The organism is Gloeocapsopsis crepidinum LEGE 06123 (assembly GCF_015207655.1).
Classification (GTDB): domain Bacteria; phylum Cyanobacteriota; class Cyanobacteriia; order Cyanobacteriales; family Chroococcidiopsidaceae; genus Gloeocapsopsis; species Gloeocapsopsis crepidinum.
In genome coordinates, this window is record NZ_JADEWN010000047.1 from 1 (window position 1) to 48880 (window position 48880).

45 protein-coding genes and 2 tRNA genes are annotated in these 48880 nt (G+C 42.6%); 22 read left to right on the plus strand and 25 right to left on the minus strand.

Annotated features, from left to right (window positions below; genetic code table 11):
* Positions 1 to 182: 182 nt before the first annotated feature.
* The 7 genes from IQ230_RS17440 to IQ230_RS17470 form a co-directional block, all read right to left on the minus strand.
* Positions 183 to 800, minus strand: a complete 618-nt coding sequence (locus IQ230_RS17440) for a GNAT family N-acetyltransferase (RefSeq protein WP_228055091.1) — start codon at positions 798 to 800, stop codon at positions 183 to 185.
* A 179-nt stretch (positions 801 to 979) separates the two neighbouring features.
* On the minus strand, positions 980 to 1156 hold the full coding sequence (locus tag IQ230_RS17445; RefSeq protein WP_193933556.1) for a hypothetical protein: 177 nt from the start codon (positions 1154 to 1156) through the stop codon (positions 980 to 982).
* Positions 1157 to 1221: 65 nt separating this feature from the next.
* Positions 1222 to 2268 carry an ABC transporter permease gene (locus IQ230_RS17450; RefSeq protein ID WP_099701278.1) on the minus strand — a complete coding sequence of 349 codons (1047 nt, stop codon included), beginning with the start codon at positions 2266 to 2268 and terminating at the stop codon, positions 1222 to 1224.
* A gap of 177 nt (positions 2269 to 2445) precedes the next feature.
* On the minus strand, positions 2446 to 4107 hold the full coding sequence (locus IQ230_RS17455) for an ABC transporter substrate-binding protein (protein WP_193933557.1): 1662 nt from the start codon (positions 4105 to 4107) through the stop codon (positions 2446 to 2448).
* 86 nt (positions 4108 to 4193) lie between these two features.
* The gene (locus IQ230_RS17460) at positions 4194 to 5210 is read right to left on the minus strand and encodes a sulfate/molybdate ABC transporter ATP-binding protein (RefSeq protein ID WP_193933558.1); all 1017 of its coding nucleotides are present in this window, start codon (positions 5208 to 5210) and stop codon (positions 4194 to 4196) included.
* 411 nt (positions 5211 to 5621) lie between these two features.
* A complete protein-coding gene (locus IQ230_RS17465) occupies positions 5622 to 6587 on the minus strand; it encodes an ABC transporter substrate-binding protein (RefSeq protein ID WP_193933559.1) in 966 nt (321 codons plus the stop codon).
* A 116-nt stretch (positions 6588 to 6703) separates the two neighbouring features.
* Entirely contained in the window at positions 6704 to 9307 is a 2604-nt protein-coding gene (locus tag IQ230_RS17470; protein WP_193933560.1) for a TonB-dependent receptor domain-containing protein, read from the minus strand.
* A gap of 244 nt (positions 9308 to 9551) precedes the next feature.
* On the opposite strand from IQ230_RS17470, the gene IQ230_RS17475 reads away from it, so the two are divergent.
* Positions 9552 to 9992 carry a DUF29 domain-containing protein gene (locus IQ230_RS17475; protein ID WP_193933561.1) on the plus strand — a complete coding sequence of 147 codons (441 nt, stop codon included), beginning with the start codon at positions 9552 to 9554 and terminating at the stop codon, positions 9990 to 9992.
* Between the two features lie 84 nt (positions 9993 to 10076).
* Here the strand turns inward: IQ230_RS17475 and IQ230_RS17480 are convergent, their stop codons facing one another.
* On the minus strand, positions 10077 to 11060 hold the full coding sequence (locus IQ230_RS17480; protein ID WP_099701284.1) for a helix-turn-helix transcriptional regulator: 984 nt from the start codon (positions 11058 to 11060) through the stop codon (positions 10077 to 10079).
* Positions 11061 to 11452: 392 nt separating this feature from the next.
* Here IQ230_RS17480 and chlP point away from each other — a divergent pair, with 392 nt between their 5' ends.
* Positions 11453 to 12673, plus strand: coding sequence for a geranylgeranyl reductase (chlP, locus tag IQ230_RS17485; RefSeq protein WP_099701285.1), 1221 nt, complete (start codon positions 11453 to 11455; stop codon positions 12671 to 12673).
* Positions 12674 to 12834: 161 nt separating this feature from the next.
* Here chlP and IQ230_RS17490 read toward each other — a convergent pair whose 3' ends face one another.
* Complete coding sequence (locus tag IQ230_RS17490) at positions 12835 to 13605, minus strand: response regulator transcription factor (protein WP_193933562.1); 771 nt, start codon at positions 13603 to 13605, stop codon at positions 12835 to 12837.
* A 394-nt stretch (positions 13606 to 13999) separates the two neighbouring features.
* Between IQ230_RS17490 and IQ230_RS17495 the strand changes: the two genes are divergently transcribed.
* Positions 14000 to 15007, plus strand: coding sequence for a YheT family hydrolase (locus IQ230_RS17495; protein ID WP_193933591.1), 1008 nt, complete (start codon positions 14000 to 14002; stop codon positions 15005 to 15007).
* A 108-nt stretch (positions 15008 to 15115) separates the two neighbouring features.
* Here IQ230_RS17495 and IQ230_RS17500 read toward each other — a convergent pair whose 3' ends face one another.
* On the minus strand, positions 15116 to 15667 hold the full coding sequence (locus tag IQ230_RS17500; protein ID WP_193933563.1) for a YIP1 family protein: 552 nt from the start codon (positions 15665 to 15667) through the stop codon (positions 15116 to 15118).
* Positions 15668 to 16073: 406 nt separating this feature from the next.
* Between IQ230_RS17500 and IQ230_RS17505 the strand changes: the two genes are divergently transcribed.
* Positions 16074 to 17081, plus strand: a complete 1008-nt coding sequence (locus IQ230_RS17505) for a hypothetical protein (protein WP_193933564.1) — start codon at positions 16074 to 16076, stop codon at positions 17079 to 17081.
* Between the two features lie 13 nt (positions 17082 to 17094).
* On the opposite strand, the gene IQ230_RS17510 is transcribed toward IQ230_RS17505, so the two are convergent.
* Both IQ230_RS17510 and IQ230_RS17515 read right to left on the minus strand, forming a co-directional pair.
* Positions 17095 to 18417 (minus strand): DUF2254 domain-containing protein, encoded by a 1323-nt coding sequence (locus IQ230_RS17510; RefSeq protein WP_193933565.1) that lies wholly within the window; start codon positions 18415 to 18417, stop codon positions 17095 to 17097.
* Entirely contained in the window at positions 18414 to 19442 is a 1029-nt protein-coding gene (locus tag IQ230_RS17515; RefSeq protein ID WP_193933566.1) for a mechanosensitive ion channel family protein, read from the minus strand. The genes IQ230_RS17510 and IQ230_RS17515 overlap by 4 nt, the downstream gene beginning before the upstream one ends.
* Before the next feature lie 308 nt (positions 19443 to 19750).
* Between IQ230_RS17515 and IQ230_RS17520 the strand changes: the two genes are divergently transcribed.
* Positions 19751 to 20695, plus strand: coding sequence for a DUF389 domain-containing protein (locus IQ230_RS17520; protein ID WP_228055095.1), 945 nt, complete (start codon positions 19751 to 19753; stop codon positions 20693 to 20695).
* A 21-nt stretch (positions 20696 to 20716) separates the two neighbouring features.
* A complete protein-coding gene (locus IQ230_RS17525) occupies positions 20717 to 22279 on the plus strand; it encodes a Na+/H+ antiporter (RefSeq protein ID WP_193933568.1) in 1563 nt (520 codons plus the stop codon).
* A gap of 44 nt (positions 22280 to 22323) precedes the next feature.
* On the opposite strand, the gene IQ230_RS17530 is transcribed toward IQ230_RS17525, so the two are convergent.
* A complete protein-coding gene (locus IQ230_RS17530; protein WP_193933569.1) occupies positions 22324 to 23232 on the minus strand; it encodes a metallophosphoesterase in 909 nt (302 codons plus the stop codon).
* Positions 23233 to 24122: 890 nt separating this feature from the next.
* On the opposite strand from IQ230_RS17530, the gene IQ230_RS17535 reads away from it, so the two are divergent.
* Complete coding sequence (locus tag IQ230_RS17535; RefSeq protein ID WP_193933570.1) at positions 24123 to 24926, plus strand: hypothetical protein; 804 nt, start codon at positions 24123 to 24125, stop codon at positions 24924 to 24926.
* A gap of 46 nt (positions 24927 to 24972) precedes the next feature.
* Here IQ230_RS17535 and IQ230_RS17540 read toward each other — a convergent pair whose 3' ends face one another.
* Entirely contained in the window at positions 24973 to 26259 is a 1287-nt protein-coding gene (locus tag IQ230_RS17540; protein ID WP_193933571.1) for a DUF389 domain-containing protein, read from the minus strand.
* A gap of 138 nt (positions 26260 to 26397) precedes the next feature.
* Here IQ230_RS17540 and rimP point away from each other — a divergent pair, with 138 nt between their 5' ends.
* The 5 genes from rimP to IQ230_RS17565 all read left to right on the plus strand — a co-directional run bounded on the left by rimP (position 26398) and on the right by IQ230_RS17565 (position 32628).
* Positions 26398 to 26859 (plus strand): ribosome maturation factor RimP, encoded by a 462-nt coding sequence (gene rimP, locus IQ230_RS17545; protein ID WP_193933572.1) that lies wholly within the window; start codon positions 26398 to 26400, stop codon positions 26857 to 26859.
* A 134-nt stretch (positions 26860 to 26993) separates the two neighbouring features.
* On the plus strand, positions 26994 to 28274 hold the full coding sequence (gene nusA, locus IQ230_RS17550) for a transcription termination factor NusA (RefSeq protein ID WP_193933573.1): 1281 nt from the start codon (positions 26994 to 26996) through the stop codon (positions 28272 to 28274).
* A gap of 68 nt (positions 28275 to 28342) precedes the next feature.
* Positions 28343 to 28648: a YlxR family protein gene (locus IQ230_RS17555; protein WP_193933574.1), complete on the plus strand. Its 306-nt coding sequence runs from the start codon at positions 28343 to 28345 to the stop codon at positions 28646 to 28648.
* Between the two features lie 480 nt (positions 28649 to 29128).
* A complete protein-coding gene (infB, locus tag IQ230_RS17560; protein ID WP_193933575.1) occupies positions 29129 to 32152 on the plus strand; it encodes a translation initiation factor IF-2 in 3024 nt (1007 codons plus the stop codon).
* A gap of 272 nt (positions 32153 to 32424) precedes the next feature.
* Complete coding sequence (locus IQ230_RS17565) at positions 32425 to 32628, plus strand: hypothetical protein (RefSeq protein WP_099701301.1); 204 nt, start codon at positions 32425 to 32427, stop codon at positions 32626 to 32628.
* A 64-nt stretch (positions 32629 to 32692) separates the two neighbouring features.
* Here IQ230_RS17565 and IQ230_RS17570 read toward each other — a convergent pair whose 3' ends face one another.
* Positions 32693 to 33274, minus strand: coding sequence for an alpha/beta hydrolase (locus IQ230_RS17570; protein WP_193933576.1), 582 nt, complete (start codon positions 33272 to 33274; stop codon positions 32693 to 32695).
* A 782-nt stretch (positions 33275 to 34056) separates the two neighbouring features.
* Here IQ230_RS17570 and IQ230_RS17575 point away from each other — a divergent pair.
* Positions 34057 to 35985 (plus strand): DUF1565 domain-containing protein, encoded by a 1929-nt coding sequence (locus tag IQ230_RS17575; protein WP_193933577.1) that lies wholly within the window; start codon positions 34057 to 34059, stop codon positions 35983 to 35985.
* A gap of 301 nt (positions 35986 to 36286) precedes the next feature.
* Here the strand turns inward: IQ230_RS17575 and IQ230_RS17580 are convergent, their stop codons facing one another.
* On the minus strand, positions 36287 to 36565 hold the full coding sequence (locus IQ230_RS17580; protein ID WP_193933578.1) for a DUF3493 domain-containing protein: 279 nt from the start codon (positions 36563 to 36565) through the stop codon (positions 36287 to 36289).
* 36 nt (positions 36566 to 36601) lie between these two features.
* On the opposite strand from IQ230_RS17580, the gene IQ230_RS17585 reads away from it, so the two are divergent.
* Positions 36602 to 36673: transfer RNA gene (locus IQ230_RS17585), tRNA-Thr, on the plus strand.
* Between the two features lie 15 nt (positions 36674 to 36688).
* Here IQ230_RS17585 and IQ230_RS17590 read toward each other — a convergent pair.
* Positions 36689 to 37672, minus strand: coding sequence for a YegS/Rv2252/BmrU family lipid kinase (locus tag IQ230_RS17590; RefSeq protein ID WP_193933579.1), 984 nt, complete (start codon positions 37670 to 37672; stop codon positions 36689 to 36691).
* 209 nt (positions 37673 to 37881) lie between these two features.
* Here IQ230_RS17590 and IQ230_RS17595 point away from each other — a divergent pair, with 209 nt between their 5' ends.
* Positions 37882 to 38139, plus strand: a complete 258-nt coding sequence (locus tag IQ230_RS17595) for a chlororespiratory reduction protein 7 (RefSeq protein WP_099701306.1) — start codon at positions 37882 to 37884, stop codon at positions 38137 to 38139.
* A gap of 7 nt (positions 38140 to 38146) precedes the next feature.
* Here IQ230_RS17595 and IQ230_RS17600 read toward each other — a convergent pair whose 3' ends face one another.
* Positions 38147 to 38740 (minus strand): DUF2854 domain-containing protein, encoded by a 594-nt coding sequence (locus tag IQ230_RS17600; RefSeq protein WP_193933580.1) that lies wholly within the window; start codon positions 38738 to 38740, stop codon positions 38147 to 38149.
* 138 nt (positions 38741 to 38878) lie between these two features.
* Here IQ230_RS17600 and IQ230_RS17605 point away from each other — a divergent pair, with 138 nt between their 5' ends.
* Positions 38879 to 40123: an RNA-guided endonuclease InsQ/TnpB family protein gene (locus IQ230_RS17605; protein ID WP_193933581.1), complete on the plus strand. Its 1245-nt coding sequence runs from the start codon at positions 38879 to 38881 to the stop codon at positions 40121 to 40123.
* 30 nt (positions 40124 to 40153) lie between these two features.
* On the opposite strand, the gene IQ230_RS17610 is transcribed toward IQ230_RS17605, so the two are convergent.
* Both IQ230_RS17610 and IQ230_RS17615 read right to left on the minus strand, forming a co-directional pair.
* Positions 40154 to 40879: a class I SAM-dependent methyltransferase gene (locus IQ230_RS17610; protein WP_228055092.1), complete on the minus strand. Its 726-nt coding sequence runs from the start codon at positions 40877 to 40879 to the stop codon at positions 40154 to 40156.
* Entirely contained in the window at positions 40876 to 41349 is a 474-nt protein-coding gene (locus IQ230_RS17615; RefSeq protein ID WP_193933582.1) for a GNAT family N-acetyltransferase, read from the minus strand. Before IQ230_RS17615 ends, IQ230_RS17610 begins: the two co-directional genes overlap by 4 nt.
* A 139-nt stretch (positions 41350 to 41488) precedes the next feature.
* On the opposite strand from IQ230_RS17615, the gene IQ230_RS17620 reads away from it, so the two are divergent.
* The 3 genes from IQ230_RS17620 to IQ230_RS17625 all read left to right on the plus strand — a co-directional run bounded on the left by IQ230_RS17620 (position 41489) and on the right by IQ230_RS17625 (position 42790).
* A complete protein-coding gene (locus IQ230_RS17620; protein ID WP_193933583.1) occupies positions 41489 to 42130 on the plus strand; it encodes a phosphotransferase enzyme family protein in 642 nt (213 codons plus the stop codon).
* A 171-nt stretch (positions 42131 to 42301) separates the two neighbouring features.
* The gene (locus IQ230_RS27440; RefSeq protein ID WP_265576226.1) at positions 42302 to 42430 is read left to right on the plus strand and encodes a hypothetical protein; all 129 of its coding nucleotides are present in this window, start codon (positions 42302 to 42304) and stop codon (positions 42428 to 42430) included.
* Between the two features lie 174 nt (positions 42431 to 42604).
* A complete protein-coding gene (locus tag IQ230_RS17625; protein ID WP_193933584.1) occupies positions 42605 to 42790 on the plus strand; it encodes a hypothetical protein in 186 nt (61 codons plus the stop codon).
* A gap of 87 nt (positions 42791 to 42877) precedes the next feature.
* On the opposite strand, the gene IQ230_RS17630 is transcribed toward IQ230_RS17625, so the two are convergent.
* The 3 genes from IQ230_RS17630 to IQ230_RS26815 form a co-directional block, all read right to left on the minus strand.
* Positions 42878 to 43279, minus strand: coding sequence for a response regulator (locus tag IQ230_RS17630; RefSeq protein ID WP_193933585.1), 402 nt, complete (start codon positions 43277 to 43279; stop codon positions 42878 to 42880).
* A 290-nt stretch (positions 43280 to 43569) separates the two neighbouring features.
* Positions 43570 to 43641: transfer RNA gene (locus IQ230_RS17635), tRNA-Cys, on the minus strand.
* Positions 43642 to 43913: 272 nt separating this feature from the next.
* Complete coding sequence (locus IQ230_RS26815) at positions 43914 to 44090, minus strand: hypothetical protein (RefSeq protein ID WP_228055093.1); 177 nt, start codon at positions 44088 to 44090, stop codon at positions 43914 to 43916.
* Between the two features lie 2 nt (positions 44091 to 44092).
* On the opposite strand from IQ230_RS26815, the gene cpdA reads away from it, so the two are divergent.
* Positions 44093 to 44890 (plus strand): 3',5'-cyclic-AMP phosphodiesterase, encoded by a 798-nt coding sequence (cpdA, locus tag IQ230_RS17640; protein WP_193933586.1) that lies wholly within the window; start codon positions 44093 to 44095, stop codon positions 44888 to 44890.
* 174 nt (positions 44891 to 45064) lie between these two features.
* Here cpdA and IQ230_RS17645 read toward each other — a convergent pair whose 3' ends face one another.
* Positions 45065 to 45655, minus strand: a complete 591-nt coding sequence (locus tag IQ230_RS17645; RefSeq protein ID WP_193933587.1) for a chromophore lyase CpcT/CpeT — start codon at positions 45653 to 45655, stop codon at positions 45065 to 45067.
* Between the two features lie 200 nt (positions 45656 to 45855).
* Between IQ230_RS17645 and IQ230_RS17650 the strand changes: the two genes are divergently transcribed.
* Positions 45856 to 47061 (plus strand): tetratricopeptide repeat protein, encoded by a 1206-nt coding sequence (locus tag IQ230_RS17650; protein ID WP_193933593.1) that lies wholly within the window; start codon positions 45856 to 45858, stop codon positions 47059 to 47061.
* A gap of 34 nt (positions 47062 to 47095) precedes the next feature.
* On the opposite strand, the gene IQ230_RS17655 is transcribed toward IQ230_RS17650, so the two are convergent.
* Positions 47096 to 47518, minus strand: a complete 423-nt coding sequence (locus IQ230_RS17655) for a pentapeptide repeat-containing protein (RefSeq protein WP_193933588.1) — start codon at positions 47516 to 47518, stop codon at positions 47096 to 47098.
* Positions 47519 to 48324: 806 nt separating this feature from the next.
* Between IQ230_RS17655 and IQ230_RS17660 the strand changes: the two genes are divergently transcribed.
* Positions 48325 to 48880: peptidoglycan-binding domain-containing protein (locus IQ230_RS17660; protein WP_193933589.1), on the plus strand; the 556-nt coding region annotated here is incomplete at its 3' end.

The following is a 48880-nucleotide window of genomic DNA, read 5'->3' on the forward strand; positions in this document are numbered from 1 at the left end:
CTGATTGAGGTGTCACCTTGTGTGTATGCCTTAACTATTTTTTCTCGCAAGTCGAGCGAGTACGGTTTCATTAGACTTCATTTGTGTACTCCTCTTACTGTACCTCATAAACTTGCAATAGGCTGTATGTAGGCGGGCACGCGAATTGCTACCAACCTTTAAATTATGTTTGCTTTCCCCACTTACTTAACTTCTAGATTTTTGTGTAGCAAGATCTGACGCGGTCGTCCTAGTAGCCAAGTGCCCCAGCTAAAGTCAACTTGATGTCGTTGGTACCCTAGCTTACGATACAACTGATGCGCTTGATAGTTATTTTCCAATACGTGAAGATAAAGATCTTGAAAGCCCCATAATAGAGCAATTTGCTCGCATTTTAAGAGTAAATGTTGTGCGACTCCACGGCGACGATAGCTACGGCAAACCGCTAAATTTGAGACATAAAGAAAGCGATCGCTGGTAAAAGGATTTTTAGAACGTAGTGATAACTCGACAATTGCAGCTAAGCGATCGCTGTTTTGAGAACCCTTCATTGCTAATTTAGCAGTACAATCAGCAGCAATTAAGCAAATATGATGTCGTGTCGTTGTTCGCAAGCGATTGCGCAAATCCTCATAAATTCCCAGTTTTAAAAAAGGATAAGCCCAACCCAGTAAGCCTTCTTGCGAGTGAAAACTATCGGCAAGAATTTCAGTCAAACCTGGGACATCTTCAATTTGCGCCGCACGAATTTCAAATTGGTAGTTCTGATCGGAAGTAAAACTGGCTGGTAGCTGCAAGTTAGTTGAGAACAAAGTTGTCAAAAATCACAATCAGGCATTATTGTTCACAATCGTAAACGATTAATCAGTTTAAGTCAGGATGAACTAGGGCTGCTAGAACTAAGTTGAGTGGTTTGAAGCAGAAATACACTAAGTCATGGATAATGTTTTACCATCAACTTTGATAAGCTGCTAGTCATTCACCACTTTATCAGTCATCTTTATGAATAGCTACTGAATACACTAGAGATCGTAGCAACAGGTAGTACAAGTTGACTTTGAGGTGCAGGTAGCATTTCGCCGCGAAAATCTATGATTTGGACAATGACAAGATAGGCGATCGCCAGAATGAGGGAAATCGCACCGGTAATAATTGCAATCAACTTTGAACGATTCATGATGCTGTAATTTAAGTGGGAGTAGACATCTATATCCACTGTGCCACGATTTTAAATCAGGACAATTAATATCGAATTCGCGGATCAATGTAAGCATTTAAAATGTCGATCGCAATACTCGCTATTACCACCAACACGGCAAAAAAGACAAGTATGCCTTGCACTGTGGGATAATCTCGCAACGAAATAGCATCGTATAGTCGATTAGCAAGTCCTGGCCAAGAAAATGTAACTTCAGTCAAAATTGCCCCACCAAGTAAAGACGCAAATGTCAGTCCTAAAATTGTGATGACTGGAATCATGGCATTTTTCAGCGCATGAGATACCAAGATTCGTCGTTCAGGAATTCCTCTAGCGCGTGCGGCTTCTACATAATCAGAACGCAGCGTTTGCTTTAGATTAACGCGCACAATCCGCTCAAAAATTCCGCTTAAAAGTAAACCGAGTGTCAAACTTGGCAAGAAAAGATAGTAGATCGCCGTGAAGAAACCATTTAAATCTCCCGCAAGCAGACTATCTATTGTATACAAACCTGTAGGACCTGGAGGAGGAAATAAAGATGCGGGAAAGCGATCGCCAATTGGAAACCAGCCTAGCTGTACTGCAAACAGCAATTGCATCAGCATTCCCATCCAAAACATGGGTAAAGCGTAGGTAATAATTCCAAACAAACGTCCACCAACATCAAGCCAAGAATTAGGACGCGACGCCGCCAACATTCCCACCGTAATTCCAATCAACAGGGCGATTGCCATGCTACACACTGCAAGTTCTGCTGTCGCCGGAAAATGTCGTCCAATCGTATCCCAAACGGCTTCGCCTTGACTCGTGAGTGAGGAACCCAAGTCAAAGCGAAGTAAACTGCCAAGATAACGCAAATACTGCACCCATAATGGATCGGCTAATCCTAATCGTTGGCGATATTCTTCTTTTACACTTTCTGGGGCGCGACTTCCTAACACAGCATCTACTGGATCGCCAATAGTAGATTGAAGTAGCCAGGGAAGTACTCGCAGTAGAAAAAACACCACTGTCACAATTGTCCAGATCATGAGTGGTGCAAGGAGTAACCGCGCCAGAATGTAATACTGAAGTGCTTTGATGCGAGACATAATGAGGGGCGAGGAGCGAGGAGTTAGGGGCTAGGGTAATACAAGTATCGGTAGTTAACTGTAGGGTATAAGCTTTTTGAGGGAGGTGAAAGATTCTGACAAGAAAGCTGATATCATCTGCGGTCAAATGACCAAAAGACTATCATTGAGTTGTTCGTTTGCGATAACCACTAATTACTATCCCTTGGTTCCTTTTGCGATATTCCATAAGGGGAGTTTGAGGATTGGGTCTACTTGTAAGCCTTGAACGGTTTGTTGACCGAAAGCATAATCTTTGTTTTGAACTAGGGGAATTGCGGGGACATCTTGGGCGATTAATTCTTGAATTTGGACAAAAAGTTGTTCGCGAGTTTGGGGATTTTGTTCTTGGCGTTGTTGGTCGATCAGTTGGTTCATGCGATCGCTGTAGTAAAACAACCCTTGGCTTTGACTTGCGCCTTGTTCGCAACCTGCTGTCGCACTTCCCTCAGTGCAACTTAAAAATGGGTGAATATAGTTATCAGCATCGCCGAAATCAGGATACCAGTCGAGTAAAACAGCTTGATAAATTCCTTTAGAGATATTCGCGAAAAATGTTGCTCCTTCTTCTGCTTTCGTTTGAATCTGCACAACACCATCAAGTCTTTGCGAACCATACTCTTGTAACGTACTTGCGACTTGTTCGCGTGTCAGTGAGTATGCCGGATAAGCAATCTCTAAAGATAAGGGGTTTTCCCTTGTAAATCCTGCTTGGGCTAATAGTGCTTTGGCTTGGTCAACATTACCGTCACCATAAGTTGATTGAAAAACTGGCTGGTAGCTATCGAATGTATTGGGAATCATGCTATATAGCGGTTCAGCTTGCTCTTGATAAACGCGCTTTGTAATCAGTGGGCGATCGATCATTGCGGCGATCGCTTGTCTGACGACTGGGTTATCTAATGGCTGCTGTTTAGCATTAAGTCCTAGATGGGTGACGACGTTGCTTTGTTCTTCTAAGGCTTGCCAACCTTGAGACTCAGCTTGCTGTTTCAAACTCTGCACTTGTTCTGGATCGAAGGTTTGATACGCAATATCAACTTGACCTGTACGGAAAGAATTAAATAAGTTGGCAGAACTCGACAAAATCTGGAAGTCAATACCTTGATTTGCTGGTTTTTCACCCCAGTATTCATTAAATACATCCATCCGAATCAAGTTCGGCGTGAACTGCACTAAGCGATAGGGACCTGTCCCCACAAATTCTCGTGGTTTAAATTTTCCTGTGCCAATTTCATAAGCTTGCGGCGATACGGCACACAATCCCGAAAAAGCTAGTAAGGAAGGAAACGCGGCAAAGGCATTTTTGAGTCGAATTGTCAGTTCGTATTCTCCTGACGCTTGTACCGAATCGACGACATCAGATAACAAAGATGCTGGTTTCCCACCGTTTTGAATAAAACGATTGAGAGAAAATGCCATTGCTTCGGCATTAAAGGCAGTCCCGTCATGGAATAAAACTCCTTGACGTACAGGAATTGTATATGTTAGCCCATCCGCACTAACTTGCGGTAAAGCTGTTGCGAGTTGAGGTTCTAATTCGCCTGTACCAATCGCATAAGTATATAGGCGATCGCTCAAACTCGTCATAATATTAGAACCCGCCAGTTCGTAATTATCTGCGGGATCGAGAGTGCGCGGTCTGAGGGTTGTACCGACAACTAAGCGGGCGCTATTGCCAGCGCTTGTTGTACTGACTGTTGAAGAACCTGTTCCTGACTGAGGATTGTTACAACTGACAACCAAGATGCAGCATAACAGTGACAACCCGATAAATTTTCCCAACGACCACAAGCGTCTGCGAGATACCAACCAATTCATAACGTTCGACTATCCTAGAGCAACCATTAGCTATGAGTCGCAAGCTGTCACTTGGTTCCCCGTGCGGATAAGCTAACGGCTAGTAACTAAATTGAATAGTATAGCGGAAACGACCTAGCATCTTTGGGTTTAACGTAAACTTTTTCTTGCGGTTGGAGTTGTAGTTCGTCAAAGCGATCGCGGCTGAGGTGTGCTGTCACTACCTGTCCGTCATCTAACGTTAATTCAGCTTGAATCTCCCAACCGAGGTGAATAATTCGACTTACTCTTGCTGATACTGTCGTTCCATTTTTCTCGCGTTGTACAATCACATCCTGCGGACGTAAAAACATCTCTGGATGCGTAGACTCAAACCCATTACCTTGGAAAATATTTGAGGTACTTGGTAACACATTCACAGGACCAATGAAACTCATCACAAACGCAGTTGCAGGATGATCGTATATTTGTGCTGGCGTACCAATTTGTTCTACGCGACCTTTATTCATGACCACGATTTCGTCTGATACTTCCATCGCTTCTTCTTGGTCGTGCGTTACAAATACAGTTGTGACGTGAACCTCATCATGGAGTTTGCGCAACCAAGCCCGCAAATCTTTCCGAACTTTCGCATCAAGTGCGCCAAATGGCTCATCAAGGAGTAGTACTTGTGGTTGTACTGCTAACGCCCGTGCTAATGCAACTCTTTGTCTTTGACCGCCCGAAAGTTGTGACGGATAGCGGTTTCCTAATGCACTAAGTTGCACTAATTCAAGTAATTCGTCTACTCGTGCTTTAATTTTGGCTTTAGGTGTTTTCCGAATTTCTAAGGCAAAAGCAATGTTTTGGCGCACACTCATGTGCTTGAAGAGTGCATAGTGCTGAAACACAAATCCAATATTGCGTTCTTGCACACTCTGATAGGTGGCGTCTTTGCCTGTCAGCCAAATTTTACCACTATCGGGTAACTCTAAACCTGCAATCAACCGTAATAACGTGGACTTACCTGAACCTGATGGTCCTAGCAATGCTACCAACGAACCTGATTTGATTTCTAAGCTGACATCATCGACAGCTCTAAAACTGCCAAACTGTTTTGATACGTTTTCAACTACGATACCCACGATGAGCAACCTCTAGAGGAAATATATAGTATTGATGCAATAATCTGGGAAGTTTCTACTTAATGTCTATCAGGCTAAATTCAGCGTTTAAACTGAGATCTAAATCTCCGGTTTTTTGATGGGGTTACTGTAGTTTTATATCATATAAAGCTTTACTTATTGCGTTTTGTATCTTTACAAGATCTTAGTCTCACTGTAAAGATTTCATGTCGATTACTTTTTTGTTACTTAGACTACAGATTTTTGAAAAAATGAGCGCGTGGAGTTATGAACTATCAATCAATAGACTAGATCTTCTGCAGGAATAGCAATATGCCGTTTCAGCTGCGGACAATAGGGGATTAGTCATCTCACAGCTTAAGCTTGAGGTCAACTGCCCTACCCAGTCAATCAAAAAGGTACGCAGGCTAGTTAGTCACTTCGGTGGCTTAGTACTAAATATTTAAACAAGTCCTCAATGACTGCATTTGCTGCCAATGGACCACTACCAATCCAATAGTCTGGAACCTGATAAACCTTACTTTGTTGGACAACGTTCAACTTGGACCAGAGTGGGTTTGCCTTTAGTTGCTGGAGTGCTTGGCGAGAATCGGCATCATCTGACCAACCCCATAAAAACATGACATCGCCATCTGCCTGATGTAGAAGTTCACTGCTGATTGATACACTTACACTCCTATCTTTTCTTGCCAGTATAGAGGTATCTAAATCCTGTGCTGGAGGACGTTGCAGTCCCGCATCCTGCAAGATGGTTCCACAGAAAGAATCTTCTAAATAGAGAGTGATATTCTCTGGACTAATACGGACAACGGAAACCTCAATTTGCTCCGGTTTCTTGCCCATTTGTGCTTGTAATTCGTTTAATCGAGCATAGTAATTTTCCATGAATTTTTCGGCTTGCTCAGTTTGATTCAGCGCTGTGGCAAATAGCTTCAGATCCTGTTTCCACTCACCACTATTGGCAATGCCTACCACTGTGGGAGCAATGCCCGACAACATTTGGTAGATAGGTTTAGCGCTGCGCTCGTTACTCAAAATTAAGTCAGGCTTCAAGGTCAGAATTTTCTCTAGAGAAACACCATCTGGCGTACCAATGTTTTCAATTCCCTTGAGTTTGTCTCGCAAGTGCAATGGCACGTCCTCAACTGAGGGACCTCCCACAGGCTTAACTCCTAAGCCTAAAGCATGATCTAATTCGGGGTAATTAAGAACAACAACTCTTTGGGGATTGAGTGGCACTTTCGTTTCCCCAAAAGCGTGCTTCACGACTTTGACAGCAGTAGGATGAGCGTTAGAGGTAGTATTATCACCGTTGCTTACTGTTTGTTTTAAGGAATTTCGACTACAAGCTGCAATCAAAAAAATTGTGCAGACCATGAGTAGGAAAAGTTTGAAAACAGAGAGCTTCCTCATGTAATTAAACGGTGATACCATTATGAATATTAGACTTTGATTGTAAAAGCCCTGCTAGCCGGTCGTACGCTTTTTCTCCTCTACCAAGTAAAGGAATACCTAATACTCAGCCTTCTACCTGGTGCAGCAATGTTGGAAGTATCATTAAAACCACTGAGAAGCTGCTGAAAAACCGGTTGATATTGGTTATTCAACAAGTTCTCGATACCAATGTTTAGTGTCCCTGCACCCAAGTTGATGCTACTAATGTAATCCAAAGTTACATAACTCGCTATCGGTACTGCATCAACATCCTCTTCAAATGCCCGATCGCGACTACCAACAACCAAAAGTTGTAGCCGATTCCGCCAACCAGGAGTGGTTTGATTGTCAACGTAGGCTCCTAGTTTCAGCGGTTGCACTAAGAAGCTAGAGCGAGGTAAAAACTCATCTTCCTCGTCGTCCTGGAACTCACCTTCTGTCCAACTGAAGATACCGCCGAGTTGCCAGTTATCAACAGGTTGCCAATCAAGTGTGGCTTCAACACCATAGTTGCGGATTGGAGCACGAGTAATCACTCCCCCACGGGGAGCAGCAGTGAGAAATCCAGCTAAGTCTGAGTAGTTATAGAAAGCGGCTAGAGAAAATTGTAATTGCTCCCAGTTACCGCGCACTCCAATCTCGTAGCTATCAAACTTCTGCGCTCTGATATCCTCAACACCTGCTTCAAAACTACCTACAAGTGGTCCTGTGGTTTCTAAAGCATCGAAAATATCAGGAGCAGCGAAGCCTTGGGCAAAGTTGGCAAACAAACTTACCGCATCGCTGACGTTGTAGATGGCTCCAATATTAAATACAGGGTCATCAAATTCAACTTCTCCGCCTTCAACTGGTTCTCCATCAGCACTAGTGTAGTCATCTACTAGGAATTTACTGATTTCATACCTTGCCCCTCCATTGAGGCTCCAGCGTTGGCTAAGATCCCATTGCAACTGAGCAAATAAACCAAGACTATTGTAGTCGTAAGGGGGCACATCATTAGTCTCGTCAATGGCACGTAGTGTCCTAAATCCGCTATTAACGTAATCATCGATATCGAAGCTAACTCTGGCGAAGGTGTTATCATTTTCGTTGACGTAGTCAGCTCCCCAGAGTAGGCTGGCATTTTCCGATATCGGCGTGTCGAACTGTAGCCGTCCCCCCCACTTTTGCGATCGCTGAAAATTTTGCTCAATCGCATCAGGGCGAAAATCAAAAGCGATACTGTAGCCAGCGATTTCTTGATAATAAGCTTGAAGTTGAAATTGACTGCCAAGCAGATTGCGATGACTGTAATTTAGGTTAACAACAGTATTTCGTTGTCCTGGGTTGTTAGAGCCAATAAATTCTTGTTCTCCAATAAATAAAGCGCGGGCTTTTTCAGTTTCTGGTGTCTCATCGACTGCCGGATCAGAAATGTATTCTAGCTCTCGATTCTCATTCAGGTGATTTACTGTCAGTTGCAGACGTTGATCTTCTGTAAAATCCACGCCTAACTTACCCAAAACATTGAAGCTATTGCGATCGTCTAGTGTTGTATTACTAGGAGCAATGCGATCGCCCTCGGCATCGTAAAATTGATTATTTACATTGCCAGAGAAAGTCGCGAGCAAATCAAACTTGCCTTCATTAATTGACAAGGTATATCCCAAGTCGTAAGCGAAACTGTCGCCCTGCAATCCCAAATCAGCCGACGTACCAAGTGAAAGCGTAGAACTTAACGGTTCATCATCTGGTCGGCGGGTGATGATGTTAATAATGCCTCCTGCTGCTCCTTGACCGTAAGTAGCTGAAGGACCGCGAACAATTTCTACACGTTCAATCGCATCCGGATCGATGCTTCTGAGTTGAATATTAAAACTCACTCGGTCTTGTAAAGGCACACCATCAATCAAAATTGCTGGTTCACGACCGCGTAGGCTTTGGGCATTAAATCGGTCAGCTTGATTGGGTGGTCCAAAGCCAGGGACTAAGTTGCCAAGAATATCACCTAAATTGTTAGTTATAGTTGACTGCCGTTGTAGTTGTTGGCGGTTAATAACTGTGACCGATCGCGGCACATTCTGTACCTCTTCTTCCGTGCGAGTTGCAGTCACTACTATCTGAATGGCATCCTCATCAGTTTCTACCACCTCCGTTCCAGGCGTGACCGCCAACACTAGCCCTGATGCTTCCACGCTCAAATCAGCAGTCGGCGGTGCATCAACTCCTGTAATCGCTACCCGCACTCGATTATCAGGTAAACTCGTCACGCTCACCAGCGCAATGCCCTCGATCGGATTCGCTTGCTGAAACTCATTCCCTTCTGGCAACACCAGCACTGCATTGGGAATATCAGCAATCAGTGCATTTCCGACAACAGAGGTTGCAGGAGACTCTAATTGCTCCTCAACGGTTTCCAAGATCACTTCTAATCCAGTCTCCGTTGAATTGACGCTCACTCCCATAACTTCAACTGAAGTCGCAAGCTGGGCTAGCCACTCCTCGATCGTTGTTGCAGGTTGGTCGAGTTCTGCGAGGCGAGGAACGGGAAGTGAAGAACTGTCCTCAGAATTTAGCTCTGCTCCATCTTCTGCTATTACAGGGTGTGCTACACCAATAACAATCCCTATAGAAAACGGCACTAAAGTTCCGACGAGCAAAAGCGATCGCAGCTGTTTCCACATCTTTCCTCACACACCTCTTCAGAAATTTTCTCAAGTAGGACTGAATATAGGGTGTTCTAGCGCAAAAAATGGTTCCCAGCCGGATTTTCTATGGTTCCAACACGGATCTTTTACGATAAAGGTGATGAAAGACCTTTCGCTAACGCTCTTTTGTCAGTCTAACGTGTACACACAACTTGCCCTTACTTTGTTAGAGACAATAAACTGAAATGACAGAATAAGATAAACCAGTGCGGTGATTCTCATGCAAACCACTACTCTCTACGACCAAGACTTTTATGCTTGGACTCAACGCCAAATAGAGTTGCTGCAAGCTCGACAGTGGGAGCAAGTGGATATCGCAAACCTGATCGAGGAGATTGAATCGTTGGGTAGGCAGGAACGGCAGGAGCTTTGCAACCGATTGGGGGTGCTGCTGGGGCATCTTCTCAAATGGCACTATCAGCCAGAAGCCCAAACAAAAAGCTGGGCTGCAACCATTCGGGAGCAGCGAGAGCGCATACAAGAACACTTAGCAGAAAACCCTAGCTTAAAACCCTATTTACCTGAAGCTATTAACAAAAGCTACCGATATGGACTAAACCTTGTAGATAAAGAAACGCCTCTAAACCCAAACCAACTTCCTCAGTCTTGCCCCTTCTCAGAGGCAGAAATCTTTGAAGAGCCAGTAAACTGGCAGCCATGAGAAAATGTTTCCCAGCCGGATTTTCTATAGTTACAACATGGACTTTTGCAATATAGCAGACAGCTTTCGCCAGGCTCATTATCGCTAGTGTTCTATTAAGTAAGCACTAGGGTTGATACCAAACTGCTTCCTAAACGCTGCCGCAAAATGTCCGCGAGTGACATACCCAACCGCAGCTGCAACGCCAGTAACGCTCATGTCACCTCTCGCCAACAGTTGGCGTGCTTGCTCCATGCGATAGGCGTGTAAATAGCCAAACACCGTTGTACCAAAAACCTGACGGAAGCCCCGCTTCAATTTATAGTCGTTGAGTCCTACCTGTCGTGCTAGGGCAATCAATGAGGGCGGAGAACTGAAATTGCGAATCAAAATTTCTCTAGCATGGTGAATTCGTTCAATATCCTCTGGACTCAATTTAGCCTGACTTGCCAGTGCTTCCGCAGTTTCAATGATTTGTGCCAGTTTTAAGGCAATCAGTTCATGGACTTTACTTTCGAGATACATTTGCTTGATAGCCCCTTGATAAGGACAATGCAAGATTTGATGCAAAGCAAGCTGCATGGATGCTGCTGTGACTCCTGAGTGAAAGTAGGGCAAGTTTTCATTCTTCTCAAGAATTCGTTTTAACTCCAGCGGCATTGACTTGAATGATTCGGGAATCAGCGTTATGAATGTCTGAAGTGGAATGGCAAATGTAATATGAAAAAGTTGCTGACTTGCTGGCAGTTCCACGATCGCTTTTGGCTCTAAGTTACCAAACAAGAAACTGTGTCCAGCACCTAAACAACCATAAGATGTCGTTTGTCTCGCTCCTGAAAGCTGAAAGCCGATTTCCAAAGGAACTTTACAGGTATCTTTCGTTAAAACTAAGTGCTTATAACAGGTATAATCTTGAATCAAGATTTCTATTCCAGTACTCAACTGAATCACGCGATTGTGTCCTTGGCCAAGTTTTTGGGGATATTGCCAAATCGTTTCACAATCCTTTGACTGACAAGTAATTTCGTCGCTCTGCTCAGCTTCCTCAAACAGCTCCTGATAATCTGTCAGTGATAGCGTAATCGTCATTTTGCTACAACCAGAACCAGCGATCGCGATTAGAATGCTCTCAGTTTATTACAATTAATTCTCAATTACTAGTGGATATTGCTGATGGCTCTATAGTATCCAGCCGCTGTATCTCAAAAAACAGCTTCCGTTTGACGAGAAAAGCAATTGCTATTTTCATCTGTCAGATAAACTCAGCACGATCAGGTAAGTTCACAATCCTTACAAAGTACAAGCGATCGCTTTTTACAACTTTCCCTCAACCCTACTTAACTCAAAACTCAAAACTTTTCCTATGTGTCAAAATATTAAGGTCTATTGCATTTCAGTCACATCTTGTTGCTAAGTCGCAGAGGAAGCTAAAAGTCCGTGATACGATGCTTCTCTAGCTCTTGAAGATTGGGAGAAGACCTTTGACACTACGGGTTGCTGTTGTAGGCTCAGGTCCAGCTGGTTCTTCAGCCGCCGAAACCTTGGCAAAAGCTGGAATTGAAACATATTTGTTTGAACGCAAGCTAGACAACGCCAAACCATGTGGCGGAGCAATTCCGCTGTGTATGGTGAGTGAGTTCGATCTACCGCCGCAGATTATTGACCGTCAGGTGCGGAAGATGAAGATGATATCCCCCTCAAATCGCGAGGTGGATATCAATCTAGACAATGAAGATGAATATATTGGTATGTGCCGTCGTGAAGTTCTCGATGGTTTTTTACGCGATCGCGCGGCAAAATTAGGCGCAACTTTAATTAATGCGACGGTTCATAAACTTGATATTCCGCAAAATAATACAGACCCTTATACGATTCACTACGTAGATCACTCAGAAGGTGGTGCGCAAGGAATTGCCAAATCCTTAAAAGTGGATGCAATTATTGGTGCTGATGGGGCAAACTCCCGTATCGCTAAGGAGATTGATGCTGGAGATTACAACTATGCGATCGCTTTTCAAGAGCGCATTCGCCTCCCAGAAGCCCAAATGGCATACTACAACAACCTCGCAGAGATGTATGTCGGTAACGACGTTTCTACCGATTTTTACGCTTGGGTATTCCCGAAATACGACCACGTTGCAGTCGGTACAGGCACAATGCAGGTTAACAAAGCCAGTATCAAACAATTGCAAGCTGGTATTCGGGCGCGGGCAGCAAGAAAACTTGTTGGCGGTCAAATCATTAAAGTAGAAGCTCATCCCATTCCCGAACATCCTCGCCCTCGGCGTGTTGTTGGTCGTGTCGCGCTGATAGGTGATGCCGCAGGCTATGTTACAAAGTCTTCAGGTGAAGGCATTTACTTTGCTGCGAAGTCAGGTCGGATGTGTGCGGAAACTCTTGTTGAGGTTTCCCAAGGTGGCACTCGGATTCCTACAGAAAACGAACTGAAGGTTTACCTCAGGCGTTGGGATAGAAAATATGGCATGACCTACAAAGTGTTAGATCTGCTTCAAACTGTCTTTTACCGCAGTGATGCCACCCGCGAAGCTTTTGTAGAGATGTGTGCAGATCGCGATGTACAGCGATTGACTTTTGATAGCTATCTTTACAAAACCGTTGTCCCAGCAAACCCGCTAACACAGATGAAGATCACGGCTAAAACTCTTGGTAGCTTGATTCGCGGTAACGCACTTGCTCCTTAACAATTGATTATTCAACACAAGGCGATCGCATAAGCTGAATAGCGATCGCTTTATTTATGATTTTGATACATAAAAGCAGGATTCTGAACGAACCTCACTAGCAACAAAGGAGAAAAAATAATGACGAATTGTAGACACACCGACTTTATCAAACCAATTATTTAATTAGAAGCTTTTTCTGGAATTACCGCACTCGTCGGTATAGCACTATTGTTGTCACTGCCTTGCTCTTCACCTGGAAGTTCTAAGCAATAACCTGCACCGTACACTGTTTTAATATAACGAGGGTGACGAGGATCTGGTTCTAATTTTGTGCGTAAGTGACGAATGTGCACGCGGATCGTTTCAATATCGTCGTCAGGATCGTAGCCCCATACTTCTTTGAGAATATCGCTGGGAGAAACTGTTTGTCCGTGACGTTGCAATAGACAATGAAGTAACTCAAATTCTAAATGAGTTAGTTTAACCGTTTCACCGAACCAAATTGCCTCAAATCTTTCTGGTACTAATGTTAAAGCACCATAGTTAAGAATCTCGCTGTGCTTGGCTGCTTGAGGAATGCGATCTGTACGTCGTAATAACGCTCGCACGCGGGCTAGCATTTCTTCAATTTCAAAGGGCTTTGTTAAGTAATCATCTGCACCAGCATTAAATCCTTCCACTTTATCTTGAGTTTGGCTCAATGCTGTGAGCATTAGTACGGGAATCTCTGCTGTACGCTCATCGCGACGCAATCGCTGACAAACAGTAAAGCCATCAACTCTGGGTAGCATGAGATCGAGCATAATCAGATCTGGCTGTAGCTGGATAGCTAGCGCCTGTCCCTTGATGCCATCTTCAGCTTGGCTAACGTCATATCCAGCCATTTCGAGATTAACCGCAACTAACTCAGAGATTGCAGGGTCATCATCTATAACAAGTATCCGAGGCATTCTAAAAAATGTTACTAGTTATTAAAGTTAAATTAAGAACCTTTGGTAGATACAAAGATTGCTGTACTGATTATAAGGAGGATTATAAAAATTTGCTAAAGATTAAAGTGTCAGCTTGCTAACATAAAAGTGCAAAGTGACTGAATACAGGTCAGGGATTGGAGATTGGGGAGCAGGGCAGTAGAGCAATTGCGTTGTACAAGTAGTTTTTAGTACCTTTGTGCAGTTCTAAGCGAAGAAAAACGTCCCACTGCTTGGCACACACAAGCCATCGATTGCTTTACCCTAGTAATTTGCCCCAATCTCTGATCTCTCTTAAATTGTTGCAAGGAAAAGCTACGAGAAATTGATAAGCACATATACTCCGCCGTGGTGGTTAGGCAACGGTCTTGCGATGACGCTTTATACAGCGTTATGGGCTAATCGTTATTGGGAAGAGACGATCTACCCAGAACCACTCTACCAAGAGAAAATTTTTACAGGAGCGCAAGGAGTACCAATTTTTGGTTGGGTAGCAATTCCTAAAAATGCGCGAGGCACAATTGTTGGCACATATGGTATTACAGGATCTCTAGAGAATCAATGGTTTCTTAGACTTTTGGGGCGCAAGGCATTTGCTCAAGGTTATGCGGTTGTTCTATTTGATTGGCGCGCGCACGGTAAAACGGCTTTATTATCGCCAACATTGACATCTGATGGTTTGTACGAAGGAGAAGATTTTGTCCAGATTGCGGCTCAAGCTAAAGGGATGGGATGTCCTGCTAAATTTTGGTTTACAGGATTTTCTCTAGGTGGACAATTAGCGTTATGGGCAGTAAAAGCAGCGCAAGACGTATTAACGACTAGCCATTCACTCACTTCTCAAGACATTGGAGGGGCGGCAGTGATTTGTCCGAGTTTAGACTCGAATCGATCGCTCTCATATTTAGTGAAAGATCCATTAGGAAAGTATTTAGAACAAGCGATCGCCAAAGAACTGAAAAGACTTGCTTGGCGCCTTTTTGAAGCACATCCAGAAGCAATCGATCCAGAAGCAATCGAACGCGCAAATAGTATTTGGGGTTTCGACAATGAACTTGTGATTGAACGCTTGGGATTTCCCTCTGTCGAGACGTACTACGAAGCAAGTAGCGGCTTAAAAATATTATCAAGCTTAACCAAGCCAACCTTGATTATCTACGCTGCGGACGATCCAATGTTCGATCCAGCGATTGTGCCAGATTTACAAACAGCGTGCGATCGCAACTCTCATGTAGACTTAATTCTCACACCTCATGGCGGTCATGTCGGCTACATCAGTAGTAAACAAGGTCAAGCCCAAGTAAAAGATCCCGATCAGTGGTGGGCATGGAATCGCGTTTTAGAATGGTGTCGGATGAAGGAGCAGAAGGGCAGAGGGTAGGCGGGTAGATTAAGAGAGTCGTGAAGTGATGAGTTTTCTTAACTCATCACTCAAAATTCTTTACGAGAAACTATTCACTAGCCACTAGACACTAGTCACGCACACTTCCTAATTAATAAACAAAAGTTGGACTGACCCTACAGCTAATTGAATCAAAGGCCAACCGATTAGGCAAATAACAGCAGCCCAGACATTGCTAATATCTAAACCTTGGCGCACTGCAACGATAACCGCAAGCAAACTCCAAACAGCAAGTACAAGCTGAATAGGGATACCAAGCAGTGGAATTAATGTTAAAAAGTTAAACACTTGTGGTGCATAAGCAAAACCAATGGGAACAAGTAGCTCTTGATACGTAACATGACGCGGTTTGAAGCGATCGCCAATTTTCCAAATTGTGAAAGTCCAGAAATAGTAACCTAGTATCACACTGACAACATTCAGTATTAATGCGAACACAAAATTAGTAGTATTAACACGGTTAATTAATAATATAAATGCATTACCTAATGCATAAGAGATTGCTGCGACAATTACAATTGTTTTAGCAACTCGCCGTGTTTTGCGTGTATTGGGCGCATCTTCATAAAAGTGAGCATCTAAGGTTAAAGCTTCCCTCAGACTTGTTCTAAACTTCCATTGGTCTTTCCTGGCACTCACATTCAATCTCTACTTTTGCTAGATCATTCTGACTTGAGAATCGAGTATTTTTATCATATACCTACGTATAAAAAGCTATAAAACTAGGTATTGATTTTACATAGTTACAAAGCTACATGACAGGAGCGGTTGGATGAAACGGGTTTTGGGTGGCAGCAGGGTACTACGTTTAAGCTGATAACAATCATATGGTGGCTATCGCAAGATAAGGAAAGTATAAAAATTTCAAAGTTTGTGTAATGAGGTATCTCTTGAGCGGGCACAATATAAGTACTAATAGACGCATTCCCCGCAGGGGTTGCCGTTAGCCGCAGGCGCTAGGCTAGACCACAAAGTAAGAGTTGGATAGGGATGCTTAAGAAGTGTTTGCGGTTGATCAAGCAAGTGCTGCCTAAACAATTGTGTAATGTTGAAGTTGATTAGTAAAATTTTTGAATGGCTGCGTGGTAGTACATTAAGGTTACTCGTTTTGGCGGGAGTTATCCTTGCGATTTGGGGCATACTTTCGCCATTAGGTACTATAGTATGGTGGCTGACACAATCAGAACCCTTGGGTTCCAAGCGACAATCTCCGCAGCTTCCTGCTAGCAATGACTTAGGGGCTGGCAAGCTGCCAAAAAATTCAAATTGTTATATCGTTTTTTTGACTGGAGTAGGAGATTTTTCTACGAATGAACTAACTGAAGGTGAAGAAGTTTTTCTCCAAGGTTTAGCTCAAACTCATCAAGGTTGTGCAATTGTTAAAGATGTTTTTCCCTACTCCGCAGCCAATGAGAATTTAGGAGGAGAACGGTTACTTGCTCCTGTATGGCGTTTTGCTAATCAAGCCGAAGGCTGGCTGAGTATTGCTGATGTTCTCATTAAAATTCGCAATCTGTGGCGCTTTGCGATTTCTGCCGATGAGCGTTATGGTCCAGTATATAACCAAGGCATCGCGAGTGCGATCGCTGACCAGATGAATGCAGTACATCCTGTATCGCAAACATCAAAACCGCTGAAAATTATTTTAATTGGTACAAGTGGTGGTGCACAAGTTGCACTAGAGGCGACTCCATATCTCAACCAATGGCTGAATTCTCAAATTATTGTCGTTTCTATTGGTGGTGTTTTTGGTGGTATCAATGGTTTCGATCAAGCTGATCAGATTTTTCACTTACGCGGTACGAACGACTGGATAGAAGATGTCGGCGGAATTATTTTTCCCTCACGTTGGGTTTTTACATTTGCTTCTCCTTTTAGCCGCGCCCGCCAGCAGGGTCGCTATCAAGCAGAGATCAGTGGACCACATGAACATGATGGTTCGCAAGGCTATTTTGGTAGAAATCAAGTCCAAGGCAGTAATACAACATATGTTGATTTGACGCTGGAAGCAATCAACCAACTGCCAATTTGGCAGCAAAGAGATCGTAAATAATCGTTTTTCTACGTCATTGTGCCTTGAGCAGCTTAATAACCGCAAAATATCGTTCTTGAACATCTTTTTGATCGAGTTCTTCAGATATTCCTTCATGGCTACCGCGTTCGATCATTTGCGCTTGACGCAGCAGCGCTGCGCGTTGTTCTTTACTGCGAGTACATTCACTGATACGCGCGATCGCCTCCAATAGTCGAATTGTTACACCGACACTTGATTGTCCATATTGTCGAATTTGGTTAAACGCGGCATCAACCATATCCGCAAAACTAACTGATTCGGCAATAACACGTAACTTCTTATTGTCATCATAACGGTAAGGAGAAGGAACATTTCTTTGCGCTAGGTGACATAAAGCTGCACTAAGTTGATCGACACACTGAATCGCCGTAAACGGATCGTTAATTCCTGGAGACAATGCACGTACAGCAATTTCGACTAATTGATTCACACAAAATTCTACGTCTTGCTGCGGAGTGCGCTGATTGCCGACAACAAACAAGCCGTTAATCTTTTCTGCAAGTTTCTTATTAGCCGGCTTTCCAGGGAAAATCGCTACAAGATCGCTGCCTTTAACAATAAAGTCTCCTGGACGATAATTAAGACGTATGAGTAGATCATCTTCTGTTGCTAGTTGCATTAGCTCATCATTGTCAACTCCCTGAATATAACCACCAACTTTTGCTCTAATTGACTCGGCTTCACGCTCAAAATCTCTCGGAATATCTGCCATAACGTCTCGATCTGCAGGTTCGCTTTGTCCAATTTTGTTGGGAAATAAGCGCTCAATCGTTTCATCAAGCTCTTGACCAACATTAGAGATAATTTGCTGTGCTTGAATCGAGGTTGCGGCATGATGTAAAAAGTAAATGAGGACTGCAACACCAACTGCTGCCAAAACAATGCTGAAAGTTACCGAAAAATGGGGGACGAACTCTTCATCATCTTGACCATTGATGGTGCGCAGCACGAATAAGCAGTAGATAAACGTTGAGATAAATGTGCCGAGTACAATTTGATTACCCGTATCGCGCATAAAATTCCGCAGTAAGCGCGGTCCAAATTGTCCAGAGGCGAGTTGCAATGCCACAATCACAATTGAAAAAGCCGTGGTAGCCACTGTAACCATTGAGCCAGCAACAGTAGAAAGAATCGCGCGCGCGCCATCAGGTCCCCGCGTGTAGGTTAGTGGCAAGCTGGTCATAAAGGTATACTCTTGATGATCGAGGGAGAGCGTAATGTATGCTATGAAGATCGCACCGAGTACCATTAGTGAAGGGATAAACCAAAGACTCGTATGGAGTGATTCCCAGATTTTACCTACCTTGGTCTTCATGCTTGCTCCTGTGTATTTACCGTAGGTTGGGTGTCATCGCCATCACTTTTACCATTTTGCGATCGCATTTCTGCCAGCTTTCTAATCGAGTCACTGATTCTGCGTGGTTTGGGAACTTCTTTTTTTCCTGAAGGCCATCCTTCTCGCTGACGAGTGCGATCGCCATCGGTTTCTTCGGTTTGGTCGTGAAACAAAATTTGTTGTGTAGGAAATGGCATATCAATACCATGTTCCGTTAGTGTTTTCTTGATTGCGGTTAAAACTCCATCGCGCATTTGTAATGTTTCCAATCTTCTCGGTGGCTGTACCCACCAACGGGCACGAATATTGACTGTGCTTTCTGCCAAATCTACTACAAGGACATCAGCCGCAGGATCGCTTAATACTCCTTCTGTACTGTGAATTGCTTCTAAAATTAGTTCCTTTGCTCGATCAATATCGTCTCCATAGCCAATACCGATATCGTATTCCAAACGGCGATTTTCAAATGCGGTGTTGACAGTAAGCGAATTGGTGAATAGCTCAGAGTTAGGAATAACAATCCGGCGCCCATCATATGTTCGGATTGTTGTTGCTCGGATTTGAATATCTTCTACAGTTCCTTCAAAGCTTTTAAACACGATTTGGTCGTCGATGCGGAATGGTTCAGTTAAGAGAATGAGAACTCCAGCCAAAAAGTTTTGCAGAATATCGCGGAAAGCAAAACCGATTGCCACACCGCTAATTCCTAGCAATTGCACCAAATCTCCAGCCTGGAAAGTCGGTACAACTATCGATAAAGCAACAAATAAGCCAATTAAGAGCACAGTTCCCTGGGTTAAACGTCCCAGTACCATTCCTAAATTCCGCGCCTTGCGATGTCTGCGCGTCAACTTGTTGACTAATAATTTGAACGATCGCGCCGCAAAAAAGAATATTGCGAAGACGATTAATGCTACTACTACGTTGGGCAGCAAAAGTATCGCCCCATTGATCGTGCCTTGAATTTTTTGCCAAGCTGCTAATGCTGATGCTTCGAGATCCATAAACTTACTACTCAAATGTTAATTATCAACGCCGTTTGACAACACTCATTCATTTTCATCGATTGAATGCAGTGCAGAGTTTAACTGCAATGTGCTGAAAGCAACTTAGCAAGTCATCAGTACAGGGGATGACGTTTTTCTGCTACTCAGTGATAATACTTGGATGGGAAATTACCGTGCAACATCCTAACTCATATTTTGGTCTTAAGCTTTACTAGTCATGCAAGGAGAGTATTGTGCTGTATGGTATTCGTCGGCGATTTAACTTTCTGCATAAGCGGAGAGTCGCACCTCACGATTTGCAATCCATGCATGAAGGGCTACTAGAAGAATCAGCACCAGCAAGAATTTATATTATACTAACCGTTGGGTCTTGCATCATTGCTACGTTTGGGTTGCTGTCTAATAGTGCTGCCGTTATTATTGGAGCGATGATTGTGGCTCCTTTAATGTTGCCCATTCGAGGAATTGCATTTGGTGCTTTAGAAGGTAACTTACGACTATTTCGCACAGGTTTAACTTCCATCATTGTGGGAACACTGCTTGCGATCGCAATCTCTTGGTTCATTGGGATGTTTGTCGGATTAGCACAATTCGGTAGTGAGATTTTTTCGCGATCGCGTCCGACTTTACTCGATTTAGGAATTGCGATCGCCGCAGGGGGAATCAGTGGTTTTGCCAAAGTTGAACCAAAGATTTCTCCAACATTAGCAGGAACTGCGATTTCTGTTGCTTTGATGCCACCTATTTGTGTCGTTGGTTTAGGTCTCTCACAAGCAAATTGGTCTTTGAGCCTCGGTGCGACTATTCTGTACCTTACCAATTTGCTAGGGATTACACTTTCCTGTATGCTGATTTTTCTAGCTACAGGCTATACTTCGCTCCATCGTGCTAAAAAAGCTCTACTCTGGACAGGTGGACTAACTACAGTACTACTTGTGCCTTTAGGGTTCAGCTTTTTTCGTTTGACGCAGCAAGTTCGGCTCGAAGTTAATCTCAGACAAGCACTTTTAAACCGAACTGTTACCTTTCAAAGATTAGTACTTATTGATAGTAATATTAACTGGTTAAGTAATCCGCCTGTGGTGCGCTTAAATGTTCGTTCTAGAGAGCCTGTCACCCCAAGACAAGTAGAACTTTTAGAAGAATTTCTCAGCAGAGAACTGGGACAACGCTTTACTTTGATTTTTGAAGTTGGTCAAATTGAAGAAGTAAGACGTGAAGGTGTTAATGGTTCTTCATTTAATAATTAGTCAAATTAAGTTTTAGCTAACATGACAACAGAAACACTAGCCGAAGTAGCAATTGAGCAAAATATTAAACAATTTCTTTTGGTGCTATCAGTTTCCTTGAGTATTGCCACGTTACCACAGTTTTTTAGCTGGTTTCGGCAGATCCCCTATACACTTCTTTTAGTGATTGTTGGGTTGGGGTTAGCTTTTGTTGATGTCAGATTAGTGAATCTGTCACCACAACTCATTTTGACAATATTTTTGCCTCCGTTATTATTTGAGGCTGCCTGGAATATGGAATGGACTAAGCTTAAGCGGGACTTAGTACCAATTACTCTTTTTGCCATCTTAGGAGTGATTATTTCAGTCATTGGTGTAGGTTTGGCGCTCAATCAAACTGCAGGAGTGACAATTGGAATTGCTTTACTTTTAGGTGCTTGTGTCTCTGCCACCGATCCGGTTTCTGTGATTGCTTTATTTCGCGAACTCGGAGTAGATAAACGCCTGACAATTTTGATGGAAGGTGAAAGCTTATTTAATGATGGTATTGCGGTTGTTGCATTTAGTTTTGTTGTCGGATTTGCCCTTGGAACTGATACTTTAGAAATTCAGGAACTCATCGCACGATTTTTTACCGTTGTTGGAATCGGAATTGGCTGTGGCTGTGTTGTCGGTTTTGGAATTTCTTATCTAACACAGCGGTTTGATTTACCTTTAGTTGAACAATCTCTAACTCTGGTTTCTGCGTATGGGACTTATATCATCACTGAAGATTTAGGTGGTTCTGGCGTTATTGGAGTTGTTACCACAGGTTTAGTTTTAGGAAACTTTGGTTCGCGGATTGGAATGCAGCCGAGTACCAGATTAGCTGTGACACAGTTTTGGGACTTTCTAGCATTTTTTGTCAATTCGATTGTGTTTCTGCTAATTGGCGATCAAATCAAGTTTGAGGACTTGGGAGCTAACTTAGGGCTAATTGCAATTACACTCGCAGCAATGATTGTTACAAGAGCGATCGCCATTTATGGTTTGGGTTGGTTGAGTAACATCTTGGTTAAATCAGAAATTTCTTGGTCTGATGAACTTATCTTATGGTGGGGAGGATTGCGCGGTTCTGTTGCGATCGCATTAGCTTTAAGTGTGCCAGAGAGTATACCACAACGTACACAAATTATTGCTGTAGTTTTCGGTGTAGTACTATTCACTCTTTTAGTACAAGGATTAACTACCAAACCTTTAGTGACAAAATTCAAACCTTTAGGCGATCAAGCAGTACGTCAGGAGTATTTAGAAGCGGTTGCGCGTTGGGTCGCGATGAATCGAGTTTTAGAACATCTGACGCAAGTAAATCTTCGCCCCGAAATTGACCCAGAATTTTATCGTTACCAAAAAGCCTTAGTAGAAGGGCAACTAGATGATGTGCAGCAGGATGTGAACAAGCTACGCAATGAACATCCCCAACTACGAGAATTTGTAGTAGAACAACTCCAAGAGGAACTTCTTGCGATCGAAGCGGATACTTATGCAGAGTTAGTTCGCGGTGGGCGCTTAAACGACAAACTACCACCGATGCTAGAAGAAGTCTTCAAACAAATGAATAAATAAAGTACCTAATTCAGGTGTTTAATGACAATGAAGCCAGCAGGTTTTCATCTTGCAGCTTGAAGCGTAAAGAGTGTAACTTCCGGTGGACAGTTAATTCTGATTGGCGCAATGCTAAATCCTATGCCTCGATTGACATACAGGCGATTTCCTGACTGTCCATAACTTGCTTCTATCCAACCATCAGTGTGAACCCGATCTTCTCGCACAAATGTCATCCAAGACCATTCCGGCAAAAATGGCAAACGCACTTGTCCGCCGTGGGTGTGTCCTGCGACTGATAAAGGTGCAGTGTTAGCAGGGAACTTCTCAAACGAATCTGGATGATGCATCAACACCAACCTTGGTGCTGATTGTGGTACTTGAGATAATGCGATCGCGGGATTGTCTTTATTTGCCCACCGCGATCCAATACCAACGAGATACAGTGAATTTTCTCCTATTGGTTGTTGGTTTCCTGGTGGTACTAAGGAAACTGCCTCGTTCTGTAACATATCTACACCCGCTTGTTCCAGCGCTGCATACAGTTCGCCTGCTATCTGTTCATTCGGTGGGGCAGTTTTTGCATCCATTGCGTAGTCGTGATTACCAAGTACCCCGTAAGTAGGAATACCTGCTGCTACTAAGGGGCGAACCAATTCTACCGCCTTGCCAATTTCATTATCATTTCCCTTGTCCGCATGATAAATAAAGTCACCGCCAATCAATACAAGTGCAGGACGTTCTCGAATTAATTGATCGACTACGCGTCTAATTGTGTTGGTATTCCCAAGCCACATTCCAATTTGCCAATCGGCAATAACTGCAACTCGTTGTCCCTCCCAGGAATCAGGAAGATTAGGGATTTCTGCTACTTCTTCTTCTGTATCAATAACATACGGTTCTACTAAGCCCCAAATCGCCAGTAGCAAAACAACTCCCAGTAAGCTTAGCAATATGTACTTGATTGATTTCATTGTGGTGTTGAACAGATACAACTTTTCTAACTTCCTGACGTCGGTAGAATAAGCTTTACGGGCTACCTCTACTTATTGCTTGTAGTAAACACGAGTACTTTGAGCAGTTATTGATACAACGCTACAACAAAAAAATACTGAAAAACAATTGCACCAAAGGGAGATCTTTTACTTAATTCCTGAAGATTTGTAAATAAATTGATCTGTTAGTTAAATGATTTTTGTCGAAGTAATTCCAAAGAGTCAGCTTACTCTACTAATTGTTGAGATTAATAAAATCTTTTTCAGCTATAAATAATTTTAATATTAGTAAAATTGTACAAATAACACTAATGATGATATTGCTTAAACCGCTGGTCACTCATCTTCAAACTACTTGACAAAGTAGCAGCTTATAATGAAATTCTTCATTTGAATTCAACTTAATTTGAGAACACCAGCGTATATCTTAAGTAGCAAATTAGATAAAAATATGACTGCAACATTCTATCTCAAAGTAGATACTTTATTAATATCCACTGTCTATACTGTGCTTAACGATACAAAAAATCTAGTGTTAAAACTAAAAGTCTAAAGTGCAAAAAATCAGCTCCAGAGCGGGAAGAGAGCGCCAAGAAAGATTAATAGTGTGTGCCTTCATATATCTATAAAATATTTTTTTCATTATTAGGAAAGGTGCGATTTTGGATGTTGGTTGAGTTAATAATAAACTTTGATGCAACGAGTAATAACGTCTAGAATAAAGCATAACTTTACTTGTTGCAATTTGAGTAACAGCACAGATATAGATTGAGGCATTCAAATAATGTTTTGAGCCACACAGAAAAATTTGTAATTCGTTAAAATCTGATAGATTTATATAGATTTATACAGTTGAGGAGATTGTAAAAGTGAGAAATAATTTACAAGGGTTGTGGAATAGGAAAGCGATCGCCCTAGTAGCCTCGGTGGCATTACTAGCAGCCTGCGAAACCAACCAGCCACAAGCAACGACTCCGGCAAGTCCAGGAAATGTCACAACAGAGCAAGTAGCAAATCAGACCGAAGCACTACTCGGTAAAACTGTAACTGTCAGAAGCGAACCAGTTCAGAAGATTAGTGATAGTACATTTACTATCAGTGACGAACAGTTTTTTAGTAACGAAAATATTTTAGTAGTCAATACGTCAGGAAAACCCTTTGTTTTGCCTGAGAATACAGAAGTACAAGTAACAGGTCAAGTCGCTAATTTAGTTGTTGCTGACGTTAACCGAGAGTACAACTTAGGTCTAGATCCAAACTTGTATGTAGAGTATGAAGGTAGACCAGTCATCTATGCTCAGTCAATAGCTTTAGCGCCTGAACCTGGTGAGATTACACAAAATCCTAGCCGATATTACGGTCAAACGCTTGCGGTTACAGGTGAAGTTGAAGATATTGTAGATGCCAATTCCTTTACTTTAGATGAAGAGCAGCTAATCGGTGCTGAGGATCTGTTAGTTATTAATGCAAATCCCACAGCAGCAGTTAACGACGGTGAAGCTGTTGCTGTAACTGGAGTACTCCGCCCGTTTGTAGTTGCTGAGATTGAGCGCGACTACGACTTAACGTGGGATTTGGATCTCCAAAGAAAGCTGGAAGCAGAATATAGCCAAAAGCCTGTACTTGTTGCTGATGGCGTATATCCCTCAGCAATTCCTGAAGCCGCGAAGTAGAGAAAATTAAAATTCAATTGAAGTAGGTAGCAGTCGCGGCTGCTGCCTAATTTTGAGTATCTGGTGCGGATAGGACATTGACACTAACTAGTGGCGTAACATTGAAGCCTTGGGCTTGTAATTCAGCTTGAACAGTTTGCGTGAGGCGATCGCTAATAATTTCTGCTGATTCTGTCACGCCTGCACGTCGCTGCACATACATCACAACTAGCAGTGTATTTTGTCCAGGGATATTTGGAGTCGGGAACCGGACATTTGCCTCCACAAGTTCCACCAAATCGTTATCTTCTACCACCTGCTGAATTGCCTGATTAGCACTTTGTTCGCGGCTACTACGTTGTAACTCTGGAGAATCAGAAAACTGCCAAAATAGCAACCCTAAAAGTGCCACAAATGTTACAGCTAATACAGTAGGAAACAAGCCTTTTTTGCCACGCTGATATCGCGCTCCTTTAGAAGTTAAACCATAACTCCGAAATACGAGCGATGCAGATAAATTAATTCCAACAAGTTGTAGCAATAGAACAAACACACCATTAATTGCCAAATCCCAGCGCCCCATAGCACTTGCCATACCAATTAAGCCCGCAGGTGGTGCTAACGAAGCAGCTACAAGCATTCCCACCGCTGCACCAGAAACAAGGCTACTGCGTTCGGATTGCACAAGGTTAACTGCTCCTGCCGCACCAGCAACGAGTGGTAAAAGTACAGCAACCGCAGAAATTTTACTGGTATCACTCATCGTGCTCGTTACTACTTCTTGCTGAAGAATGAAACTCAGCGTACCAGCAACAACGATTGTGACTACTAGTGCCACAAAGTAGCGCAACAACGTCCGTTTGAGTAGCTTAGCATCACCACGAGATGTCGCGATCGCCACATTCATCGCAGGACCCGCAAACGGTGCAATTAACATTGCTGCTACTAATAAGTAATTGGTGTTTGTATATAAACCAATCCACACAACTACACCCGCTGCAGCTGCATATCCGAGAAAAGCTTTCCAAGAACCAACACTTTGCAAACCTGCCAGAAAAATTTCAATCGGGCTACGAGCCTTGACATCAGTTACCTGTTCGGGTGCTTCATCTGCTGGTGGTTGCATCGCAATTACCCCACGCGGAATCAGCGTCACTTGCAAGTTTGGCAATGATTCTAAATCTCCTAAAAATCCTTCTACTTTCTGGTTGGAAATGTGAACTACGATCAGCTCAACAGGTTCGTCATTACCCATTGCTTCAACTCTTGCTGTATTTGTAGCATCATAAGCTTGAGCAATGTTTAGAACTTCCTTTCCATAACCATGTGGTACTTGAACAAGTAATTGCCGCATAAATATTTCCTACACCTTACTTTTATGATGCGATAAACTGAAATCAGGAACGAGCATAAGATGAGTTCGTTCTGAAAACTTCTTGGAAAATATCATTTCGCAGGAAGTGGGTACTAACCCACTTTTTTATTTTGGAAAATGACTCATCCCCTGATTCCACTAATCATCGAAATAGCAACACCAGTAGCAGAGGAACTCGGCTTGGAATTAGTCGGAGTAGTTTTTCACACGAACCAACGCCCACCTGTGCTGCGCGTAGATATACGCAACCCACACCAAGACACTGGTTTAGATGATTGTGAAAGAATGAGTCGCGCTTTAGAAGCCCAAATCGATCAAACAGATATTGTTCCAGATGCTTACGTGTTAGAAGTATCTAGCCCAGGAATTTCGCGGCAATTGAGTACCGACAGAGAGTTCATTTCCTTTAAAGGATTTGCGGTGATTGTTAGTAGTTCTCAACCGTATGAAGGTCAGCAGGAATGGGCAGGACAACTAATTCGTCGAGATGAAACAGCAGTGTACTTGAACCAGAAAGGTCGCGTAGTTGCCATTCCTCGCGATCTCATTGCTAAAGTACAAATCGACGAACGGCGTTAGAACAGGGGCGAGGAGTGAGTAAAAGAGTGGCTAGTCAATAGTGACTAGTGAAAGAGTGAAATCCATCTTAAGTTTTTTTCCTGACCTCTGATCCCCGACCTCTGACCCCTATTTTCTTTATTGAGGATTTTATTATGTCAATGGTGAGTTTGCCTGGACTGAAAGATTTAATTGAAAATATTAGTCACGAGCGTAATTTACCTCGTGTTGCCGTACAGTCAGCACTCCGCGAAGCGCTATTAAAAGGTTACGAGCGGTATCGTCGCGCGCAAAATCTAGATAAGCGGCATTTTGACGAAGAATTTTTTGACAATTTTGAAGTTGAACTTGATGTAGAAGAAGAAGGCTTTCGCGTTCTTGCAACTAAAACAATTGTGGAAGAAATCAGCGATCCCGACCATCAGATTTCTTTACGCGAAGTTCAAGAAGTCGCAGAAGAAGCGCAACTTGGTAGTGAAGTTGTGTTAGATGTAACGCCTGAACAAAAAGAGTTTGGTCGGATGGCAGCGATGCAGACTAAGCAGGTGCTGGCGCAAAAACTCCGCGACCAACAACGGCAAATGATTCAAGAAGAGTTTCAAGACTTAGAAAGTACTGTGCTGCAAGCTAGAGTTCTACGCTTTGAACGACAGTCAGTTATTATGGCAGTCAGCAGTGGTTTTGGTCAGCCCGAAGTCGAAGCAGAACTACCCAAGCGCGAACAATTGCCCAACGACAACTATCGGGCAAATGCTACGTTCAAAGTCTACTTAAAAAAAGTTTCGCAAGGTCAGCAACGCGGTCCCCAACTCATCGTCTCGCGAGCTGATGCTGGTTTGGTAGTTTATCTTTTTGCTAACGAAGTCCCAGAAATAGAGGATGAAGTTGTGCGCATTGTCGCAGTGGCACGCGAAGCAAATCCACCATCACGATATGTTGGTCCGCGCACAAAAATTGCCGTTGATACTCTAGAACGAGATGTCGATCCCGTAGGTGCTTGTATCGGAGCGCGGGGATCGCGGATTCAAGTAGTTGTCAATGAACTCCGTGGTGAAAAAATTGATGTGATTCGCTGGTCTCCAGATCCAGCAACCTATATTGCTAATGCGCTTAGTCCTGCTCGCGTAGATGAAGTTCGCCTAATGGACCCAGAGTTACGTCAGACACATGTACTTGTTGCAGAAGACCAGTTGAGTTTAGCTATTGGTAAAGAAGGGCAAAACGTCCGCTTAGCTGCACGCTTAACAGGTTGGAAAATAGATATCAAAGACCGTGCGAAGTATGATTACGCCGCAGAAGATGCTAAGTTTGCCGCAGCAGCAGCAGAGTATCAAGCACAGCAGGCTCAGATGGAGCAAGAAGAAGATTATGAGGATGAATTAGAAGAATTTACAGAATTTACAGAGAGCATGGAAGTCAGTGATGCTCCAGCTTGAGCAGAAAAGAACAGGCAATTCTAGATTAAAACTATTGTCTCTATTGTTTGACCCCTGACCCCTAAGATATGAAACCTAACTACCGACGCTGTATTGGTTGTCGTAGGGTTGCCTTAAAACATGAGTTCTGGCGAATTGTCCGCGTCTATCCTTCTGGGGAGTTACAATTAGATCAGGGTATGGGGCGTTCTGCATATCTTTGTCCGCAAGCCAGCTGTTTGCAAACAGCTCAGAAGAAAAATCTGTTGCGGCGATCGCTGCGGACGTCTGTACCCGAAGCCATGTATCAAGCCTTATGGCAACGCCTATCAACAAACCAACTTGTCAGCAACCAAAAAATTGAAACCACACTACCTATTCCAAATAAAAATTAAGTGTCATCTTCAAGTTATTTCAGCAGAAACTGCGTCTTGGCGCTATAACTAGCTGAGAATGACTGATAATAAACTCTGTCAAACTGAGTTAATGACAAAATAATAAAGAACATGAAACTAACGTAAATAGCTCAGTACGATAAATTAAAACTTTCACACAATATTTTCGTAGGTTAATGCAAGATTAAAGAAAGAAGCCACACAAATATATGGCAAGCAGTTAGTACGGATGCGTACCCTGAAGAGAAAGGGTCCGTAAAAATTCCTTAAGGATAAAATTGCGGTAAAAGCGGAGGACAGATCTATTAACCGTCGCGATGACAGAAAAATACCTTTCTCACACCAGAAATCTCTTTACTTTGTTGGAGGCACGGGCAGCAAATTGAACGGCAACCAATAAAACAGGACTCGCAGGATGGAGATGCTAACAAAACTCAGGCAACCATCCGTATACAACTGGTAGGTAAAGGGGAAGAGTGGATGAATAACGGCAAAGTAAGGATATACGATTTGTCAAAGGAATTGAATTTAGATAACAAAGATCTACTTGCAATCTGTGACCAGCTTAACATTGCAGTCAAAAGTCACAGCAGCACGATTAGCGAAACTGAGGCAGAACGAATTCGCGCCTTAGCAGAAAAGTACGTCGCTGAGCGTTCGGCTTCGCGACGAGAATCAACAACCCAAGCACATCACCCTAATAAAACTAAACCTAGACCTAACTTGCCACCAAAACAGCAAATCTTAGAAATTCGGAAACCAAAGACTCCCCCTCGTACCAACCAAAATTTGGCAGAGTCTCAAGTTAACTCAACTTCTTCACAGCCGCAGGGAGAGTCTCCTCTTGCGCCACGTCCTTTCGCCTCACCATCGGCACCATCCAAGCCAATGACACCGCCACCTCGACCAGTACGTCCTGCGCTTTCAGACAGTGCAAAAGAAGTGGCATCTGACAATCAAGACGAACCGAAAATAAATCAGGTAGAAGTTCAGAAAAAAGAACCTCAAAAACCGCAACTGGTCGAACCTCCGGCAAGACCAACTGCACCGACCACGCCACAGCTTAATTTACCTGAACGACCAATTCTGAAACGGGATCAATCTCAGAGTCGGAACCGACCAGCGACACCAGCTACAACAGAAGCACGAGCCGATAGCGGGGAAAAACCTGCACGCCGTTTTGTTCAAAAACCTGAGCAAATTGCCAAAGGCGAACCCGTTCCAGAACTACAAAGACCTAAAGTATCGCGGTTTAACGAACCAGCAACGACCAATCGTCCAAAACTAGCAGGAGTAGGTAGTGCAGAAGTAGATGAGGCAGCGACAGATCAACCAGCTGCGCTTCTAGAACTAGAAGATCCAGAAAAGCTCCTCAAACGACCAACACCACCGCGACCACAAAAAGGTGGGAAGAAGTGGCAAGAGGAAGAGATTGACGAAGGTCAAGACTCAGGTTCTAAAGTAGGAAAAGCTGGCACAAAAGCTAAGCGCATGAAACCCATCATTGATCTCGATGATGAAGAGGATCTTGATGATGCTGATCTAGATATTGAAGCTCCAATCAAAGTTAGCCTTTCTATTGCACGTCCACCTAAACAAAAAGCTGCGCGTCCTGGACAAGCAGCAGGTGTAGCTCCAAGCGCTATTAACACGATTAGAAGCAAAAAGATGGCTCAGCCTCGCGAACAAAATCGCCGTCGCGAGCCAGAGCAGAAAGAGGAACGTCCAGAAAAGATCGTTATTACAGGTACAATGACGGTTCAGGAATTAGCTCAAGCTTTGGTTACTCCTGACACAGAAATCGTTAAGATATTGTTCCTCAAAGGTATTGCGGTGAATATCACGCAAAACTTGGACATTCCCACCCTCACAATGGTGGCAAATGAGTTGGGCGTAGAAGTAGAAACCGCTGAACCAGAAGCTGAAGCTCGTAAAGTTACTGAGATGATAGATGTGGAAGATCTGGAGCTGCTCCAGCGTCGCCCACCAGTAGTAACTATTATGGGTCACGTAGACCACGGTAAAACTACTTTGCTTGACTCAATTCGCAAAACTAAGGTGGCGCAAGGCGAAGCTGGTGGTATTACCCAACATATTGGTGCGTACCACGTCGATGTGGAACACAATGGGCAAATGCAGCAGATTGTCTTCCTAGATACTCCTGGTCACGAAGCGTTTACAGCCATGCGGGCACGCGGAGCGCGGGTGACAGACATTGCAATTCTTGTTGTTGCTGCTGACGATGGCGTACGCCCACAAACGATTGAAGCAATCAGTCATGCTCAAGCGGCAGAAGTCCCAATTATTGTCGCTATCAACAAAATTGACAAAGAAGGCGCACAACCAGATCGCGTTAAACAAGAACTAACGCAGTATGGACTAACTCCAGAAGAATGGGGTGGCGAAACCATCATGGTGCCTGTTAGTGCAATCAAAGGAGAAAACTTAGATACTCTCTTAGAGATGATTCTCTTAGTCGCCGAAGTAGAAGAACTTTCTGCTAACCCAGATCGCTTTGCTAAAGGCACAGTTATTGAAGCACATCTCGATAAGGCAAAAGGACCTGTTGCGACTTTGTTAGTCCAAAACGGAACTTTAAATGTGGGATCTGTTTTAGTTGCTGGCTCGGCATTTGGTAAAGTTCGGGCAATGGTTGACGATCGCGGACGAAGAGTAGACATCGCTTCGCCTTCTTTTGCAGTAGAAGTATTAGGATTGAGCGATGTGCCAGCCGCTGGCGATGAATTTGAAATCTTCTCACAAGAGAAAGAAGCGCGTGCGCTCGCAGAAGAACGCGCCAACAAACAACGGCAATCACGCCTAATGCAAGGACGTGCTACACTTACCAGCGTTTCAGCACAAGCCCAAGAAGGCGAGTTGAAAGAACTCAATTTGATTTTGAAAGCAGATGTTCAAGGTTCGGTAGAAGCGATCGTTGGTTCGCTCAAACAACTGCCACAAAACGAGGTGCAAATTCGCTTATTGTTGGCTGCTCCAGGAGAAGTGACAGAAACTGATATCGACTTGGCTGCTGCGAGTAATGCTGTCATTATTGGCTTCAACACAACGCTTGCTAGTGGTGCTCGACAAGCTGCAGATGAAGCAGGTGTGGATGTCCGAGAATACAATATCATCTACAAACTGATAGAAGATATTGAAGGCGCATTAGAAGGTCTATTAGAGCCAGAACTAGTCGAAGAATCGCTCGGTCAAGCTGAAGTGCGCGCTGTCTTCCCTGTTGGGCGTGGCGCTGTTGCTGGTTGCTACGTGCTCTCAGGTAAGCTAGTTCGTAACTGTAAACTACGGGTACGTCGCGGCAGTAAGATTGTCTATGAAGGTACGCTTGACTCCTTAAAACGGATGAAAGAGGATGTCCGCGAAGTCAACGCTGGATATGAGTGTGGTATTGGCGTCGATCGATTCAACGATTGGGCTGAAGGCGATATCCTTGAAGCCTTCCAAATGGTGACTAAACGCCGTACGTTAGGAGGGTCTAGAAATTAGGGGCTTGGGCTAGGGATGCAGGTCGCATCCTTAGTCTGTCTTTTTATCTAAACTCATATTGTAGATTCACTTTCTAGGTTAGCTGCCGTGTCAATGGAAACTTTTTTCAAATTTTCCTAAGTGTACTGTAGGTGCTTGTTACCAGTGATGCAGAACTTGCTGGAATAAAACCTTATTCTTAAGATAAAGATAGCACCGGATTTACAATTTTAGGTTTGCAAGTCAAGTAGCTTCTACCCATCGCAAACACTCACACAGAAAACTGAGGAAATATGGCTATTATCTCTGCGTCTCGCCATTCTCAATCGGATCAACATCAAATTTGGGATCATCTCAAACAGGCGATCGCTACAACTTCTGGATTTCGCCGCTGGCAACTTGAGCGATCGCCACATGACGCCCAGATTAATAATCTAAGTTTAGACCACCAAGTTAAACTCTATTTACGTGAGACTTTAGAAACTTTAGCGTATTAAAGTACAAATGTGAGACACAAAAAGACTCACTTGAGTCCTTACTAATGTTAGATGATGGCTAGTGTTAGCTGATCTGATTAAGTAAATCTCGAACACGTCCTCCACGATTGAGGATATCTTGAATGTTTCCACTTAAGCGACGTAATTGACGATAAGCAACTTCTAGGCGATCGCCATCTACTTGTACTTCCTGTGTTGGATAGTTTTGCAGCACTTCAATCAGTGAGACTTGTCCATCACGAGCGGAAAGAACTAATGCAGCACGTAAGGCTTGTCTATCAGCTCGTCGCGAAGGTGTATAGATGACTTGACTAATCTCGTCAAGCAAAGCATTGCCTACAGGACTATTCAACAAACGATCTAAGAAGATAGGATTGACTGTGACAGGTTCAGTTAAATAACGACGTACTGTTGCTGGATCTTGTCCTGCCCTGGCGAGATTAGAGCGTAGCGATCTCGAAAGTTCTCCAGTTTCAGCAAAGCGAGAAAGTTCGGCGACAGAAACTGATTGTCGAAAAATTCGGTATCTTAGTACCACTCGTTCAGCAGCATTAGCTACAGGAATCTCAAAGATACCATGACTACTAAAAAAAATACCTGTACTAGCCACTACCGCAGCAGCAAGATGTAGAAATCTCAAACGCATTTTTCTGTTGATTGTTAAATCATTCTTTATTAATTCTTTTGACGAGCCGTTAAGATGTTAAGTTGCGTGATCCTAAGCGCTGAGTGCAATATCTCTCTTGAGACGTAAGCAATCGTCGTTTCAGTCAATGCTTGAATCAAGTAGGTTAACTAAATTAAGTTAAATATGGTAGGTGAAAATCGACAGAAGTTAAAGATAGTAATTGGGAATTGGTTAGTGGCAACTCAACAATCAACCATTAACCAACCTCATATGTGATTGTGTCCACCAAATAGAGTTAGCGTCTTGTCTGTGCGCAATTAAAGGCTATTCCACAATTGGTAAACAAGACTTAGCTTTTAGACAGATACTCCTAAAAAATGTCTAGCTTTTTTATACCAGTTCGATTGCTTGATTGTACTGATAATCTTCCTCTAAATACTTGATTTTTCTTCTTTTACGCTTTTTTGCTCAATAAAGGCTGTTGCTGTCATACCTTGGTGCTTCTGCGTAAGTTCTATTTTTGATAAAAAACTTAGGGAACTTGGCTACAAATGTCTTTGTCTTCCGCTATAGTTTTGCATGGGTTTTATAACTTTTCAGCTAATAGCGTATTTGGTTAAATACTCATAAACTGATGTAGTTATGATGCAGATTGTAATGAGGCAATGCTAGTAAGCCCTCAAAGTAGCCCAAGATAAGGCACAAGCAACTATGTAAGTGTTCTTATCTTATGAATAAAGTTTTTGCGTTTGTACGCGATCGCCTTACCCTAGTTTAAGAATTCAAGAGATGCAGACAGTATGACAAAGCACGGTTCAGACAATCGCAAATCAAATATTTTTAGAGTTATTTCTACTAAAGGGTGTGCGCCACATTCTTTAGGTGCAAGAGCGAGTGCACTATTATTTGTGGCTACAGGTGCAATTTTTTTAGCTGACATAGCGATTACGCAAAGCTTAGCGCCAAAGGCGATCGCATCTTCTAAAAAGCTTGCTCAATTTGTTGTTCCGACAACAAACGAGCCGATTTCTACACCAACACCTAGTCCGACTCTAAGTCCATCTCCAACACCATCCCCGACCACAAGCCCATCACCATCACCATTACCAACACTATCTCCAACACCATCCCCGACCACAAGCCCATCACCATCACCATTACCAACACTATCTCCAACACCATCCCCGACCACAAGCCCATCACCATTACCAACACTATCTCCAACACAAACTACTCCGACGACGCCAAGTACGAATCAAGTTCCAGCAACGACAACAGTTATTTACGTTAATCCTCAAACTGGAACCGACAGTGCTGGTGCTGGAAGCACCGCAGCAGCGCCTTATAGAACAATTACCTACGCACTCAGCCAAGCCCAACCTGGTACAGCGATTCAATTAGCACCTGGTAACTATAGCAGTGAGACAGGAGAAGTTTTTCCACTCACAATTAGACAGGGTGTGACTCTACGCGGTGATGATGCTAGCAAGGGGCAATCCATTGTCATTACAGGCGGTGGAGAATATGTGAGTCCCACGTTTGCACGGCAAAATATTACGGTACGTGCTGAGAACAATAGTGCTGTTAGTGGAGTTACGATTACCAATCCCAATACACGAGGAACCGCACTGTGGATTGAATCCACAAATCCTACCGTAACGAACAATACTTTTGTCGAGAGTAACCGCGACGGCGTTTTTGTAACGGGTTCAGCCAATCCCAAGATTGAAGCTAATGTCTTTAGTAAAAATGGCGGTAATGGTATTTCAATAGCGCGTTCTGCTCAAGGCGAAATTCGCAACAATACATTCCAAGATACAGGTTTTGGGTTAGCGATCGGTGGTGCATCCTCACCGTTAGTTGTAGAAAACCAAATCAAGGAGAATCAAGACGGTATCTATATATCTGAATCGGCTCGTCCTATTCTACGTAGCAATGTGATCGAGAACAATAAACGCGACGGTATCGTAGCTACTGTAAATGCTCAACCGGATCTTGGTACTGGTGAAAGCGCAGGTAATAACATCATCCGTAGCAACGAGCGCTACGATGTTTACAACGCAACTCGTGGCAATACGTTGCTTGCTGTTGGCAATACGCTTGATGCTAAGCGTACCTCAGGAAAAGTTAATCTTGTTGCACCACAATTTGCCTTTAGTGATGTTCAGGGATTATGGGCACAACCTTATATTGCAGCCTTGGCATCACGAGAAATTATTGCTGGTTTTCCTGATGGCACTTTTAAGCCCAATGAACCAGTAACGCGGGCACAATTTGCAGCGATTGTGAGTAAAGCGTTTGCTCCGACACCTCAACGTCAAGCGCAGGAATTTAATGATGTTAACCGTAGTTTTTGGGGATATCAAGCTATTCAAACTGCTTACCGAGGTGGCTTTGTTGCTGGTTATCCAGGCGGTGGATTTCAACCACAGCAACAGATTCCTCGGGTTCAAGCACTAGTTTCTTTAGCCAATGGCTTGAACTTACGTGCTGATAATCCGAACGTACTTACTGCTTATACAGATGCTTCCCAAATTCCGAGTTATGCTACCGATGCTGTTGCTGCAGCAACTCAAAGGCAATTAGTTGTGAACTACCCGTCACCAAATCAACTAAATCCCAATCGCCCTGCTACCCGTGCTGAAGTTGCAGCATTTGTTTACCAAGCACTTGTGAATTCTGGACGCGCCCAAGAAATTGCATCGCCTTATTTAGTCAGGGTTCCTTAGAGCTAATTTAAAAGCGCCAGAACCGAAAAATAACGAATCTGGCGCTATAAATGTTGGTTTTTAAGAGATTTAGGGTCTTTATGTAGTAAGTGACCCTACTTATTTATTTGCTTTTATATTCAGGGTCTTTAAATTAGCTGACCCCGTTTGAACCTATATATATGATGTCAGAACTTCTATAAAATCTTGCGTTTCCTAATAATTTTTTTATTTTTTATACCAGTGTATGTTTTTTATTAAATATATTTGAAGTTTCGTTAAAGCTTGGGTTGTCTCATTGCTATTAACAATTATACGTGTATCAGCTTTTGCGAGAATCACGATCCCATCTAAACAGGAATATCATTAAAGCGACGACTCCAACTTGGAGCGCAAAATTAGGTAAAGCCGTCTCAACATCACGTCCAGCCGCTAATTGAGTGAGAAAAATTAATGCTCCAATCAACCCAGAAGCACCAAAGCTAAAATAAACAAATTTACGTAAACCCCGATAAGGAGCAGCAGCTTCCGCTTTTAAGCGGGCATATTGTTCAGGAGTAAAACGTTTACTGTTGCGGTTTTTTGAATTTGGTTTGACCATGAAAGCTAAAATATTGATACAATAGTATGCCGCCACGCCGATGTAGCTCAGTGGTAGAGCAATCGATTCGTAATCGATCGGTCGCGAGTTCAAATCTCGCCATCGGCTTCAAGTAAGTTAAACTCATTCTTCAAAACTGGGTGTTGGTTTAGATTCAACCTTTAAGCCAGGTAGCCCCTCAAGTTTTTCTATAGGAGAGAGTGGGGCAGCTTCCTGAGGAACGAAAATTGTTAATCCTCCTGGCACACACTCGACATCAATTGGAGTGTCACCAATAAGTTCGCCGTCTAACACAACTCTTTGTGGAGGATTTGTGCGGACAATGACACGTTTAGCGCGGAGATAACCAATGTCTTCGCGTTGTGCAGCATTTTCATTTAAGGCAGTTTGCAGTAAGTGGTAAGAAGCAGCGATCGCGCCTGCACGCGATACTGGAGCGATAATGGTCACATCAATCAACCCATCGTCAAACACGACTCCTGCAGGTCCTTGTGCCAAAATTGAAGTTGGAGGAGCTGCATTAGCAACAGTCACTGCAGCCGCAGTTACGGTAATAATCTTATCTTCGGTTTCAATCTCGGCTTCAAAACTTTCCATCTCGCGCAATTCTTGTAATCCTGCCATAACATAAGCCATAATGCCAAAGCGGTTTTTGGCTTCGCGATCTGCACGCTTGACAGTTTCAGCTTCAAAACCAATTCCTGCTAACAAAACCATAGGTAGATTGTTGCACCGCGCTGCATCGACAACACGCGTTGCACCACCTAAAATTGTTTGACAAGCTGCTTCAATTGTGTTGGGTAGCTCTAAAGCAGCAGCAAAAGCATTTGCTGTACCGCGAGAAATAATGCCAAGTGGCATGTCTTTACCTACCAATGCCGCAGCAGCTGTAGACAGTGTACCATCGCCACCAGAAGCAATAATTTTTGTTGCGCCTTGTGCGATCGCCTCTTGCGCTATCTCATCAGCTCCCTTATCCTCGGTAGTAAACCGAATATCAAGATTAATCTCTGGTTCTAAAATTCCACGAATCTGGGCTAAATCTTGTTCAGGGTTGCTTTGACCGGCAACAGGATTAAAGATCAAACAAGCATCAGTTCGGCTCATACCAATCTAGTTTTCAATCACGATAGTTAGACTTTCTAGATCGTCACATTGTCTGAAGAAATAGCGATCGCCATTTCTTCCAAAGCGCAACAACATTACCAAAGTCAAAGACAGTCTACAATTTAGAAAGCTTAAGCTTTATATCTTAGCAAGAACATAACACTTGCTATTGCAAAACTGACACTACCTAAAGTTACAAAAATCTTGAAATGCCAGACCCGATGATGTACCAGCAAGACACTTTTGTGGTGCTGGAACCCGATCAACCCGAACAGTTTTTAACGACAGCAGAACTATTTGCCAAGCTGCAAGAAGTTCTCAACCAACATCAGGAAGATTTACCGCGAGAGTTACAGCGATTCACATCGATTCAAGCACAAGCTCAATACTTAATGGATACCAGCTGTGAATTTGATGTTGGTCCTGGAAAATATTTACAGTGGTATGCTGTCCGTCTAGAGAAGTAAATGGCAGTTAACTAGCTTTTACTTCTGAATCTTCTTTCAAAGTTGGACTACTTACTTGCCCAGTCGTAATTAAAGCTAGCTCTATTTTTTCAGCTTCTGGTTGAACAATCTCTACACGAATTCCAGGACCAAAAAAGCTTTCCATTTTTTGCTGTTTATCTTGCCAAACTTGCAAAGAAATGAATGGAGAGTCAAATTCTAGAATCAAAGCATAAGCGCCTTGGATTTCGGTTTCGCGTAAACCTGTGATGATTGGTCTTTCTTCATCTGTGGGACTCAAGCCTAGAAACGAAAGTGTTGTATCCAAGTGTGCTTCTTGACCGTAACGATAGCGAGTGACATCTTGACGAATTTGATTTTGTGTTGCTGTTGCTTGTGTTTGGCGAAGTGTCAGTAACTCTGGTGTTGTTGGTTGGCTGAATGGAACTGGTACAAGTTCCGCTGCTTTCAGTGCTAATCCTCCCAGTAACAAAGGTATGCCGTAAAAAAAGCCCACTAAGTTTAGCGTCGGGTTGTCATTGAAGTAGGCAGCAAACCCAACTACAGTTAGTATTCCACCAAGAACTAACCCTAGTGTTCCCAAAGATGTTTGACGTAACATAATATTCAGCCGCTAATCGCAATAACTCCAAGCTTTTATTATCATCGAAAATCTTGGGTCTGAAACCCCGTCCTTCTAGGACGGTTTTATATTTAAGCTAATTCGCTATATATTTTAGATACAGCGAATTATTTAAAGATGTACGCCACTCAGAAGAATCAACTTAGAAGACTTAACTCTCAGGAGTTTAATGCCCTGAAAGCTTTGTGTCGTTTGAGTAAGAATCTTTTTAACGTGGCATTGTACTCTTGCCGTCAGTATTTCTTTGCCGAAAGAAAACGCCTGAGTTATGAATCTAACTACCATATCTGCAAGTCAAACGAGAATTATCGGATGCTTAACACCGATATCGCTCAACAGACGATGAAAGTAGTAGATAGAAGCATGAGGTCGTTTTTGGGGTTGATGCGGGTAATTAACATAGGAAAATGTGACCAAAAGCCGCAACTGCCTAAATACTTGTCTAAGGATAGTTATTTCCCCTTGATTATTCCTCGTATTAGACTCAAAGATGGAATGTTTGAAATTCCTATGGCTCGCGAGTTTAAACAAGAATACGGCTCGGTTAAAATCGCCCTTCCAGAAAGACTCAAAAATAAAAACATTAAGGAGGTACGAATCCATCCAAAATATCAGGCTAGATGGTTCGAGATTGAGTACGTTTATGAGGATGAAAAAATAGAAACACTTGTTGATGATAGTAAGGCTATTGCTATTGATGTGGGAGTCGATAATCTGGCTGCTTGCTTTGATACTGAAGGGCATCAATTTTTGATTGATGGAAAACAACTTAAAAGCATTAATCAGTGGTACAACAAGCAAAATGCATACCTTCAATCTCTTAAAGATAAACAGGGAATTAAGTCTTTTACCCATAAACAAGCAAGGCTTTACAAATGGCGTAATAATTGCATCCGAGACTATTTGAATAAAGCTGCAAGGATAATAATTAACCATTGCCTCTTTCAACAAATAGGGAAGTTGATAATTGGGTACAATCCAGGGATTAAGCAAGAAATTAATGTAGGGAAATCTAACAACCAAAACTTCGTTCAAATTCCTTTTTGGCAGTTGAGACGTAAGCTTGAAGCTCTCTGTTTTAGATATGGAATTGAGTATGCCGAGCAAGAAGAATCTTACTCGTCGAAAGCTAGTTTCTACGATCAAGACGAGATGCCCGTTTACAATGCCGACAACCCTAGCCAAAATAAGTTTTCTGGCAGAAGGATTAAGCGTGGATTGTATCGAACAAAAAATAAACATCTAGTCTCAGCAGATATAAATGGTAGTGCGAATATATTAGTTAAAAGTAAGCACAGACTGGATTTCCAGCGAGTGTCTAGCGGGTTTTTGGCTAACCCTTTAAGGATGAGTGTCTCTTAAGAATCCTCGCGCCCTCTACGGCGGAGAGTGTCAACTGGTTTTGATGCATAGGTACTCAGCATAAGTCGGTGTAGTGTAATTTGCTTCTACAATCTCAAAACCTGCTCTGATTAACATCCCCTCTATAATCCATTCATACGTGCTATGTTCCTCGCACACATGCATCTCAAAATCACTGGTTGTCCACCCTTCACCTTCAGGCTTAGCAACTTGTCTAATCCATTGATTAATTGATGCTTCATAGTCTGCGGGTGGAAATGAGAAGATCGCATCTCGTAAGTAGAAAATACCTTTCGACTGCAGCATGGCAGCAATTCTCAGAAAAGCCGTCATCTTCCAGAAATCGGGCAAGATATGAAGTGCATTTTTGGTGACAACCCAGTCAGCTAACTTGTCTTGATGTTCGTAACTCAAGAATCCTGCTTGATGAAACTTGATATTGGTCGCGCCTGCTATTTCTGCTTTGCGTTGAGCGTAAGTGAGCATCGCTTGTGAAATATCGACAGCGTGGACAAATGCCCCAGTCAGCGCAGCTTGAATGGCAAAATTCCCTGTACCTGCTCCCAAATCAATAACAGTATGTTCTGCTGTAATTCCTAACCGAGTGACTTCTGCTGTAATTCCTAACCGAGTGACTAAAGCTTGCTCTTTTTCTGGTGAACTAGATGTTTGATTGCGATCGTATTCAACTTGTGCTGCATCCTCAAAGTCAACCCCAGCCATTTTAGACTCTTCATAATACCAAGCAGGAGTCATGGTTTTGCACAATAGTAAAGAACATCTAGATTAAAGATATGAATTTGCTTTTCATACTGCAAGCCAGCTTTTTCGATCACCCTTCTTGATGCCAAATTATCGGGCAATGCCATAGCAATGAGTTTATCTAGCTTAGCGACATTGAAACCATATGAAACTAATGCTTGAGCTGCTTGTGTTGCAATTCCTCGTCCCCAATAGGCTTGTGCAAGTCCATAGAGTACCTCAACTTCATCAATTTCGTCTAAATACCGCAGACCACAATAGCCAATCATTTGAGATGAATTGTTTTCTACAATTGCCCAAACTCCATACCCGCGTTCTTGCCAGTGTTTGATGAAAGATTGTAGCAATTTTTCGGCATTTTCTCTAGAAATTGGAACTCCCTGACTGGGAAGGAATCGCGTCACTTCAGGATCAGCCCAGATTTCGGCAAGAGCGTCTAAGTCAGAGCATTGCAGCGATCGCATCACAAAACCGTCAAGCTATAGAACTGTTGGCTCAGCAGGATTTGCCATAACGACGTTACCAATCAGTAACCTTAACTTAGCATCTCATCACCCATAATAGCTTGACGATGTAGTGAGGATATTTTTGAAACTACAAATAATGAATGACGAGCCGTTGTTACACCTGGCAATTGCAGCACTTTATAACTATGGTTTAAAAAACGCTCAGCTAACGCGCTTAGGTGGAGCAAGTAACACAAATTTTAAAGTAGATGCTGACGGTCAATCCTTTGTTTTGCGTCTACACACATCTGCACTTCATGACCGAGATGCTATATCTTCAGAACTAGCTTGGCTAAGCAGTTTGCATAGCAATACGACTTTGATACTCCCTAAGCCTATTGTTAATTTAAATGGAGTGCTAGTCACAAGTGTATTTGCTGATAATGAGTTAGAACTACTTTGTACTCTCTTGTCTTGGGTAACAGGGAAAATACCACCGACTGTGAATACTTTGACCGATGAACAACTTGCCAAAGTAGGATCTGTGATGGCACAACTTCATAACCATTCACAACAGTTTAAACTGCCCGATCGCTTCAAACGCCAAACATATGATGCAGCGCACTTTAGTCAACGTTTAGAGCCTTTGTATATGACTTTAAGCGATACTGCAAATCAAAATGAGCTAGATAGTTTAAAGGTCAATGGTAATCACATCATCACTCGTTTTACTCAACTAGAACGCAAGCAAGACAGTTTTGGTGTGATTCATGCCGACTTTCATTCTGGTAATTATTGACTAGATGGCGAAGAGGTGCACATTATCGACTTTAACCGTTGCGGTTTCGGATTTTACTTGTATGACCTTGCCTTAGCTTTGATGGAACTTGAAGAGCAACAACAGCAAGTCTTTTGACAAGGTTACGAATCTGTCAAACCATTGCCTAGTGATTATACAAAGCTTAAAGATATGTTTCTGTGCTTAGCTTACCTTGATAATCTCGGCTTTCTTGTCCCCCGTCTTGAGGAGCAAGCATCTGTTATGAAAGAATTGCCGTATGTCGTTCAAGCCTTACGTCGTGTAGTTGAGATATTTTAATGGTATTCTTGTCTCTTTGCTAAGCAGATTGAAAACAAGTATTAGAAGAGACGACATACTTTCAGACTGCTAGTATATGATTTTTTGTTGCAGCGATCGCTCATCTTCAACTCTAACTATGGTTTCTATTCTTCTTGACTACAATATAAACAGAGTCAAACTTACAATAGCAGCATGAACCCCGAAACACTACGCGAACGAGTAGCTCAAGTCGTTAGTAAACGAGAAACTCTCTTACTGTTGTTAGAACAACCCAATCTAGGGATTTTAAGAACAGATGTCAATCAAGCCTTGGAAGAAATGGATGACTTGATTGATGAATATCGCCGGACTTTTCCGAATGAGGCACAATCTTTTTAACTGAAATTCAGTTTTTGATACTAAAAAGCGCCAAGACAGTTTTATGCACTGTAATTTTTTGGCGCTGAACTAATACCTGTGTTATTTCTATGTAATACTACGGTTCCCCAACTCTCGCACTAAGGCAATTAAGTCTGGAGTAGATGTGTCTTTACGACAAAAGGCATCCATGTTGTTGAGTTGATTATTTTCTCGCAACTTTGGTTCCTCTAGGGATGAGTAGGCAATAATTTGAGTCCCTGGGGCAATATCTTTAATTTGGTTAGAAGCACTCAATCCATCCATAACTGGCATTTGCAAGTCAAGAATGATCACATCAGGATGATGGCGTTGTACCATTTCTACTGCTTCTAAACCATTGCTAGCTAAACCTACTAACTCTATGTTCTCTTGATTAGCTAACGCTAATTTGAGACTAAAACGAGTTAGTTCGTGATCGTCAGCTACTAAAACGCGTAAGGTACCAGACTGACAGGACAAAGGTATCATCCAATAAAATAAATAACGACTTATTAAATATTGAGTTCAGTGTATGGCATAGCAGGAGTCAATTTACTCTATCTGCTGGGTGAAACACTTTCATCGGTTATTACAAATATTACTTTTAATAATTAGTAAAAGTTATCAATGTTAATTATTATAAAGATCTACTTAATTATTGGCTGGCGTGTATGCATGTAAATTAGGTATTGAACGCTTTACTCAGCGATCGCAAATCAGTAGGAGTACTCCGAAACAAGCACTCTGAAAAGAACACGTGTAAGCCTCACTTTTTTAGAAGGCGGCACCCAGATTCGAACTGGGGGATAAAGGTTTTGCAGACCTCTGCCTTACCACTTGGCTATGCCGCCATGATGATCTACTGACAACGCAACAAGTTAACTTGTGTGACTCAGCGTACTTGCATTTACTTGCTTTTCTTAATTAAGTTGGGCGCACCTGAGAATTTTCACTAAACTAATATAGCACTAATAGAAACAGATAGATTAGTTGATAGTGCTTTAGTGTTACCTTGTCGTCTTGGTTGCGATCGCCTCAAGCTTATCGTGATTGAAATCACACATAATGCGGTTAAGGATCGCATATTACCGTTACTTTTCTCGATAGTATGAAGAAGCATAAATTAAGATAAAGCTTGTGCTTGTGTACGTTTCCAGCTTTGCGTCTCAAAAATACTGGAAGCTACAGTTTTGTGTACTGAAAGTTGTGCTTTTACTTGCTTTGTTATTTGACTTGTACTCAAGATGAGATATTGTGCTGCTAGAGAATAGCATTTTTGGACAAAAACTGGTGTCTGCAAAAATGAATCAATCTCCCTTATCGATTGCTCAAATTTCAGATATTCATCTATTTACGGATGAGAAGCAAGACTTATTAGGGCTAAACACAACACAATCGTTTCAAACAGTTATCGAACGGTTACTGTATTTGCGCGATCGCTTAGACTTGTTGTTGCTTACAGGAGACTTATCACAAGATGGGACACCGGAATCGTATAAGCGCTTGCAACACTTGTTGCTGCCACTAGCAATGCCTACCTACTGGATTCCAGGGAATCATGATTATTTCCCGACAATGCAACAAATTTTGAATCATGCCTCTATTTTTGCAGAGAAAGAATTTATTCAAGGTGGCTGGAACTTTGTTCTCATCAATTCTGCTGTACCTGGGCATGCTCATGGTCAACTTTCACAAACAACACTAGCTTGGTTAGACTGGCGACTTGCAAGTTGCAGTACTCAACCTGCTTTAGTTGCACTGCACCATCCGCCTTTTCTAGTCAATTCTCAGTGGCTAGATAGTAGCACACTAGAAAACTCAGAGGAGTTTTTTGCAGTTTTAGATCGCCATCCACAAGTCAAGTTAGTTTTGTTTGGTCACATTCACCAAGAATTTCATTGCCAGAGAAATGGCGTGCATTATCTAGGGAGTCCCTCAACCTCAGTTCAATTTGAGCCAAATAGCCCGCACTTTTCCATAAAACAAGAAAATCCAGGATTCCGACTAATTAAGCTGTATCCTGATGGTAGTTGGCTAACTCAAATTGAGCGCGTAGCTTATAGTGAATATGTTTTAGATTTAGCAGCAACTGGGTATTAGGCGAACAATTCAGAATGCAGAAGCTGAGAGAGACTAGAAATGATGAGTGGTGAAGTGTTGATTTTAAGACTTAATTCAATTCAAAACTCAAAATAATTGCCTCCGGCACCTTTGTTCGCTTTCCAAAACTAATCACTCTTTCACTAGCCACTAATTTCTTTTCACTTGTTTGTTTTACACTTTGACTTCATCAGCAAAGTTGTTCCAACGAACGAAGTAAAATGGTCCAGCAACAGAACCCCAAACGTGCTCATCAGTTTCAGGATCTCGTCCTCGATCGAGGCTGATAAACCGTTCTTGATCAATTTCAAATTCGCTATCTAGATAGGTCTTTTTATCTTTACGTACTACAATACACCCCTTTCCTGGCTCAACACTGCCTTTAAAGCTGTTTCCTGTCCATTCGACAAGCATATTACAGCCTGGTAATTTTTCTAAATGCTCTGATGCGATCGCCTGCAGGCGTTGGGGTTCGCGAGATGCACCGTAAAATTGTTGTTCGTCTTTAACGACATAATTCTCAATCATAATGCGATTGTCTGCGTTTACCAACTTTAATACTCGTACTCGATAGGGATTATTCAGCATATAATCGTATGCTTGTTCCACATAAAAGCTTACTCCGGAGAGGGTTTCTAGAGGGAGAGGGCGCATACAAACGCGAATGTGTGCAAAAAAAGGAGGATTTTCAAAAGCTTGTTCTTGATTGCTGAAATCTGCTGCCATCCACCGCGCTAAAGTAGCGATATCTGTAGAATGAGTCATTTGATCGGTCTTGGATAACGATAACGTTGTTTGTAATACTCTTTTGAGTATTTTAAAACTCAAAGCTACCTATTTTTGTGGAGAAATTTTACTAAGTGACTCGTCAAGGAGGTAGTGACTAGTGGAAGAGTGAATTTTTAGACGAAATGACTTGCTATTTTCATTGAGATATGCATGATTATGATATTTTTCTTCACAAGATGATTCAACGACGAGAGAAAGTTGTCGTTACTACTGCGATCGCGTTATGGCTGTGTTGTAGTTCCATTGCACTAGCACAGCGCCAGGAATCGTCATCTAATGCTTCGCCAAATCCGTTAGAAATAACGACACCAGATCCACTGCTACCTAGACCAAATCAACCATTGAGTCCTCAAGAACGTCAAAGTTTAGCAACAGCTTTAGATCAACTTAATATTCAAGCGCAAGCACAACTAGCAGCAGGAAATAGTATTGGTGCGTTTGAAATTTGGAATCGAGAACTGAGACTCAGGCGGGCTTTGGGTGCTTTAGCTGAAGTACAAGCTTTGGGAAGAGTCGGGGCGATCGCATGGAGTGAGAATGAAACCACTCAAGTTCAGATTATTACCCGTAGACTCCAAGCAATTCAACAACAAGCACAATCGCAACCCACAGTAGATTTAACATTACTGCGATCGCTTGGTTACGCTTATCAACAAGTGCGATCGCCACAACAAGCAATAGAAGTCTATAAGCAAATTCTTGCACTAGAGCGACAAGCGCAGAATACTGTTGCAGCAGACAATACTTTAAGAACAATTGCTGAATTACATCTTAGTTGGTTTGACTATTCACAAGCTGCTAAAAGTTATGAAGAGTTACGTAATTTAGCCAATACTCGCGGCAATCGCGTCAGTGAAGTGACTTATTTGCAACAGCTAGCTTATATTTACGACCGTGCTAGACAATATCAACAAGCAATCACAGTTAAACAGCGCCTTGCAGATCTGTATCTCAATGAGGCTCAATTCACTCAAGTCCCCGCTCTTCGGCTAGCGATCGCATCTGACTATCAAGCCTTAGGACAAACTCAGCAAGCATTTGAAAATTATCAAGAGGCTTATGCTTCTGCTTGGTCTTTGCGGCAGTATGCGCGTGCTGGAGATGCTTTACGGAGATTAATTGTACTTTACCGCAGCCAAGGTCAATTTGCGGAAGCTTTACAAACAAGTCAAATTCTTTTGGAAGCAGACAACAAAGCTGCTAATTTTTACGGTTTGATGAACACTTACGACCAAATTGGACAAATTCATTTACAAAATGGCGATGAGAATGCGGCTCTTACTGCTTTTGAACAAGGACTTGCGATCGCCCAACAATTACAATATCAACAACCTTACTTTACTCAACAGATTCAGCAGATTCAGCAGCAATTAGCGCAATAAAACTTAAAACCATCGATTTACGGTGTCCCAATAGTTAATTGAACAGATTAGCACCATACAACTTAGCTCCCCTGAAGTCAGCTCCTGCTAGAGTTGCACCGTCCATGTCCACTTTATACAGTTTTGCATCTTGAAGATTAGCACCCGTCAAGTCAACTTCATTCATAGTTGCACTAGTTGCAAAAGCTTTGAAGAGATTAGCTTCTTGCAAATTCGCACCTGTCAAATCTGCGCCTTCTAAGTTGGCATCAATCAGACTCGCTCCCTCTAAGTTGGCATTTCTTAAGTCAGCGCCAATTAAATGAGCGCCATTTAAATTAGCACCTGATAGATCGCATCCCATGCACTCCCTCGTTTCAATGAGTTGGCGTACGTGGGCTGGGTTTTCTGCTCTTACCGGAGCTGCTAGGGATACAGTACTCAGTAAAGCTGTAATAGCAAAAATCTCCAGTTTCATTATTATCCACCTCAAAAACAGGTTAAAAATCTTGTTATAGATAGCATCCCTCAAATAAAACGCTTTGCCCTCCTACGTGTGGACGACGCAGTAGAAGGAGATTTTTAGAAGTGCTGCTTAATTACTCTGACTAAGTTACCGACTAAGGGTATATTTTTTATAGTTTAGCAATCTCTCGAAAGTATGAATTAGCGAGCAAAAGCTCAATTTATGACAAGAATGCGGCGTAAGATTATTCATACAATTAGCTTGCTGTTTATGAAGAACAATCGTCTATTCTCATCAAATTAAAAAACTTAAGAAACCCAGAAAACCTAGATTCTTAGAAGCATTTTCCTTGTTGGTGCAAGTATTAGCATATCAATAGACTTCATGCATGAATCACAGATGTCCCTTGGCTGAAGTCGGGGCTAGCGAACGAAGTTTCAAGGGTTTTGAGATATGCAGCGGTAATGAGCGCACACTCAAGAGTCAGCATTTTGAGAGGATAATGCATACTCGCCCGTAGTTCACGGAGGTGGACAGAGTATGTTTCGCTGCAAATTTATTCGTCAAGCATTCTTTATGGATAAAGTCAAGGAGTTAATGCGAATAATGCACTTTTTTGCACTTTATTGTTCAAAACTAAGTTGATTAATGATTCCTAATATTACCTAGAGAGACTTGACATAGAGAAATCAATTACACAAAGATAACCAGAGATAGTGAATAATCACTAAGGAGCATCTTGCCCTAAGTATTACTTGTTTTACACTATTCCTATTTACTGTGATCAAGGCTTAATTAGCTACCAAGGAGTTAAATCTATGTGGTGTAGATGGAGCACAACGATCGCAGCTGTCACCTTCGGGGTAACAGCTGGCTTAGTTAGTTACGAAATGTCTTCTGTTGCTCAGCAACGGTATTACTATACTCCAGGAGAATTTCGTGTCACGTTACGAGGCTTAGGATATGACATTCCAGAAGAAGGACCTTTAACTGATGAAGCTACTCGTAATGCAATTCGGGACTTTCAGCAAAGATATGGCTTACAAGCTGATGGTGTAGCAGGTCCACAGACACAGAGTACAGCAGCTGATTTGATGAGAAATCTGCATGGAAGTTTGAACTTAGTTGTCAATCCTATTCCTCCTCTACCGCGAAACCAATTCTATACAACGCTCACAGAATCAGCAGTCGAACAGTTTCAAGAGCGATATAACTTAGAAACAACTGGAACTGCCAATCTAGAAACTCGCATCAGACTCGACCAAGAAGCTAGAAGAATTCTCAGCGGGGAAGAACCAACACCAACAGCTACGCCATCTCCAACACCATCTCCAACGGCATCTCCGTCTCCAACCCCAACACCAACAGCTACGC

Coding starts and splice junctions, on each gene's coding strand:
- IQ230_RS17445 (WP_193933556.1), bottom strand. CDS start 1,156: ATGAATCGTTCAAAGTTGATTGCAATTATTACCGGTGCGATTTCCCTC.
- IQ230_RS17450 (WP_099701278.1), bottom strand. CDS start 2,268: ATGTCTCGCATCAAAGCACTTCAGTATTACATTCTGGCGCGGTTACTC.
- IQ230_RS17455 (WP_193933557.1), bottom strand. CDS start 4,107: ATGAATTGGTTGGTATCTCGCAGACGCTTGTGGTCGTTGGGAAAATTT.
- IQ230_RS17465 (WP_193933559.1), bottom strand. CDS start 6,587: ATGGTCTGCACAATTTTTTTGATTGCAGCTTGTAGTCGAAATTCCTTA.
- IQ230_RS17470 (WP_193933560.1), bottom strand. CDS start 9,307: ATGTGGAAACAGCTGCGATCGCTTTTGCTCGTCGGAACTTTAGTGCCG.
- IQ230_RS17475 (WP_193933561.1), top strand. CDS start 9,552: ATGCAAACCACTACTCTCTACGACCAAGACTTTTATGCTTGGACTCAA.
- IQ230_RS17480 (WP_099701284.1), bottom strand. CDS start 11,060: ATGACGATTACGCTATCACTGACAGATTATCAGGAGCTGTTTGAGGAA.
- IQ230_RS17490 (WP_193933562.1), bottom strand. CDS start 13,605: ATGCCTCGGATACTTGTTATAGATGATGACCCTGCAATCTCTGAGTTA.
- IQ230_RS17495 (WP_193933591.1), top strand. CDS start 14,000: ATGACGCTTTATACAGCGTTATGGGCTAATCGTTATTGGGAAGAGACG.
- IQ230_RS17505 (WP_193933564.1), top strand. CDS start 16,074: ATGTTGAAGTTGATTAGTAAAATTTTTGAATGGCTGCGTGGTAGTACA.
- IQ230_RS17510 (WP_193933565.1), bottom strand. CDS start 18,417: ATGAAGACCAAGGTAGGTAAAATCTGGGAATCACTCCATACGAGTCTT.
- IQ230_RS17515 (WP_193933566.1), bottom strand. CDS start 19,442: ATGGATCTCGAAGCATCAGCATTAGCAGCTTGGCAAAAAATTCAAGGC.
- IQ230_RS17520 (WP_228055095.1), top strand. CDS start 19,751: ATGCATGAAGGGCTACTAGAAGAATCAGCACCAGCAAGAATTTATATT.
- IQ230_RS17525 (WP_193933568.1), top strand. CDS start 20,717: ATGACAACAGAAACACTAGCCGAAGTAGCAATTGAGCAAAATATTAAA.
- IQ230_RS17530 (WP_193933569.1), bottom strand. CDS start 23,232: ATGAAATCAATCAAGTACATATTGCTAAGCTTACTGGGAGTTGTTTTG.
- IQ230_RS17540 (WP_193933571.1), bottom strand. CDS start 26,259: ATGCGGCAATTACTTGTTCAAGTACCACATGGTTATGGAAAGGAAGTT.
- rimP (WP_193933572.1), top strand. CDS start 26,398: ATGACTCATCCCCTGATTCCACTAATCATCGAAATAGCAACACCAGTA.
- nusA (WP_193933573.1), top strand. CDS start 26,994: ATGTCAATGGTGAGTTTGCCTGGACTGAAAGATTTAATTGAAAATATT.
- IQ230_RS17555 (WP_193933574.1), top strand. CDS start 28,343: ATGAAACCTAACTACCGACGCTGTATTGGTTGTCGTAGGGTTGCCTTA.
- infB (WP_193933575.1), top strand. CDS start 29,129: ATGAATAACGGCAAAGTAAGGATATACGATTTGTCAAAGGAATTGAAT.
- IQ230_RS17565 (WP_099701301.1), top strand. CDS start 32,425: ATGGCTATTATCTCTGCGTCTCGCCATTCTCAATCGGATCAACATCAA.
- IQ230_RS17570 (WP_193933576.1), bottom strand. CDS start 33,274: ATGCGTTTGAGATTTCTACATCTTGCTGCTGCGGTAGTGGCTAGTACA.
- IQ230_RS17575 (WP_193933577.1), top strand. CDS start 34,057: ATGACAAAGCACGGTTCAGACAATCGCAAATCAAATATTTTTAGAGTT.
- IQ230_RS17580 (WP_193933578.1), bottom strand. CDS start 36,565: ATGGTCAAACCAAATTCAAAAAACCGCAACAGTAAACGTTTTACTCCT.
- IQ230_RS17590 (WP_193933579.1), bottom strand. CDS start 37,672: ATGAGCCGAACTGATGCTTGTTTGATCTTTAATCCTGTTGCCGGTCAA.
- IQ230_RS17595 (WP_099701306.1), top strand. CDS start 37,882: ATGCCAGACCCGATGATGTACCAGCAAGACACTTTTGTGGTGCTGGAA.
- IQ230_RS17600 (WP_193933580.1), bottom strand. CDS start 38,740: ATGTTACGTCAAACATCTTTGGGAACACTAGGGTTAGTTCTTGGTGGA.
- IQ230_RS17605 (WP_193933581.1), top strand. CDS start 38,879: ATGTACGCCACTCAGAAGAATCAACTTAGAAGACTTAACTCTCAGGAG.
- IQ230_RS17610 (WP_228055092.1), bottom strand. CDS start 40,879: ATGACTCCTGCTTGGTATTATGAAGAGTCTAAAATGGCTGGGGTTGAC.
- IQ230_RS17615 (WP_193933582.1), bottom strand. CDS start 41,349: ATGCGATCGCTGCAATGCTCTGACTTAGACGCTCTTGCCGAAATCTGG.
- IQ230_RS17620 (WP_193933583.1), top strand. CDS start 41,489: ATGAATGACGAGCCGTTGTTACACCTGGCAATTGCAGCACTTTATAAC.
- IQ230_RS27440 (WP_265576226.1), top strand. CDS start 42,302: ATGTTTCTGTGCTTAGCTTACCTTGATAATCTCGGCTTTCTTGTCCCC.
- IQ230_RS17625 (WP_193933584.1), top strand. CDS start 42,605: ATGAACCCCGAAACACTACGCGAACGAGTAGCTCAAGTCGTTAGTAAA.
- IQ230_RS17630 (WP_193933585.1), bottom strand. CDS start 43,279: ATGATACCTTTGTCCTGTCAGTCTGGTACCTTACGCGTTTTAGTAGCT.
- cpdA (WP_193933586.1), top strand. CDS start 44,093: ATGAATCAATCTCCCTTATCGATTGCTCAAATTTCAGATATTCATCTA.
- IQ230_RS17645 (WP_193933587.1), bottom strand. CDS start 45,655: ATGACTCATTCTACAGATATCGCTACTTTAGCGCGGTGGATGGCAGCA.
- IQ230_RS17650 (WP_193933593.1), top strand. CDS start 45,856: ATGATTCAACGACGAGAGAAAGTTGTCGTTACTACTGCGATCGCGTTA.
- IQ230_RS17655 (WP_193933588.1), bottom strand. CDS start 47,518: ATGAAACTGGAGATTTTTGCTATTACAGCTTTACTGAGTACTGTATCC.